This is a genomic window from Achromobacter sp. JUb104 (assembly GCF_024806975.1).
In the GTDB taxonomy this organism is placed as follows: Bacteria; Pseudomonadota; Gammaproteobacteria; order Burkholderiales; family Burkholderiaceae_B; genus Achromobacter; species Achromobacter spanius.
The window spans coordinates 227,138-282,911 of the sequence record NZ_JANUEY010000003.1 but is presented as its reverse complement, the minus strand read 5'-3'; the positions used below and the strand labels follow the sequence as shown (position 1 = coordinate 282,911).

Below are 55,774 nucleotides of genomic sequence, written 5' to 3'. Positions count from 1 at the left end.
ATGCTGAACTGCAGCCGCTGGCCGTGGCCAAGCTGTTGAAGGCCTTGGTCGACAAAGAGCAGCCGCAACTGGTGATCTTGGGCAAGCAAGCCATCGACGACGACGCCAATCAAACCGGCCAGATGCTGGCCGCGCTGCTGGACTGGCCCCAAGCCACGTTCGCCAGCAAGGTTGAACTGGCCGACGGCAAAGTCACGGTCACTCGCGAAGTGGACGGCGGCCTGGAAACGTTGACGCTGACGTTGCCGGCTATCGTCACCACCGACTTGCGCCTGAACGAGCCGCGCTACGTCACGCTGCCGAACATCATGAAGGCCAAGAAAAAGCAGTTGGACACCGTCACGCCTGAAGAACTGGGTGTTGATGCCGCGCCGCGCCTGAAGACGCTGAAGGTCAGCGAGCCGCCCGCCCGCAAGGCCGGCATCAAGGTGGCCGACGTTGCGGCCCTGGTGGACAAACTCAAGAACGAAGCGAAGGTGGTCTGATGACGACGCTGGTTATTGCCGAACACGATAACGCCCAGTTGAAGGGCGCAACCCTGAACGCCGTCGCCGCCGCCGCCAAGATCGGAGGCGACGTGCATGTGCTGGTCGCCGGCGCCAACGCGCGCGCCGTGGCTGACCAAGCCGCTGCCGCTGCCGGTGTCGCCAAGGTCCTCTTGGCCGACGCGCCGCAACTGGCCGACGGCCTGGCTGAAAACGTTGCTGCCCAGGTGCTGGCCGTGGCGTCGAACTACAGCCACATCCTGTTCCCGGCCACCGCGTCGGGCAAGAACGTGGCGCCGCGTGTGGCGGCCAAGCTCGACGTGGCGCAGATTTCGGACATCATCGGCGTGGAATCCGCCGACACGTTCCAGCGCCCCATCTACGCGGGCAACGCCATTGCCACCGTGCAATCGGCCGACGCCGTCAAGGTCATCACCGTGCGTACGACGGGCTTTGACGCCGTTGCCGCGCAAGGTGGCTCGGCCGCCGTGGAAGAGATCGCCGCTGTTGCCGATTCGGGCAAGTCCACGTTCGTGGGCCGCGAAGTGGCCAAGAGCGACCGCCCCGAACTGGCCGGCGCTCGCGTCGTGGTCTCGGGTGGCCGTGGCTTGGGCAGCGCTGAAAACTTCAAGATCCTGGACCCGCTGGCCGACAAGCTGGGCGCCGCATTGGGCGCTTCGCGCGCCGCGGTCGACGCCGGCTATGCCCCGAACGACTGGCAGGTTGGCCAGACCGGCAAGATCGTTGCGCCGCAGTTGTACGTGGCCGTCGGTATCTCGGGCGCTATCCAGCATCTGGCCGGCATGAAGGACTCGAAGGTCATCGTGGCCATCAACAAAGACCCCGAAGCGCCGATTTTTGGCGTGGCGGATTATGGCTTGGTGGGCGACCTGTTCCAGGTCGTGCCGGAACTGACCGGCGCGCTGTAACGCACAGCAGCTCCACTGGTATGAAAGCCCCGCGGACGCAGGTTCGCGGGGTTTTTTTTGGTCTGCAATCTTCTTCGACTATTTGATATGCCTGTAGTATTTCTTTTGATTTTCTGAAAGATTCTGATAATGTGCTTCGCGCGCAGCAGGATTTTTCGCGCACGTGCTCGGCCTGTACAGAACGAAGGAGATTCGGGATGGAATGGTTTTTTGAGACATTGCGGAAGTATCCAGAATTGGCGGTTTTCCTTACCCTGGGCTTGGGGTACTGGATTGGAGCCAAGAAAATCTTCGGGTTTAATCTGGGCGCGGTAACGGGGACTTTGCTGGTAGGCGTGCTGGTCGGCCAACTGGATATCACGATCGCCCCGATTCTCAAGCAGGTGTTCTTCCTGCTTTTCCTCTTCGGTCTAGGCTACGGCGTCGGCCCTCAATTTTTCCGCGGCATGAAAAGCGATGGCCTTCCCCAGGTCATTTTCGCGGTCATCATTTGCGTCATCTGCTTGCTGGTCACCTGGGCCACGGCGGTGGGTTTCGGCTTTGACGCCGGTACCGGCGCCGGGCTGCTGGCTGGTGCGCAAACCATTTCCGCCGTGATGGGCGTGGCAACGGACACGATCAACGGGCTGGGCGTGGACGCGGCGACCAAGAAGCAGTGGATCGACAGCATTCCCGTGGCCTACGCCGTTTGCTACATCTTCGGCACCGTCGGCAGCGCGTGGTTGCTGGCCTCGCTGGGCCCGAAGCTGATGCGCGTGGACATCGTCAAAGAGTGCAAGGAATACGAAGCCCAGATGTCTGGTGGCGGCGATTCCATGGAACTGTCGGGCTATCGCAAATTCACGGCGCGCGCCTACAAGCTGGACCACACCGAACTGGTGGGCAAGACGGTCGCCGACCTGGAGGCGCGCTTTGTCGATGCGCGCGTCTTTGTCGAACGCATCCGTCGCGGCGATCAAATCATCGACAACGATTCAAGCACCGTGCTGCAGGCGGGTGATGTGCTGGGCGTGACGGGCCGCCATGACGCGCTGGTTTTGCAGGCCGGCGCCATCATCGGCAACGAAGTCGAAGACCGGGACGTGATCAACCTGCCTGCCGAAATCGTCGAGGTGGTGCTGACCAACAAGAACGTGGCCGGCAAGACCCTCAAGGAACTGGCGGAAAACGAGACCGTGCGTCAGCTTGGCCGTGGCGTGTTCCTGCGCAAGGTTGTGCGTGGCGGCCACGAAATGCCGGTCAATTGGGGCCTGAAGCTGGACCGGGGCGATCGTCTCTTCGTCTTGGGTGCGAAACGTGACGTTGAGCGGGTCGTGGGCAAGCTGGGGTATGTGGACCGGGCAACCGAGCAGACCGACATGGTCTTCGTGGGCTTCGGCATTTTGCTGGGCGGGCTTTTTGGTTCGCTGGTGCTGACGGTCAGCGGTATTCCCATCACCTTGTCGACTTCTGGCGGGGCGCTGATTTCGGGCTTGATCTTCGGCTACCTGCGGTCGGTGCATCCAACTTTTGGCCGGGTGCCGGAACCTGTGCATTGGTTCCTGACATCAGTCGGGCTGACGGCGTTCGTGGCCGTGGTCGGCATTACATCGGGGCCAGGCTTCGTGCAGGGCTTCCAGCAATTGGGCGCCAAGCTTTTTGTGGCCGGCATTATCGCCACCAGTGTGCCGATGATTTTGGGCGTGTTCATCGCCCGCTATGTCTTCAAATTCCATCCCGCCATTGTGCTGGGCGTATGCGCCGGCGCCCGCACTACGACGGCGGCAATCGGACAAATCACGGAAACGGCGAAGAGCCAGGTGCCCGCCCTGGGCTACACGGTTCCTTATGCGATCGGCAATACCCTGCTCATTATCTGGGGCATTGTCATTGTCATGCTCATGACCTAGCGTTCCAAACCAGGAGTACTGAATAATGGCTACCACCTCGCCTCTTACCGTCAGTTTGGCCTCGGCTTTGAAAACGACCCGTTCGCGCCAGCGCGACCTGGAACAGTTGTCTCCGTTTGAATTGAAGGATTATCTGATTACGCTGGCCAAGGAAAACCAGCACACGGCTGCCTTGACCATGTTGAACGCCGGACGTGGCAATCCGAATTGGATCGCGACCGAACCGCGTGACGCGTTTTTCCTGATGGGCCAATTCGCCATGAAGGAAGCGCGCCGCGTGCGCGATGACGCCATCTTGGCGGGCATGCCGGCCAAGAAGGGCTGCGCCGACCGGTTGCGTAAATTCCTGTCCAAGCACAAGGGCGAGGACGGCTACGACTTCCTGATGGGCGTGCTTGAGTACGGCGTGAAGATCAAGAGCTTTGACCCCGACGAGTGGATCCACGAGCTTACCGACAGCATCATCGGCGACAACTATCCCGTGCCGCCGCGCGCGCTGGTGCACATTGAACAGATCGTGCATGACTACCTGATCAAGGAAATGTGCGACGGTCGCCCCCCGAAGGGCAAGTTCGACCTGTTCCCGGTCGAAGGCGGCACCGCCGCCATGTGCTACATCTTTGACTCGCTGATGCAGAACGGCTTGTTGAAGCAGGGCGACACCATCGCGCTGTTCCTGCCGACGTTCACGCCCTATATCGAGATTGCGCACCTTGAGCGCTTCCAGTTCAAGATTGTCGCCATCAACGCCAGCAGCGTGCGCGCCGACGGCACGCATGACTGGCACTACCCGGCCTCTGAAATCGCCAAGCTGGAAAATCCGAAGATCAAGCTTGCCGTGACGGTGAACCCGAGCAACCCGCCATCGGTGGCGTTCAACGCGGTCGAGATGAAGCAGATCGTGCGCTTGATCCGCAAGAATCCGGACCTGGTGCTGGTGACCGACGACGTGTACGGCACCTTTGTGCCGAACTTCCGCTCGCTGATGGCAGAGGTGCCGCACAACACCATCTGCGTGTATTCCTTCTCGAAGAACTTCGGCTGCACGGGTTGGCGTCTGGGCGTGATCGCCACGCACGAGAAGAACACCATGGACCGGCGTATTGCCGAGCTGCCCGCGGCCTGGAAGCAGCGGCTGAACAAGCGCTACGGCGCCATGACGATGGAGCCCGAAAAACTGAAGTTCATTGACCGCATGGTGGCCGACAGCCGCAACGTGGCGCTGAACCACACGGCCGGCCTGTCGCTGCCGCAACAAGTGCAAATGGGGTTCTTCGCGCTGTCGCACCTGCTGGATCTGAAGGACTCCTACAAGCATCTGACCATGGAAATCGTGCGGGCCCGCCGCGACGCGCTGTGGAGTGGGCTGGGCATACCGCTGCCGCCGGAAGACCCCGCGCGCGCCTGGTATTACGTGGAACTGGACTTCATGGTGTGGGCCAAGGTCATGTATGGCGACGCCTTCTGCAAGTACATGACCTCGAACTACGAGCCGGTGGACTTCCTGTTCCGCTTGGCTGAAAAAACCGGCGTGGTGCTGATGGACGGTGGTGGGTTCGGTGGGCCGCCGTGGTCGATCCGTATCTCGCTGGCCAATCTGGACGACGCGGATTACGCCAAGATCGGCAAGTACATGGTCGAGTCCGCGACTGAGTACGTCGAGGCATGGAAGGCATCCGAGCTGGTGCGTTCGGGTCCGACCGCCGGCAAGGGCCAGACGTTGAAGGCCGGCGCCGCCAAGCGCGTGGCCAAGAAGGCCGCGAAGAAGGTGGCCAAGACGGCGGTGAAGAAAGCGGTGAAGCAGGCGGACACGGCCGCCAAATCCGCCAAGAAGGCCACAACCCGCAAGTAGGCAACCACCACAGGCGACATGATCTTATGACATGCTCAGTCGGGTTTTTCAACAGCGTTCCCATCGCGGTGTTGTTTGTGACGGTGGGCTTGGGATACCTGATCGGCAAGTTGAAGGTCGGGCCGATTCAGTTGGGCGGCGTGTGCGGCACGCTCATCGTCGCCCTGCTGATCGGCCAGACGGGTTGCCAGATGCGCGGCGACCTGAAAGAGGTTGCTTTCGCGCTGTTCATTTTTGCCATGGGCTACTCAGGCGGCCCGCAGTTCTTCGCCAACCTGAACCGCTCCAGCCTGCGCTACATCGCCTTGCCGATCATCGAGGCGCTGCTGGTGCTGAGCATCGTGCTGGCGGCGGTGCCGCTGTTTGGCCTGGACGCCGGCACGGCGGCGGGCCTGGCGGCGGGGGCGGCGACTGAATCGGCGGTAGTGGGTACGGCTGCCGAGGCGCTCAAGCACCTGGGCCTGCCCGACGCCGAAGTACAGCGCATGGAGGCCAACATCGCCACGGCCTACACGCTGACCTATCTGGTGGGCCTGATCAGCATCGTGTTCTTCACCAGCCAGGTGGCGCCCGCGCTGCTGCGCATCAACTTGCGCGAGGCGTCCAAAGCCTTGGAAGCCAAGCTGGGCGTGGCCTCGGGCGATGACGAGGACGTGAACCTGCCTACCTTGCCGCGCCTGGTGGGGCGCGCGCATGTCGTCAAGGATGCGGACGGCATGAAGGTGGGCGATGTCGAGGCGCAGTTGGGCGGGCGCACGGTGATCAGCCGCATCTTGCGCAACGGCGAGGCCGTAAACGCCACGCCCGAAGATACCTTGGTCACCGGTGACGTAGTGGTGGTGCTGGGCTTGCGACGCTTCGCGCTGCGCGCGGGCACGGTCGTCGGGCCTGAAATCCTGCTGCCCGAGGCGCATGCGGAAGACCTTCAAATGAGCGAGCTGGCCGTTATCGTCAATAAAAAGGCGATCAACGGCACCACGATGGGTGAACTGGCCAAACGGCCGGGAGCCCGGCGCGCGCGGGGCGTCTTCGTGCAATCAATCATGCGGTCGGGCCATATGTTGCCGCTGACGCCGGCCACCGTTGTGCAGTATGGCGACCTGGTGACGCTGGTGGGCACCGAACCCGAACTGTCGGAAGCCGGCGCCGCGCTGGGCAATGAACTGCGCCGCAGCGGCATTACCGACCTGGTGTTCCTGGCCTTTGGCATTCTTGCCGGCCTGATGATCGGCAGCCTGAGCGCGCGCATGTGGGGCATTCCGGTGTCGCTGGGTAGCGGTGGCGGGGCGCTGGTCAGCGGGCTGGTCTGCGGATGGATCAACGCCAAGCGCCCGTCTATTGGCCATATGCCGGATCATGCCGTGCAACTGCTGAAAGACCTTGGGCTGGCGGTTTTTGTGGCGTGCGTAGGCTTGTCGGCGGGGCCCGAGGCGGTATCGCTCATTCGTGAGCATGGCGCCGTGCTGCCTGTGATCGGCTTGCTGGTGTCGCTGGGCCCCGCCTGCCTGTCGCTGTGGGTGGGCCACAAGATACTGAAGATCGAAGGCCCCTTGCTGGTGGGGGCCATCGCCGGCCAGCACGTCAGTACGCCCGCCATCAGCGCCATCCTGAATGCCAGCGGCAGCTCCGTGCCGCTCTTGGGCTACACGGTGACCTACGCCATCGCCAACGTGCTGTTGCCCGTGCTGGGACCGATCATTGTGTCCTTGGCGTACCATCTGAGTTAAGACGCGAATTCAAAAAACGCAGTAGACGCGAGGCGCCCGGCGCCTCGCTGTCGTTTTGCACCCGGAGACACCATGCCCTATGTAACCCCGCTACAGGATTTCCGCTTCACGCTGAAAGAACTGGCCGGCCTGGACGACATCCTTAAATTACCCGGCTTTGACGACGTGACGCCGGACCTCGTCGACGCCATCCTGGAAGAAAACGGCCGCTTTGTTGAGCAGGCGGTGGCGCCGTTGAACGTGCCCGGCGACACGCATCCGCCCGTCTGGAACGATGGGCAGGTCACCACCACACCTGGCTATGCCCAAGGCTTCAAGGACTACGCCGCGGGCGGCTGGCAGGGCTTGCAGCACCCGCAGGCCTGGGGCGGGCAGGGCTTGCCCAAGCTGGTTGCGGCCGCGCCGGCCGAGAACATCCAGGCCGCCAGCCTGGCGTTTTCCTTGTGCCCGATGCTGACCGATGGGGTCATCGAAGCGGTGTTGACCGTGGGCTCTGACGCGCAGCGCAAGGAATACGTGCCCAACCTGATCGCGGGCAAGTGGACTGGCACCATGAACCTGACCGAGCCGCAGGCGGGCTCCGATCTGGCCCAGGTCGCCACGCGCGCGGTGCGTCAGGATGACGGCAGCTTCCGCCTGTTCGGGCAAAAGATCTTCATCACCTTCGGTGAGCACGACCTGGCGGAAAACATCATCCATTTGGTGCTGGCCCGCACGCCGGACGCGCCGGCGGGTGTGAAGGGTATTTCGCTGTTCATCGTGCCCAAGTTCCTGGTCGAAGCGGACGGCAGCCTGGGCAAGCGCAACGACGTCTGGTGCGCGTCGTTGGAACACAAGCTGGGCATCCATGGCAGCCCGACGGCGGTGTTGCTGTACGGCTCGGGCAAGGGTGACGTCGGCGAGGGCGCGGTGGGCTATCAGGTCGGCGAACTGAACCGTGGCCTTGAGTACATGTTCATCATGATGAATGCCGCGCGTTTTTCGGTGGGCCAGCAGGGCATTGGCGTGTCTGAACGTGCGTACCAGCATGCGCTGGCGTACGCGCGCGAGCGTGTGCAGGGGCGTGCGGTGGAAGGGTCCGCCGCGCCGGTTGCCATCGTGCGCCATCCCGATGTGCAACGCATGCTGCTGACCATGAAGGCCTTGACGGAAGCGGCCCGCGCCGTGTCGTACGTGACGGCCGCGGCGCACGACAAGGGTACGCATCACCCCGACCCTGAACAGCGCTCGCGCAACCGCGCGTTCTACGAGTACATGGTGCCCATCGTGAAGGGCTACTCGACCGAGACCGCGGTAGAGGTTGCGTCGCTGGGTATCCAGGTGCATGGCGGCATGGGCTTTATCGAGGAAACCGGTGCGGCGCAGTTTTACCGGGATGCGCGCATCCTGCCCATTTACGAGGGCACCACCGCCATCCAGGCCAACGACCTGGTCGGCCGCAAGACGCAACGCGACGGCGGCGCTACTGCCTACGCGGCCATTGCCGCCATGCGCGAGACGCTGCGCGCGGTCGAGGCCGAGTCGGGACGCGCCGCCGCGCCCGAGCGCGACGCGCTGCGCCTGTTGCGCGACAACCTGGATGGCGCCATCCAGGCCTACGAGGCGGGCGTGGGCTTCATTCTTGAGCAGTCGGCCGCGAACGTCCGCGCGGTGTTTTCCAGCAGCGTGCCGTACCTGATGCTGGCCGGCGTGGTGCACGGTGGATGGCAGATGGCGCGCGCCGTGCTGGCGTGCCGTCGGCATCTTGCGGCGGGGTCGTCGGACCCGTTCCATAAGTCGAAGATCGCGACAGGATTGTTCTACGCCGCGCACATCCTGCCGCGCGCGCTGGCCTTGTCCGCCGCGGTGCGCGCCGGGGTGGTGGCGGACGCCTGCGGGGCGGACGCGAATATTGCATAAGGTTATATGGCTTGCGTATTTCGTCGGTCAAAGGTTTGATGGAAGAATCGTTTCTGACGCGCTAAGCTGAACATTCAAGCACCATTCTGAGCGGCCCTTCGAAGCCGGGCGGCCAGATCCCTCCCCACTCAATCCGCATACAGGAGACACCATGAGTCATCTACGTCTGGGCGACACCGCCCCTGATTTTGAACAGGATTCCTCGGCCGGTCCCATCCGCTTTCACGAGTATCTGGGCAATAGCTGGGGGGTGCTCTTTTCGCATCCGGCCGACTTCACGCCGGTGTGCACCACGGAACTGGGCTATACGGCCAAGCTTGCCGATGAATTCGCCAAGCGCAACGTGAAGGTGCTGGCGCTGTCGGTTGACGGCACGGATTCCCATTCCAAGTGGATCGAAGACATCAACGACACGCAGTCCACCCAGGTCAACTTCCCCATCCTGGCCGACAAGGACCGTAAAGTCTCCGAGCTCTACGACATGATCCACCCGAACGCCAACGCCACCCTGACGGTGCGTTCCGTGTTCATCGTGGACCCGAACAAGAAGGTGCGCTTGATCATCACGTACCCGGCCAGCACGGGTCGCAACTTCAATGAGATCCTGCGCGTCATTGATTCGCTGCAACTGACCGACAGCCACAGCGTGGCCACGCCGGTCAACTGGGAAGATGGCGACGATGTGATCATCGTCCCGTCCCTGCAGGACGAAGCGGTCATCAAAGAGAAGTTCCCCAAAGGCTACAAGGCCGTGCGTCCGTACCTGCGCGTTACGCCGCAACCGAATAAGTAAATTCGAATTCCGGGGGGTAGCCCCCGCCCTCCGCTGGCGGTTTTCCGCCGCCCGAACCGCCGCCTTTCCCATAGGGAAACGCGGCGGTTTTTTCTGGGTTGGGACGGCGGTCCTATATGCCTGCGAGCGATGAGCAATCAAATAATGATTCGTTCCGTTCAGGATGCCCAACACGCACACTTGCTTCCATATTGCCAAACACAGGGAGCAGGACATATGGCGTTCGGGAAAGCGAATTGGTTGGCCGCGCTGGCGGTGGCGGCGGTTTCTCTGACGGCCATGGCACCGGCTCAGGCACAGCAAAAGCAAACGTTGTTGAACGTGTCTTACGACCCCACGCGCGAGCTCTATCGCGCCATCGATGACGCCTTCATCAAGCAGTACAAGGACAAGGCCAATGTGGACCTGACCATCCGCCAGTCGCACGGCGGTTCAGGCCGCCAGGCGCGCTCGGTCATCGACGGGCTGGAAGCCGATGTGGTGACGCTGGCGCTGGCTTATGACATTGACGCCATCGCCGACCGCGGCTTGCTTCCCGAGAACTGGCAGTCGCGCCTGCCGCAGAACAGCTCGCCCTATACCTCGACCATCGTTTTCCTGGTGCGCAAGGGCAACCCCAAAGGCATCAAGGACTGGGACGACCTGATCAAGGACGGTGTGCAGGTCATCACCCCCAACCCGAAGACCTCGGGCGGCGCGCGCTGGAACTACCTGGCCGCGTGGGCTTACGCGCTGGAAAAGAATGGCGGCAGCGAAGACAAGGCGCGTGCCTACGTTGGTGATCTGCTCAAGCACGTACCGGTGCTGGACACCGGCGCACGCGGCGCCACCACCACCTTCGTGGAACGCGGTGTGGGCGACGTGCTGCTGGCCTGGGAAAACGAAGCCTTCCTGGCGCTTGAAGAACTGGGTCCGGACAAGTTCGACATCGTGGTGCCGTCGCTGTCCATCCTGGCTGAACCACCGGTGGCCGTGGTCGACAAGATCGTGGACAAGAAGGGCACGCGGGCCGCTGCCCAGGCCTATCTGGAATTCCTGTACACCCCGGCCGCGCAAGAGATCATCGCCAAGAATTACTACCGGCCCATCGACAAGACGGTTGCCGCCAAGTACGAAAGCAAGTTTCCCAAGGTCAAGCTCGTCACCATCGACGACAAGATCTTCGGTGGCTGGCGCAAGGCGCAGAAGGACCATTTCAGCGATGGCGGCACCTTCGACCAGATCTATCTGCCGCAGAAGAAATAACGACAAGGTTCTGGAACGACGGTCATGACGACAGCCTCCAATCCGACGGCAAGCGGCGCGCAAGCGCTGTTTGCCGGACGGCGCAACAGCCCGGGCGTGCTGCCCGGATTCGGTATATCCATGGGGTACGCGGTGCTGTACCTGAGCGTGCTCGTGCTCATCCCCCTGGCCGCGCTGCCCATCAAAAGTGCCGAACTGGGATGGCAGGGCTTTTGGGATACCGTGACGGCGCCCCGGGTGATGGCCTCATATCAATTGACCTTTGGCGCGTCGTTGCTGGCGGCGCTGGTGAACCTGGTGTTCGGCTCGGTCGTGGCGTGGGTGCTGGTGCGCTACCGCTTTCCCGGCAAGAAGATTCTGGACGCGCTGGTGGATCTTCCCTTTGCGTTGCCGACGGCGGTGGCCGGCATCGCGCTGACCGCGCTGTATTCGCAAAAGGGTTGGCTGGGCGGGCCGCTGTCAGAGTGGTTTGGATGGAAGGTGGCGTTCACGCCGGTGGGCATCGTGATTGCGCTGATCTTCATCGGCGTGCCCTTCGTGGTGCGCACCGTGCAACCCGTGCTGGAAGACGTGGAGCGCGAGATCGAAGAGGCCGCCGCCAGCCTCGGCGCCAGCCGCTGGCAGACCATACGCCGCGTGCTGTTGCCGACCATCCTGCCGGCCTTGCTGACGGGCTTTGCGCTGGCGTTTGCGCGTGCGATCGGCGAGTACGGGTCGGTGGTGTTCATTGCCGGCAACATGCCCATGGTGTCCGAGATCACGCCGCTGTTGATCATTTCCAAGCTTGAGCAGTTCGACTACGCGGGTGCTGCCGCCATCGCCACCGTGATGCTGGCGCTGTCCTTTGTGATGCTGCTGGTCATCAACCTGCTGCAAGGCTGGCAAGCCCGCCGCAACCTCGGGAGGCTGGCATGAGCGCAGCGGATCGTCCTGCCCATTTGACCGAACCGCGCTGGGTGCGCGGCATCCTGTTGTTCGTTGCGCTGTCGTTCCTGACGCTGTTCCTGCTGGTGCCGCTGGCGGCGGTGTTTGCCGAGGCGTTCAAGAAGGGCTGGCAGCTTTACCTGGCCGCCATCGTCGAACCCGATGCGTTGTCTGCCATCCGGTTGACCTTGCTGGTGGCCGCGATTGCGCTGCCGGTGAACCTGGTGTTCGGCGTGGCGGCCGCGTGGGCCATCACCAAGTTTCAGTTTCGCGGCAAGCAGTTCCTGATCACGCTGATCGACCTGCCGTTTTCCGTATCACCCGTGGTGGCCGGGTTGGTCTTCATCCTGCTGTTCGGCACGCAAGGGTGGATGGGGGGCTGGTTGCAGGACCATGACTGGAAGATCGTCTATGCCGTGCCCGGCATCGTCCTGGCGACCTTGTTCGTGACCTTTCCCTTTGTTGCGCGCGAACTGATTCCGTTGATGCAGGCGCAAGGCAGCGAAGAAGAGCAGGCCGCGTTGACGCTGGGCGCCAGCGGCTGGCAGATCTTCTGGCGGGTGACGCTGCCCAACATCAAATGGGGGCTGCTGTACGGCGCCATCCTGTGCAATGCGCGCGCCATGGGCGAGTTCGGCGCGGTGTCGGTGGTGTCGGGGCAGATTCGTGGGCTGACCAACACCATGACCCTGCATGTCGAGATTCTCTACAACGAATACCAGTATTCCGCCGCGTTCGCCGTGGCGTCGTTGCTGGCCTTGCTGGCGCTGGTGACGCTGGTGGCGAAGAACGTGGTCGAGTGGCGCAACGCCCGGTTCCTGCGGGCCGCCGACCTGCCGGTCGAGTATCCCGGGCCGGCGACGGCAACCCTCAAGCCGGTCGCGGCGTAACGCGCGGCGGCTCAGACGGAGACAAGCATGAGTATCGAAGTTCGCAATTTATCCAAGCGGTTCGGGCAGTTCCGAGCGCTGAATGATGTGTCGCTGCATATTGAGACCGGCGAGCTGGTGGCGCTGCTGGGGCCCTCGGGCTGTGGCAAGACGACGCTGCTGCGCATCATCGCGGGCCTGGAAGCCCCCGATACCGGCAGCGTGCTGTTCGCGGGCGAAGACGCGACCGACGTTGACGTGCGTCGGCGTCAGGTGGGATTCGTGTTCCAGCACTACGCGCTGTTCAAGCATATGACGGTGTTCGAAAACGTGGCCTTTGGGCTGCGCGTGAAGCATCGGTCGCAGCGTCCTTCCGAAGACCAGATCCAGCGCAAGGTGCATGACCTGCTGACGCTGGTGCAACTGGACTGGCTGGCGGACCGCTATCCCGCACAGTTGTCGGGCGGGCAGCGCCAGCGCATCGCCCTGGCGCGCGCGCTGGCCGTGGAGCCGCGCGTGCTGCTGTTGGACGAGCCCTTCGGCGCCCTGGACGCCAAGGTGCGCAAGGAGCTGCGCCGCTGGCTGCGGCGCCTGCATGACGAACTGAACGTGGCCAGCGTGTTCGTGACGCATGACCAGGAAGAAGCGCTTGAAGTCGCCGACCGCGTGGTGCTGATGAACGCGGGCCGCATCGAGCAGGTAGGCACGCCGCGCGAGGTCTGGGAAGCACCGGCGACGCCGTTCGTGTACGGCTTCCTGGGCGACGTGAACCAACTGCAAGGCGTGGCCGCGCGCGGTATCTGGCAAGGGGCCGGGCTGTCGTTGCCCGCGCCCGACCTGGCCCAGGCCGAGGCGCGGCGCGCCACCGCGTACGTGCGTCCGCATGAGTTCGAGATCGAGCGCTATCGCGCGGGCGGCGAGGGCATTGCCGTGCGTCTGTCGCACGCCTATCTGGCAGGCCCCAGCGCCTATCTGGAACTGGCGCGCCAGGATTCCGACGCCATCATCGAAGCGGAAGTGCCCGAGCATCTGTACCGGCAGATGGATCTGCGCGATGGCGATACCTTGTTGGCGCGTCCCCGGCGCGCCCAGATTTTTGCGGTGCAAGCATGACGACTATTGCTGATCTTTCTTCCCACCTGGACGCGGCGCTGGCCGAACGCTGGAACACCTTGACCGACCGCTTGGCCGACGTCCAGCAGCGCTATCCCGACGCCGCGCTGGCCTCGTCGCTGGCGGCCGAAGACATGCTGCTGACGCACGCCATCTACGACTCGGGCCTGGACCTGGAAGTGTTCACGCTGGACACCGGCCGCCTTCACGCCGAAACGCTGGGCGTGCTGGACGCCGTGCGTGCGCGCTATGGGCGCGATGTCACGGTGTACCGGCCGGATGCGGCGGCGGTGGAGCAGCACGTTGCGGCGCATGGCGCGTATGCGTTCTATGAAAGCGTCGACCTACGCAAAGCCTGTTGCCAGATCCGCAAGGTCGAACCGCTCAAGCGCGCGCTGGCGGGGCGCGGCGCCTGGATTACCGGGCAGCGCCGCCAGCAATCCACCACCCGTGGCGAATTGCCACTGGAAGAACAGGACCCGGTGTTCGGCCTCTACAAGTTCAACCCGCTGGCCGAGTGGAGCGAGGACGAGGTCTGGGCCGTGATCCGCGCGCTGGGCGTGCCCTACAACCCCTTGCACGACCAGGGTTACCCGTCCATCGGGTGCGAGCCCTGTACGCGCGCCATCCGGCCGGGCGAGGACGTGCGCGCGGGGCGTTGGTGGTGGGAGTCGTCGGACTCCAAGGAATGCGGCCTGCATGCGGGTAACCGCGTCATCGACATCGTGGCGCGCGGCGAGTGACGCCATCCATGAATTCACAATCTGTTTTAGGGGAATAACCTATGTCCGCTGTGATCCAACGCAGCCACCTGGATTGGCTGGAATCCGAAGCCATTTTCATCATGCGCGAGGTGGCCGCCGAAAGCGAAAAGCCCGTGCTGCTGTTCTCGGGCGGCAAAGATTCGGTGGTGCTGCTGCGCCTGGCCGAAAAGGCCTTCCGCCCGGGGCGCTTCCCGTTCCCGCTCATGCACATCGATACCGGCCACAACTTCGATGAAGTCATCGCCTTTCGGGACCAGCGCGCGGCGGAACTGGGCGAGACCCTGATCGTGCGCAGCGTTGAAGATTCGATCAAGCGCGGCAGCGTGGTGTTGCGGCGCGAAACGGATTCCCGCAACGCGGCCCAGGCGGTGACGCTGCTGGAAGCGATCGAGGAATTCGGCTTTGACGCCTGCATCGGCGGCGCGAGGCGCGATGAAGAAAAGGCGCGTGCCAAGGAACGCATCTTTTCGTTCCGCGACGAATTCGGCCAATGGGATCCCAAGGCCCAGCGCCCCGAATTGTGGAACCTGTTCAACACCCGCGTGCATCGTGGCGAGAACATGCGCGTGTTCCCGATCTCGAACTGGACCGAGCTGGACGTCTGGCAATATATCCAGCGCGAGCAATTGGCGCTGCCGTCCATCTACTACAGCCACGAACGCGAGGTGGTGCGCAGAAAGGGCTTGCTGGTGCCCGTGACCCGTCTGACACCGCCGCAAGATGGCGAACAGGTCGAGCGCTTGCCGGTGCGCTTTCGCACGGTGGGCGATATCTCGTGCACCTGCCCGGTGGCCTCCGACGCCGCCGACACCTACGCCATCATCGCCGAGACGGCGGTGACCGACATCACCGAGCGCGGCGCCACGCGCATGGACGACCAGACTTCCGAGGCCTCGATGGAGCGCCGCAAGAAGGAAGGCTATTTCTGAATGCACAACGCCGGCTGCGGCCGGCGGCAGGGGACGCACATGAACGCACTGAACGATTCTTTTCTTTCCGGCGCCGGCACGGGCGTGCTGCGCTTGATCACGGCGGGCTCCGTCGATGACGGCAAGTCCACCTTGATCGGCCGTCTGCTTTACGACAGCAAAGGCGTGTTCGCCGACCAGTTGGATGCCATCTCGCGCGCCAAGCACAAGCGGGTGGCGGGCGACGGCATCGACTTTTCGCTGCTGACCGACGGCCTGGAAGCCGAGCGCGAGCAGGGCATCACCATCGACGTGGCCTACCGCTATTTCTCCACGCCCGCGCGCAAGTTCATCATCGCGGATGCGCCGGGCCACGAGCAGTACACCCGCAACATGGTGACGGGCGCATCGACGGCGGATGTGGCGGTGATACTCATCGACGCCACGCGCGCGGCCGACGGCAAGCTGCTGGCGCAGACCAAGCGGCACAGCACGATTGCGCGGCTGCTGGGCATCCGCCACATTGTGGTGGCGGTGAACAAGATGGACCTGGTGGATTGGGACCGCGCCGTGTTCGACCGCATCCGCGATGCGTATGCGGACCTGGCCACCAAACTGGGCATTGCGCATTTTGATGTGCTGCCGCTGTCGGCGCTCAATGGCGACAACGTGGTGACGCTGTCGCCCAAGACGCCTTGGTACGAAGGCCAGCCCTTGCTGGCGTTGCTGGAATCGTTGGATCTTGCCAGCGACGGGCGCGCGTTGCCGCTGCGCTTTCCGGTGCAATGGGTGGCGCGGCACGGTGGCGATCAGAAGGAAGACTTTCGCGGCTACGCGGGGCGCGTGGCCAGCGGCGTGCTGCGCGCGGGCGATGCGGTCACCGTGCAGCCGTCGGGTGTGACGGCGGTGGTTCGCGAGGTGCGCGTGTTTGACCGCGTGTTGGATGAGGCGGTGGCAGGCGATTCCGTCACGCTGGTGTTGGACCGTGATGTGGACGTGTCGCGCGGCGACGTGATCGTGCACACGGCCGCGCCCGCGCAAGTGACGCGCGAGTTCGAAGCCGAGCTCTGCTGGCTGGATGCGCAAGCCTTGAATCCGGCACGCAAGTATCTGTTGAAGTCGGGCACGCGACTGACGTCGGCGAAGATTCGCGCGGTGCTGTCGCATCGCGACATCCACGAATTGCAGGAAGTGGAGAACACCGAAGGCACCTTGCAGATGAACGACATTGGTCGCGTGACCTTCACCACGCGCGAGGCCTTGGCAGTGGATCGCTATGCCGATGTTCCGGCCACCGGCGCCTTTATTTTGATCGACGAAGCCACGCATCAGACCGCGGCGGCGGGCATGTTGCGTTAGGCCAGGATTGGGCTGGAAAACAACGAATTTTCAGCCCTTTTTTTGGTGTTGTATTTCTTCCAAACGTAATGCTGGTGCGGGTTTCCAGGCGATATCGCCTGGTGAAATCGATTTGTTCAGACGCGCTCCGCGTCTTGCGGTAAAGTGGGGCTGTCTTACGAAAAGGCTTTTGGTGCTTGTCAAAACCACTGTGTTTTTGTACAGTAGTTTTTATGGCACGCACCGATCATTCTTTTCCCGCCGGTTCTGGGTCCCCGGCTGCCGCCCCCGCCGCCTTGCGCGGTCGGGGTGCGGTTACTAATGTTCGGCATCGCTTTCAGCGCGATGGCCGTGTGCAGGTCGATGACGGCTGGTCCGGTTCCGGCCTGCCAGCGGATTTCGTCGAATCCGTCCCTGATAATTTCTCCGACGATTCTCCCAAAAGCGCGTCCGCCCATTCCTCCGCAGCCGGCTCTGGCTCCTTGCGCGGCACGACGGTCATTCCCATCCTGCCCGATACGCGCCTTGAGCCGCCCGCTCCCAAGACGACGGTAACCGCGGAAGAAGCCCGCAAGATGCTGTCGCGCAATGATTCCCCCGATATCCCCTTCGACGTTGCGGTCAACCCTTACCGGGGTTGCGAGCACGGTTGCGTGTATTGCTACGCGCGGCCCACGCATTCGTACCTGGGCATGTCGCCGGGGTTGGACTTTGAAACCCGCCTGGTAGCCAAGGCCAACGCCGTCGAGGCCTTGCGCGCCGAGCTCGCGCGCCCTGGCTATAAGCCGTCGCCCATCAATATCGGTTCTGCTACCGACGCCTACCAGCCCATCGAACGCGACTGGCGCCTGACGCGCGGCATGCTCGAACTGATGCTGGAAACCCGGCACCCGGTAACCATCGTGACGAAGAACGCGCTGGTGGCGCGTGACCTGGACCTGCTGGCGGCGCTGGCGGAACAGAATCTGGTGGTGGTCTACATCAGCATCACCACGCTGGACGCCGGCATGGCCCGCACGCTGGAACCGCGCGCCGCGGCGCCCTGGCGGCGGCTGGAAGCCGTGCGCAGCCTGACGGATGCCGGCGTGCCGGTGGGGGTGCTGGTGGCGCCGGTCATTCCGTTCATCAACGACGAATCCATGGAACACATCCTCCAGGAGTCCAAGGCGGCAGGTGCGCATTACGCCAGCTACACCGTCTTGCGCCTGCCCTGGGAGGTCAAGACCCTGTTCGAAGACTGGCTCAACGCCCATTACCCCGACCGCGCCCAGCGCGTGTTGCATCGCATAGAAGACCTGCGCAATGGCCGCCGCAATGACCCGAACTTCGGTTCGCGGATGCGCGGTACAGGCATCTGGGCAGACTTGCTGCGTCAGCGCTTTGCCGTTGCCACCCGCAAACTGGGGCTGAACCGCCACCGACTGGCGCTGGATTGCGATCGCTTCCAGCCCCCGTTGATGGCAGGCGGCACGCCATCGCTGTTCGCGGCGGGCCTTGCGGCCGGCTCGGGCGGGGCGTCTTCCGGGGCCACCTCTTTGGATGCCAGGTCTTCAGGCGCCACCTCTTCTTCCGATTTCCTATCCCCGGTTGGCGCGCAAGCGTCTTCAGGGGTCCCCCATTCTGGCGGTTTGCCTGCCGTCAGCGGCGCCTATGGGCGCGGCGAGCGCCAATTGCGCGCGTTGGCGGCTGGCCAGTTGTCGCTGTTCGATTGATCGCGGCTCGTCGCCGTGTCGGCCGCTGCGGCGGCGTGGAATCATTTCTTCAAGGAGTTCTTATGAACACCGCTGATTTTTCCGTTTTGTCCGACGAGCTTGTCGTCTCGCTGAACCCACTGCGCCGCGGGGCTCATCGCGCCCGTGCCGTTTGCGCCAAGCTGACGGGGCTTGCCATGCCGTGGACGACCGCATCGGCTGGGGGCGAACGACGCGACCGCAGTCGGTCGGGCACCGCGCCGGCACGCTGGCCGTTTCCGCCCGCGCCGGTTGAAGAGGGCTCGCTGGTGGGGCAGGCCGTGTCGGTTCCCATGTCGGTGCCCGTGGCCTCGCCCGCGGCAGTTTCGATGCCTGTCATTCGTCCCGTCGCTGCACCAGCAGCGGCTCCCACCGCTCCGGCCGCCGAGCGCGAGCGCAGCCTGGGCAACGCCACGGTAGAGCCGGTGACTTCCCAAGTGACCATGAAGGCGATGGTGTTGGACGTGGTGATGGTGCTGGCGTGGGGTGCAATCATCCCCGGCCTGATGTGGCTGGGGGCGGCCGCTGGCTTTTAAGCAGTCAGAGCCCGTCCCAGCCGCAACGCAATCAGCTGGAACCCAGCAGGACCACGCCCACCAGAATGGCAAGGCAGCCGGCCAAACGACCCGGGCCTACCTTTTCGCGCAGCAGGAACATGCCGGCCAGGGTGCCAAGCATCATCGACATTTCGCGGGCAGGCGCCACCAGGCTCAAGGGCGCGCCGTTGCGCAAGGCGTACAGCACCAGGATGTATCCCAGCGGAGACAGCAGGCCCACGGCCAAGGCCAGATGCCAGTGCCCGCGCATGGATTCCCAGGCTTGAGCGCGCCGGCTCAGCATGTGGGGCGTCATCATCGCGGTTCGGGTAACGCAGGTGAACCAATCGAACAGCACGGGGCTGATCAGCAGCACCTTGACGCCATAGGCATCCACCACGGTGTAGGCGGCAATGAACAGGCCGATCACCACGCCCCAGCGCACGCCAACCCAGGCTTGCGCCTGCTTGAAGATGGTCAGCCGGCCCTGGGTGGCGATCAGCAGCACTCCAATGACCACGCACAGCATGCCGATAATGCCGGTGCTGGTGGCCGGTTCGCCCAGCAGCAGGAAGGCCCCTGTCGTGGACAGTAGCGGGCCGGTGCCTCGCGCAATGGGGTACACCACGGACAAGTCAGCCACCTGATAGCCGCGTTGCAGGCACAGGCTGTAGCCCAGATGCAACAGGCTGGATGTCAGGATGGCGCCCACGACGGGCCAGGTCCAGCTCATGCCGTCGTGTATCAGCACCCAGATCACCCATGGGGCATAGAGCACCGATGCGCATAGCCCGTAGGCAAACACGAAAGGCGCGCCCACCATGGCCGCGCGCTTGGCAAGCAGGTTCCACGTAGCGTGGGCCATCGCCGCCAGGACGACCAATATCAGGGACGTATACGACATGAGGGAACAGCGTCAGATGACGTGTTTGTTACAGAAGTGGCAAGGGTACAGCAAGCCAGGGGAAGGGCGCCATTCTACTCGACGGCTGACAGAACTTTTGGTGTAGAATCATTGGTTTGCCAAATCTCATCCTCTGCTTGCGGCACGAGTAACAACATCGGTAAAAATCGCACGGCAAAAATTTTTAGCCCGCAAAGACATGATGATCTAGGAGTTCTCATGAACCTTATCGCTATCCTGGAACAGGAAGAAATTGCCCGTCTGACCGGCGGCCAAGCCAAGCCTGAATTTGCTCCTGGTGACACCGTCATCGTGAGCGTGAACGTCGTTGAAGGCACCCGCAAGCGCGTGCAGGCCTTCGAAGGCGTTGTTATCGCCAAGCGCAATCGCGGCCTGAACTCCGCGTTCACCGTGCGCAAGATTTCGTCGGGTGAAGCCGTGGAACGTACGTTCCAGCTGTACTCGCCGCAAATCGCCGGCATCGAAGTCAAGCGCCGCGGCGACGTGCGCCGCGCCAAGCTGTACTACCTGCGCAACCGCTCGGGCAAGTCGGCACGTATCAAGGAAAAGCTGGTCAGCAAGCAAGCCTCGGCGGCTTGATCGCTTATCGGCACACGGCCCTTCCAGTGTCGGACGTTCGCGCCATTCAGCGTTTCCGTCCGGCACAGGTTTCCGGGTTAAAAAGGCACCTGCGAGGGTGCCTTTTTCTTTTTGCAAAGCCGTATGTCTGATTCCTCGTATTCCGCGCGGCCCCGACGGCCGCTGGCGCGTCCCGGCTTCGATCCGGCGACGCAACCGTGGGTGGTGGCCAACGAGTCCTTGCCGGCCGTGCCCGCCAGCCTGCTGACCCCGCATCGCCTGCGGGGCACACTGACCCAGCCGTCCACCTGGACGCTGGAGCTTTCTCGCGACAACGACCTGCGCTATCCCGGGCGCGAAGGCACGCCAGTGCCTGCCGCCGTGCTGATCCCGTTGGTCACCCGTGACAACGGCGTGCACATCATGCTGACCCAGCGCGCGGCGCACCTGCATGACCATGCCGGGCAGATCAGCTTTCCGGGTGGCCGCATCGAGACCAGTGATTCGACGCCCGTTGCCGCCGCCTTGCGCGAAGCGCAAGAGGAAACGGGCTTGCCCGCCGACCATGTCGAAGTGTTGGGCAGCATGCCGCCTTACCTGACGGCAACCGGTTTTTCGATCATTCCGGTGGTGTCGCTGGTGCGTCCGGGCTTTGAGCTGGCGCCCGACGCTTTCGAGGTGGCCGAAGTGTTCGAAGTGCCGCTGTCCTTTCTGATGGATCCGGCCAACCATCGGCTGTATGAAGCCCGCCTTGATGACGGTCGCGTGCGCAATTATTACGGCATGCCGTACGGCAAGCACTTCATTTGGGGCGCCACGGCAGGCATGCTGCGCAATCTTTATCACCTGTTGCGCAATGGCTTGCAGCCTGGCTGAAAAACCTGGCTTGCAACCCCAAACCATGCAAAAAAAGACGGCCGTTTCGGGCCGTCTTTTGTTTGGAGATGGGGCGTATCAGTAGCGCTGCTGGCCTGCCAGATTCTCTTCCAGAATACGTTCGTACAACGCATAGCGCAGCGGGTTGATCTTGCCTGCCTGCAAAGCGGCAACCACGCCGCATCCGGGCTCACGCCGATGCGTGCAGTTGTAGAACCGGCATTCCTCGATGGGCTGCGTAAATTCCGGGAAGCCACGGATGATGTCGTCGCGCGTCAGGTGCTGCAAGCCAAATGCCTGGAACCCCGGCGAATCGATCAGATCGCCGCCCGGGTCGGGCAAATGGTAGAGCCGCGTGCTGGTCGTGGTGTGCTTGCCCATGTCCAGCGCGGTGGAGTGTTCGCGCGTGGCGGCGCGAGCGTCGGGTATCAGGGCATTGAGCAGGGTGGACTTGCCCATGCCGCTTTGGCCCAGCAGCAGGTTGGTGCGGCCGGCCAGGCGCGGGGCCAGCAAGGTATGCACCTTCTCTGGTTCCAGCGCGCTGAGTTCGACCACCGGCACGCCCAGCGCGGCGATCGGCGCCAGACGCGCGCGCGCGGCCGGCAGTTCTTCCGTCAGGTCGGTCTTGTTCAAGACGATCAGCGGCGAAATGCCGGCGCTCCAGGCGCCAGCCAGGGCGCGCCCGGTCAAGTCGTCCGAGAACGTCGGTTGCACCGCGATCACGATCAACAACTGGTCGACGTTCGAGGCGAACTGCTTGGAGCGCATTTCGTCTGACCGATACAGCAGGTTGCTGCGCGGCAGGATGGCGTCAATGGCGCCTTCATCCTTGCCTTGCGGGGCGATGCGCACGCGGTCGCCAACGGCAGCGCCGGCTTTCTTGCCGCGCGGAAAGCACTTGCGCAGGGAACCATCGGCAAGCTCCACCGTGTAGTGGCGCCCGTGCGCGGCGATGATGCGGCCGTCGATCTGGTCGCCTACGGCTTCGGATGGCGGGGCCGTGGCGCCGTTCCTGGAATTGCGGGTGTTGCTCATGCGGCAGTCGCCATCAGGTGGCGGATGCGCTCGGCGGCGGGGGGATGGCTGTCGTAGAAGGCGGAATGCACAGGGTCGGGAGTCAGCGTAGCAGCGTTGTCGTCATAGAGTTTGACCAGAGCGGACACCAAATGCGCCGGCGAACTCTGCTCGGCCGCATAGCGGTCCGCCTCGAATTCGTCGCGACGGGAGTACCAACTGGCCAACGGCGTGAACATGAAAGTAAAAACGGGAATGACCAGGAAGAACAGCAACAGCGCCATGGCGTCGTTGCGGCCGCCCAGTTGGGGCATCACGCCTAGGTCCACATAGAACCAGGGTTGCTGGGACACCCAGCCCAGGATGGCGAAGAAAGCCAGCGCGGCGCCGAAGCTGAAGAGCACGCGCTTGATGATGTGGCGCTTGGCGAAGTGGCCCAATTCGTGCGCCAGCACGGCTTCGATTTCATCGCCGTTCAGGCGGGCAAGCAGGGTGTCGAAGAACACAATGCGGCGCGAGCGCCCGAAGCCGGTGAAATAAGCATTGCCGTGCGCGGAGCGGCGCGAGCCGTCCATCACGAACAGGCCATTCAACGCAAAGCCGCAGCGCTGCGCCAGGCGTTGGATGCGGCCGGCCAGTTCCGGGTCGGACAGCGGCGTGAATTTATTGAAGAGCGGGGCGATGAACATCGGGTAGACGATCAGCAGCGCCAGGTTGAATACGGTCCACAGCGCCCAGGCCCACACCCACCAGTAGGCGCCCGCGCTGCCCATCAGCCACAGCACGGCGGCGGCCAGCGGCAGGCCCAGCACGGCCGCCACCAGCAAACCCTTGGCGGTGTCCGCGATGAACAGTTCTGGCGTCATGCGGTTGAAGCCGAAGCGCGCTTCCAGTTTGAACTGCCGCCATAGCGTGAACGGCAGGCCCAGCAGACCCAGCACCAGCGCCACCACCACCAGCAAAAGCATCTGGCGCAAAAAGTCATTGCTGGTAAGCTGGCCCACCATCAGGTCTATGAATTGCAAGCCGCCCATCAGCGTCAGGCACACCAGCAGAATCGCGTCGTAGGTGCGTTCCAGCATGCCCAGCTTGACGCGCGCAACGGTGTAGTCAGCGGCGCGCTGATGGCTGGTCAACCCGATGCGGGGCGAGAATTCGGCGGGCACCTGATCGCGGTTGCGCGCGACGTGGCGGATCTGGCGGCTGGCCAGCCACAGGCGCACCGCGATATCGGCAAGCAGGAAAGCAACGAACAGCAGTGTGAACATGGGCGAAGCGGATGGCTCAATAGGGATGTGCGAAAATCGCGTGTTTTATAGGCAAATTATATGGCTGTGAACGAAAATCGCCTGGTCTGGCTCGACATGGAAATGACCGGGCTGGATCCCGAGAAAGAACGCATCATCGAGGTTGCCGTCGTGGTCACCGAACCCGACCTGACGGTAGTGGCCGAAGGCCCGGTTCTGGTCGTCCACCAGCCCGACAGCCTGCTGGATGCCATGGATAACTGGAACAAATCCACCCACGGCAAGAGCGGCTTGATCGACAAGGTTCGCGCGTCGACTGTGTCCGAGGCGCAGGCAGAGGATACGCTGTTGGCGTTTTTGGCGCAGCATGTGCCGGCGGGAAAATCGCCGCTTTGCGGCAACACCATCAGCCAGGACCGACGCTTCATGTTTGCTTACATGCCGCGCCTGGAACAGTTCTTCCATTACCGCAATCTGGACGTCAGCACGCTGAAGGAACTGGCGCGCCGCTGGGCGCCGGCCGTGTACAAGGGCTTCGAGAAAAAGAGCCGCCACGAAGCGCTGGCCGACATCTACGAATCCATCGACGAACTCAAGTACTACCGCGAACACTTCCTGAAAGTGTAAGCAGGCGGCTAGTGCCGGGCTCGTCCGGCAATCAGCCCGCCGCGCGGTAGGACCTTACTCTTTTCGCGCCATGCCCAGTCATACCGTTGCTCAGATTCGCCGCGCCGAGCAGTTGGCGTTGGCAGAGGGCGCGTCACTCATGCCAAGGGCCGGCGCGGCGGCCGCGGCATTTGCCGCCGAACGGGTGGGGCCTGGCGGCTCCGTCCTGGCCGTGGCCGGTCCTGGCAATAACGGTGGGGATGCCCTGGAAGCCGCGACACGCCTGCTGGCGTTGGGCCTGCGCGTTCAGGTGGTGTTGCCGTCTGGCCCCGAAAAATTACCCGCCGATGCGGCGCGCGCCTGGGCGGGCTGGCTTGCCGTCGGCGGTCGCACGCTGGCGTCGCTTCCCACCACGCCTCCTGATCTGCTTATCGACGGCCTGTTCGGCATCGGGCTGAATCGTCCCTTGGATTCCTCGTGGCAGCAGTTGGTCGATACGATCAATGCGTGGCGGGTGCCCGTGTTGGCGCTGGATGTGCCCAGCGGCATCGACGCTGATACCGGCGCGGCGCTGGGCCGGCCTGTCCAGGCCACCTGGACGCTGTCTTTTATCGCTACCGCGCGGGGTTTGACTCGCCCCGGTGCCGGTCGCGACGCCGCGGGCGAATGCCATGTGGACACCCTGGGGGTGTCGATGCCGCCCGGTGACGCTGCCGGCTAGGCGGATTACCCCGACGTACCCTTGCCGAGGCCACGCGCCCTGAAGGCGCGCCGCCCCTCAGGCCGGCCGCCCTCCGAAGCGGGATTCAACCTCAGCCGTCAGCGGCGTGTAACGCTCGTTGTCTTGCCCGGCGCGCGCGTTCAGGTGCGTTTCCGACGCATCGAACACCTTCCAGTAGATGCGCCCGCATAGGGCGCGGGCGGCGTGGCCCGGCCAATTGGCCGGCAGCATCGGCCCAGGTAGTTGCGGGTCGTGCAGCACGATCCGGCGCCAGTGGTGCAGCAGCATGACCCGCACGACAAAGGCGTCGGCGGGCGGCGGCGTTTCTTCCAGCAGCTTTTCCAACGGGCCGAAATTACGCGAGAACTGGCGGTACTGCTCGGCCACGTCGTCCAGGTTCCAGCACTGCGAGGCCAGGCTGGCGATGGGCAAGCCGCCCGCGCCGGCCAGGTCACGGGCGGACAGCACCAACGCCCGGTCCGGAATGCCCAGTTTTTCCAGGATGTCGTGCGCGGCGCTCGCCTCGGTGTGCGGATGCGCGAACAAGCCCGGCGCGATCATGCCGAACCCTTCCCAGACCAGTTCCCGGCGCAGCTCGGCGCGTTCGGCCAGCCCGTTGCCGGTGCGCGGCAACGCCACCAGCGTCCATTCGCCGTTCCAGTCCTGCGTCGCGCCTTCGTAAATGCGCTGCGAGGCATGCGCGGTATGTCGCTGCCCCTGTTCTGAAATCAGGTACAGGCTGCGCCGGCCATGCCGTTCCGATTGCAGCCAATTCTGCGCCACCAGCCGGAAGACACTGGTGCGCAGGAGGCGTTCGTTGATGCCCAGCGGGGCCAGCAGTTCGATCAGGTCGCCAAGCCAGATGGCGCCGCCGTGAGGCGCGAGCGCGTCCCCCAGCAAGCTGACGCAGAGGGATTTGGCGCGAGGGGGGTCGCTTTTCAACAAGCGGGACAGGAAACGGTCCAAAGGCGACGTAGGGTTTGCCATAGGGTGGGCCAAATGCGGCCGATATCGGGATCCGCAATATGATACATAAATCCAATGTGATACAGCTTTGCGTTTGACAATGGTTTTTTTGTATTAAATAATCCGCCTATGACATGACGGCGCTGTGGAACGTTTGCCTTGCGTTTTCGCAAACCGTCTCAAGGAGACAAACATGTACGCTCAACTCGTCGAAACCGGCGTCAAGCAGGTCAAGACCGCGGACCAGCTTGAAGGCCCCGAACAGACGTTTCAGCGCCGCATAGACAATGGCGTGCGCATCGAGGCCAAGGACTGGATGCCCGATGCCTATCGCAAGACGCTGGTGCGCCAGATCTCGCAGCACGCGCATTCGGAAATTGTCGGCATGCTGCCGGAAGGCAACTGGATCACGCGCGCTCCGTCCCTCAAGCGCAAGGCGATCCTGCTGGCCAAGGTGCAGGACGAGGCCGGCCACGGGCTGTACCTGTACAGCGCCGCCGAGACGCTGGGCGTATCGCGCGATGAGCTGATCGACGACCTGCACGCAGGCCGCGCCAAGTACTCCAGCATCTTCAATTACCCCACCCTGAGCTGGGCCGATATCGGCATGATCGGCTGGCTGGTCGATGGCTCGGCCATCATCAACCAGATCCCGCTGTGCCGCTGCTCATACGGCCCCTACGCGCGCGCCATGGTGCGCGTCTGTAAGGAAGAATCCTTCCACCAGCGTCAGGGGTACGACCTGCTGATGCAGATGTGCCTGCACGGCACGCCCGAGCAAAAGGCGATGGTGCAAGATTCGCTGAACCGCTGGTGGTGGCCCGCCCTGATGATGTTCGGCCCGTCCGACGCCGATTCGCCCAACAGCGCGCAATCGATGGCCTGGAAGATCAAGCTCTTCTCCAACGACGAACTGCGCCAGAAGATGGTGGACCAGACCGTGCCGCAGGCCGAATACCTGGGCCTGACCGTGCCGGATCCCGACCTCAAGTGGAACGCCGAACGCGGCCATTATGACTTCGGCGAGATCGACTGGAGCGAGTTCTACGCCGTGCTCAAGGGCAATGGCCCGTGCAACCGCGAACGTCTGGCCGCCCGCGTCAAGGCGCACGAAGACGGCGCCTGGGTGCGCGATGCGCTGGTTGCCTACGCGGACAAGAAGGCGCAGCGCAAGGCCGCTTGAAGCGAAGCGCTTGAACTGCTTTAACCGGCCCAAGCGCGCCTGCGTTCCTCTATTCCACCCAACATCACCTCATCATTGCCGTCCGGAGCGCGCCGCGCGCGCCCGGCATTTCAAGGATATTCATCATGAGCAAAGACTGGCCTTTGTGGGAAGTGTTCATCCGCAGCCAGCACGGCCTGGCCCATAAGCACGTCGGCAGCCTGCACGCCTCGGACGCCGAAATGGCGATCAACCACGCTCGCGACGTCTACACGCGCCGCAACGAAGGCCTGAGCATCTGGGTCGTGCGCGCCTCGGATATCTCGGCCAGCAGCCCCGGCGACAAGGAACCCTTGTTTGAACCGGCCAACAGCAAGGTCTACCGGCATCCCACGTTTTTCCCGATGCCCGACGAAATCAAGCACATGTAAGGCGGCGGGCAGACATGGACAAGACTTTGTTTGAATACCTGCTGCGTCTGGGCGATTCGTCGCTCATCCTGTCGCAGCGCCTGGGCGCGTGGACCGGCCACGGCCCCATCCTGGAAGAAGACCTGGCGCTGACCAATACCGCGCTGGACCTGCTGGGCCAGGCCCGCATGTGGCTGACGCTGGCGGGTGAAGTCGAAGGCGCCGGTCGCGATGAAGACGCGCTGGCCTATCACCGCGACGCCCATCAATTCCACAACGTGCTGCTGGTTGAGCGCGCCAACGGCAACTACGCCGACACCATGGCGCGCCAGTTCCTGTTTGACGTGTGGCACTACTTCCTGTTGCAGCGCCTGGAACAGTCCAGCGACGAACGTGTCGCCGCCATCGCCGCCAAGTCCATCAAGGAAGTCACCTACCACGTGCGCCGCTCGTCGGACATGGTGGTGCGCCTGGGTGACGGCACCGACGAAAGTCACGCCAAGATGCAGGCCGCCATCGACGACGCCTGGCGCTTCACCGGCGAACTGTTCGCCGACGACGCCGTGGACCAGGACGTGGCCGCGCGCGGCATCGGCTGTGAGCTTTCCGCCTTGCGCGCACCGTGGCTGGCCCACGTGCGCGAAGTATTGGAAGAAGCCACGCTGACCGTGCCCGATGAAACCGCCGCCAACCATCTGGCCTATCGTGGCGGCCGCCAGGGCAGGCACACCGAAGAACTGGGCTACGTGCTGGCCGAAATGCAGTACCTGCCGCGCGCCTATCCGGGAGCCACGTGGTGAACGCGCTGGCGCCCATTTCCGCCGACCAGGTCTACGCCTGGCTGCAAGAGGTTCCCGATCCGGAGATCCCCGTGCTGTCCGTGGTGGACCTGGGCGTGGTGCGTGACGTGACCTGGGACGGCGACACCTGCGTCGTCGTCATCACGCCCACGTACTCCGGCTGCCCGGCCATGCGCGAGATCACGCAGGACATCCAGCAGACGCTGGCGCGCCACGGTATCGACGAGGTCCGTGTCGACACCCGCCTGGCACCCGCCTGGACAACCGACTGGATGAGCGAAAAGGGCCGCGAAGCCCTCAAGGGCTACGGCATCGCCGCGCCCGCCGAACGCGCCATCGACATCTCGGGCATCAGCCGCCGCGCCGCCGCGCCCGCCATCGCGTGCCCGCGCTGCGGCTCGCGCGACACGCGGATGGTCAGCAACTTCGGGTCCACGTCGTGCAAGGCGCTATATCGCTGCGTGTCTTGCCGCGAACCCTTCGATTATTTCAAGACTCACTGAGAGCGGTTTCAAGATGAGCACCCAATTTCATTCCTTGAAGGTGGCCTCGGTGGCGCGCAATACGCGCGATGCCGTGGTCGTCACCTTTGACCTGCCCGACACGCTGACCGACGAGTTCGCCTTCCTGCCGGGGCAGTACCTGACCCTGCGCACGCAACTGAATGGCGAAGAGCTGCGCCGCTCGTACTCGATCTGTTCCGCCCCGCACGACAAGCTGCTGCGCGTGGCTATCAAGAAGGTCGACGAAGGCGCGTTCTCCAGTTGGGCCAACCACGAACTGCAACCGGGCCAGACGCTGGAAGTGATGGCGCCTGCCGGCAACTTCACCGTGGATTTCTCGCCCGAGAATCAGCGCCATTACGTGGCCTTCGCGGTGGGCAGCGGCATCACGCCGGTGTTCTCGCTGGTGAAGACCGCGCTGTCGACCGAACCGCGCAGCAAGTTCACGCTGTTCTTTGGCAACCGCGCATCGTCGGCCGTGCTGTTCCGCGAAGAAATTGAAGACCTGAAGAACCTGTACATGGAGCGCTTCTCGCTGGTCTACGTCATGAGCCGCGAGACGCAAGACATCGAACTGTTCAACGGCCGCCTGGACGGCGACAAGGTCGACCAACTGATGTCGGCCTGGATGAGCCCCGAAGACATCGATTACGCTTTTGTCTGTGGTCCGCAGACCATGACCGAAAGCGTGGTCGAGCGGCTGCAAGCCCGTGGCATTCCGAAGGCGAACATCAAGTTCGAGCTCTTCGGCGCGCCCAAGGGGCCCCGCGCGCTGCGCACCGGCCACGACGCGCCGCAGGCGCCGGGCAAGGGCCAGTGCGAAGTGACCGTGGTGCAGGACGGCCACAGCCGCATGTTCGTGATTGATAAGAATAAAGACAGCGTGCTGGACTCGGCGCTGGCGCAGGGCATCGAGCTGCCGTACTCGTGCAAGGGTGGCGTGTGTTCCACCTGCCGTTGCAAGGTCATCGAAGGCGAGGTCGACATGGATGCCAACTTCGCCCTGGAAGACTACGAAGTGGCGCGCGGTTTTGTATTGAGTTGCCAGAGCTTTCCGGTCAGCGACCGCCTGGTTATCGACTTCGACCAGGAAACCTGACGCGGCCTGTGCCAGTCAGACACCCCTAATTCATTGGAGAGACAAGCGTGTCCCAAAAATTCTTCGAACGTCACCAGCCCGTGCTGGAACAATCCCTGGCGGCAGCCGCGTTGCGTGGCTACTGGAGCCCGTTTGCTGAATCGCCCAGCCCGCGCAACTATGGCGAAACGGCCAATGACGACGGCCGCGCCGCCTTCGAGGCCTTGAAGGGCAAGCCGTTTCCGTTGAACCTGCATGATGCCGACGGCACCGTGGGCGGCGAAAAATCGCCGTATGGCTTTGACCTGGGCATTACGTACCCGCACGTGCCGGTCGACAAGCTGATCAGCGCCTCCAAGCGCGCGCTGGAAGATTGGCGCCGCGCCGGCCCGCAAGCCTGGGTGGGCGTGTCGCTGGAAATCCTGGCGCGCCTGAACAAGCTCAGTTTTGAAATTGCCTACGCCGTGCAGCACACCACCGGCCAGGGTTTCATGATGGCCTTCCAGGCCGGTGGCCCGCACGCGCAAGACCGTGGCTTTGAGGCCGTGACCTACGCCTGGCAGGAAATGTCGCGCATTCCGGGCGTGGCGATCTGGGAAAAGCCGCAAGGCAAGAATGACCCGATCCGCATGGAAAAGCAGTTCACCGTGGTGCCGCGTGGCGTGGCGCTGGTGATCGGCTGCTCGACCTTCCCCACCTGGAACGGCTACCCCGGCATGTTCGCCAGCCTGGCCACCGGCAACACCGTCATCGTCAAGCCGCACCCGGGCGCGATCCTGCCGCTGGCCATCACCGTGAAGGTCGCGCGCGAAGTGCTGCAAGAAGCGGGCTTCGACCCTGATGTGGTCCTGCTGGCCGCGCACGAAGCGGGCGACGATACGGCGCAGAAGCTGGCGCTGGATCCGGCCGTCAAGATCGTGGACTTCACCGGCAGCACCGCCAACGGCGACTGGCTGGAAAACAATGCTCGCCAGGCACTGGTCTACACCGAGAAGGCCGGCGTCAACCAGGTCATCATCGATTCCACCGACGACTTGAAGGGCGTGGCGCGCAACCTGGCGTTTTCGCTGGCCTTGTACTCGGGCCAGATGTGCACGGCGCCGCAAAATATCTACGTGCCGCGCGACGGCATCAACACGCCGGAAGGCCGCGTCAGCTTTGATGACGTTGCCGCCGCCTTGGGCGTGGCGCTGGAGAAGCTGGGCGCGGACGCCGCCCGCGCAGTCGAACTGACCGGCGCCATCCAGAACGACGGCATCGTTGAACGCATCGAAAAGGCCCGCGCGTTGGGCCTGCCGGTAGTGGCCGACAGCAAGACGCTGACGCATCCGCAGTTTGAAAACGCGCGTGTGCGCACGCCGTTGCTGCTGCGCACGGAAGCGGGCAACGCGGCCATCAGCCAGGAATGGTTTGGCCCGATCGCCTTCGTGGTGGCCACGGATTCCACCGCGCACAGCGTCCAGTTGGCGCGCGACAGCGTCATCCAGCACGGCGCCTTGTCCTTGTCGGCCTACACGACCGACCCGCAAGTGGCTGACCAGGTGCAGGACGCGGCTGAAGTGTCCGGCGTGTCGCTGTCGTTGAACCTGACGGGCGCGGTGTTCGTCAACCAGACCGCGGCATTCAGCGACTTCCACGGCACCGGCGCCAACCCGGCCGCCAATGCTGCGCTGTCCGACACGGCCTTCGTGTCGAACCGCTTCCGCGTGGTGCAAACCCGCCGTCACGTCTAAGCAGGGCGACGCTTATGAGCTACCAGGATATTCAATTCGACCTGTCGGGCGGCATCGCCCGCCTGACGCTGAACCGCCCCGACAAGCTGAACAGCTTCACGGCCAACATGCACGCCGAAGTGGCCGACGCGCTGGCGCGCGTGGAAACCGAAGGCGCGCGCGTGCTGGTGCTGACCGGCGCGGGCCGTGGCTTTTGTGCGGGCCAGGACTTAAGCGAGCGCAAGCCCGCCGAAGACGGCACGCCGCCCGATCTGGGCGAAACCGTCGACAAGTTCTACGCGCCGTTGGTACGCCGCCTGAACGCCTTGCCCATGCCCGTTGTGGTGGGCGTGAACGGCGTGGCGGCCGGGGCGGGCGCCAACCTGGCGTTCGCGGGTGACATCGTCATTGCCAAGGCATCGGCCAATTTCATTCAGTCGTTCTGCCGCCTGGGCTTGATTCCCGACACGGGTGGTACGTTCGCGCTGCCGCGCCTGGTGGGCCGCGCGCGCGCCATGGGCCTGGCCATGCTGGGCGACAAGCTCAGCGCCAAGCAGGCCGAGGAATGGGGCCTGATCTGGCAATGCGTGGCGGATGAAGAGTTCGACGCAACACTGGAACGCCTGGCGCAGCACTTCTCCACGGCGCCCACCAAGGGCCTGGCGTTCACCAAGCAGGCCATGCAGGCCAGCCTGGGCAATGACCTGTCGACGCAATTGGATCTGGAACGCGACATGATGCGTGAGCTGGGTCGCAGCGCTGACTACGCGGAAGGCGTGGCCGCCTTCCTGGGCAAGCGCGAACCGCAATTCAAGGGGCAATGATGAGCGTACACGTTCCCCCCGTTGAAGCGCCGAGCGATCCGCAGGAACTCGCGCAGGCCGTTGGCACCGTGATGTACGCGGGTGATGCGGCCTCGCAAGGCTTGGACATGAAGGTCGAGGAAATGGCGCCGGGCTATGCGCGGCTGACGATGCGCGTGCGCGCCGACATGCTGAACGGTCACAAGACCTGCCACGGCGGCTTCATCTTCGCGCTGGCCGACAGCGCGTTCGCGTTCTCTTGCAATTCCCGCAATGTCAGCACCGTGGCTTCGGGCTGCACCATCGATTACCTGGCGCCGGGCTTCGAAGGCGACCTGTTGACCGCGGTGGCGCAAGAGCGCTCGCTGGCCGGCCGCACGGGCGTGTATGACGTCACCGTCACTAACCAGGACGGCCGCAACGTCGCCCTGTTCCGTGGGCGGTCCTATCGCATCAAGGGCCAGATCGTGGGGGTTCCCGCCGAAGGCTGAGGATGACACTCCAACGCCAATAGAAACGTCGTCATCCAACCAAAGCCAAGGCCAACGGCATGGCGGCAGCAGCGCGGACCGAGAACCCCGCGCGCCGTCCACACCGGTGTAGAAAGAATTTCAGGAGAGAGATAACCATGTCCAACACCATGAGCAAGCCGGGGCTGGACCCCATCGAGCATGCCAGCGAGGATGAACTGCGCGCGCTGCAGCTTGAGCGCCTGAAGTGGTCGCTCAAGCATGCGTACGACAACGTCCCGCACTACAAGAAAGCGTTCGACGAAGCGGGTGTGCACCCCGATGACCTGAAGCAGTTGTCCGATATTTCAAAGTTTCCTTTCACGACCAAGAAGGAACTGCGCGACAACTATCCGTTCGGCATGTTCGCGGTGCCGCGCGAGCGCATTTCGCGCATCCATGCGTCCAGCGGCACGACCGGCAAGCCGACGGTGGTGGGCTACACCAAGGGCGACCTGGACAACTGGGCCAACCTGGTGGCGCGCTCGATCCGCGCGGCCGGCGGCAAGCCCGGCGACACGGTACACATCGCCTACGGCTATGGCCTCTTCACGGGCGGCCTGGGTGCGCATTACGGCGCCGAGCGCCTGGGTTGCACGGTCATCCCGATGTCGGGCGGGCAAACTGAAAAGCAGGTGCAGCTGATCAATGATTTCCGTCCGGACATCATCATGGTCACGCCTTCCTATTTCTGCAATATTCTCGAAGAACAGCGTCGCCAAGGCATTGATCCGCGTCAAAGCTCGCTGCGTATCGGCATCTTTGGCGCCGAGCCGTGGACGGGGCAGATGCGTGCCGACATCGAGGCCGAGGCGGGCATCGATGCGGTCGACATCTATGGCTTGTCGGAAGTGATGGGGCCGGGCGTGGCCAGCGAATGCGTGGAAACGAAGGACGGCCCCGTCGTCTGGGAAGACCACTTCTACGCCGAGATCATCAACCCCGACACCGGCGAGCCCGTGGCCGACGGCGAGCCGGGCGAATTGGTGTTCACGTCGTTGACCAAGGAAGCGATGCCCATCATTCGCTACCGCACGCGCGACCTGACCCGCCTGTTGCCGGCTACCGCGCGCAGCATGCGCCGCATCGGCAAAATCACCGGCCGCAGCGACGACATGCTGATTGTGCGGGGCGTGAACATGTTCCCGACGCAAGTGGAAGAGCTGGTGCTGAAGATTGCGCAACTGGCGCCGCACTACCAGTTGGTGCTGTCGCGCACCGGCAATATGGACGAGCTTGAGATCCTGACGGAAGTGCGCGCGGAGTTCTCGGGTCTGTCCGATGCCGAGCGCAATAACCTGGGCAAGCAATTGCAGCATGCCGTGAAGACGCACATCGGCGTCAGCGCGCGCATCCAGGTGTCGGACGCGGGCCATGTTGAACGCACGCTGACGGGCAAGGCGCGTCGCGTGATCGACAAGCGTCCGAAGGTGGTCTGACGCCGTCGTGTCCGGTGCAATAAAAAAGCAGCCGCTTGGCTGCTTTTTTATCTTGCCAAGGTCCGCACGATGCGCCGGTACCAGATGTGCAGCAGGATGGCGGACAGCGCCAGGCCCACCATCGCCATCAGCCACATGCTGCCGGCGCCTTCGGGTGAGCCGGGCAAGAGCACGTTGCGGATACCGTCCAGGCCGCCACGGCCCGGGCCGAAACCGAACCACCAGCCGCCGACCAGACCCACGCCCGCCAGCGCCACCACCTGCAATAGCAGTGGAACCACGGCCACCTTGTACGCGCGCAGCAGGTAAGAGTTGATGCACTGCATGGAATCGAACAGGTGAAACAGCGGCAACACGGCTAGCAGCGTCGTCGCCACGGCGGCCACGCCGATGTCGTCCGTGTACGCGGCCAGGATCAGCGGGCGGCCCACCAGTAGTACGGCGGAGGTCAGCAGCGCGCCGATCAGGCCCAGCGCCAGCCCGGCCATGCCGGTGCGGTGCGCGTGCGCCAGATTGCCGGCGCCAATGGCCTGTGCGGTCAGCGCGGCGGTAGCCACGCCCAGCGCCATGGGCATCATGTAGCACAGGGCGGCCAGGTTCGACATGATCTGGTGCCCGCCGGTCACATACGTGCCTTCACGCGCCACCAGCAGGGCCATGAAGGTAAAGGCCGACACTTCCACCAGGTACGAACCGCCCATCGGTACGCCCAGGCGCAGCAACTCTTTCAGCGTCTTCCAATCGGGCTTGCCGATGCGCAGATTGAAGCGCCGGTAGAAGCGGTCATGCGTGATGACCCAGAGGCCCAGCCCCAGGCTCATCCACGAGACGATCGCGGTCGCCAGCCCTGCGCCGGTGGCGCCCATGGCGGGCAGGCCCAGGTTGCCGTAAATAAGCAGCCAGTTGAAGAATGCCTTGAAGGCGATGGCCGACAGGTTGATCGCCATGACGAGCTTTGGGCGCGATACCGAAGTGCCCAGCGCGTAGATGGTGCGAAAGACCAGTGCGGCCGGTAGCGCCAGCACCAGCGCCTGCAGATACGACCCGATCCGTTCGCGCACGCCAGGGGCCACATCGCCCGACATCGACAGCCACACGTCCGGAAACAGCATCAGCACCGCGCCCACCATGGACAGGCCCAGCGCCAGCCAGACGCCTTGGCCCCAACTGCGGCCGACTTCGTCGTTGTTGCCGGCGCCGTAATGCTGGGCCAGGATCGGGATCAGCGCGTGAACCACGCCCATCAGGCCCACGAAAACGGTGATGTAGATGGATGCGGACAGGGCCATCGCGGCTAGGTCGCTGGCGCTGGAGTGTCCCGTCATGGCGGTGTCCAGCACGCCGAACGAAATACCGGCCCACTGGCTGATCAGCACTGGCCAGGCCTGCTTGGCGATGCCGCGCAGGGTGGCGCCGAAAGATATCGGCGCCGCGTTTGCGGGGGTCATCGGTTGGGGCCGACTCGCAGTAGTCGGAACACTTCCTGGCGGTCGGCGCGACGGCCGCCTTGCCACAGCACGTCTGCGCCATCGCTATAGGCGGCGGTGTTGTCGCGCAGGCTCTGGTTGTTGGTCTGTTGAAGGATCAGCGTGCACTTCGCGTCGAACGTGAAGCTCAGGTTATTGAAGATCAGGAACGAGGCGCGTTGGCCGCTGCCCAGGCTCAAGCCGCGCACGCATTCGCCGGGCCGAGTGTGTTGCGCCAGCGCCTGGGCCAGTTGGCCCGACACGGTGCGATAGCTGCGCGCGTAGTCCACGGCGGGTTGCCACAGCAGCACCAGCAGGATCCACGTCACGGTCAATCCGCCGGCGGACAGCACGGTGCCGCGCCACAGGGCTTGCGGCCGCACGCGCAGGCGCCACACCACCAGTGCGATCCACGCCACGGTGAAGATCACCGCCAGGGTAAAGGCGCCCCACGAGATGACGGGCTCGTAGCCGGTCGTCTGGCGGGCGATGTTGCGGGAGATCTGAGCCGGCCAGTGGAAGTGCAGCGCCACCCAGCCCAGCCAGGCGGTCGCGGCCGTCAGCGAAAAGCACATGACGGCAAACCAATCCAGCGTGTTGACGACGCCACGGCGCAGGGTCGGCAACGAGAACGCGCCCAGCACCGCGCACGGCACCGCCAGCAACACATATTCGGAATCGGTGGCTTCTTCCAGGCCAAACAGCACCGCGGCCGCGCAAACCAGCAGCATCAGCGGCAGCCAGATGTGCGGCGCGTAGATCCAGTCGCGCCAACGCCACGCGGCCAGCAGGGCCAGCGGCCAGGTCGGCCACAGATACCAGGGAAGATCGCGCAGGGTACGGCCCACGTCGTGCCAGGATGGCACGGCGAAGGACGACAGGTTCCACGTCTTCCAGTTGCGGATCCAATACTGGCTGCTTTCGCTGGCCGGGATCCACCAGGCCAGGATCAGCGCGACAGTAACCAGCGCCGCCCACGGCAGCCAGCGTTTGCACTTCCACAATTGGCTGCGCGGGTAGAAGGCCAGCAGCGCGCCGATCATGATGGGCGTGGCGCCCACCCAGCCGCGCGTCAGGAAGCTGGCGGCCAGCGCGATACCCAGGGTGGTGGTGCCGGTGAAGGGCCGGTCGACACTGCGCGCCAACGAGTAGAAGGCCAGCGCCTGGCAGGCCATGATGGCGGGCACGACCGTGGTTTCATGGGTGCGTTGCAGGATGCCGACCGTGGCCAGCAACAGCAGCAGGGCGGCGTCGGCCAGCATGCGTCCGTAGTCACGCGGCTCGGGCTCGCCGCCGAAGGGCAGGGCCAATGGTTGCGCTTCGCTGCGGCGACCCAGCAGGTACGTGCCGTACCAGACGCTTGCGGCGGTAATGCCGAACCACAGCAGATTGGGCAGGCGGCCGGCGGTGATGTCGCCGATGAACGGGCCGAACAGCCAGATGCAGATGGCGCCCACCCAGGTGACCAGCGGGCCTTCCTCGGCGTGGGCCAGCAGGCCCACCTGAGGCAGCAACCAGGTTATGCCGCCTTCGCGGATCGCCGTGATCATCGTCGCTAGGCCAACCGCATCGTCTGTTTTCCACGGGTCGCGCATGAACAGGCCGGCCACGATATAGGCCAGGGCCAAGCCCAGCAGAATCAGTCTGGGGAGCTTTGCGGTCGCCACGGAAGTGAGCCGGGCGGGAGTGGAAAAAGAAAGTGGGGACACGGGCGTTAATGTAACCGAGTGATCTGGTTGCGCCAGCCCCCAACCGGTAAAAAGCCGGCTAGGGGGGAAAAAAAAGCAGCCCGAAGGCTGCCTTTTTGCTGTGACTCCCGCAGGAGCAACAGGATCAGGAAGCGGACTTGACGGTGCCGGCCGTACGGGCGAAGCGAGCGCGGAACTTTTCCACACGGCCGGTTTCGACGATACGCGTTTGGGCGCCCGTGTAGAACGGGTGCGATTCGGAGGTCACGTCGCACTTGAAGAGCGGGTACGTCTTGCCGTCGATTTCAACGGTTTCGCGCGTGTGCACGGTCGAACGAGTGATGAACTTGTTGCCCGTTTGCAGATCGGCGAAAACGACTTCGCGGTATTCGGGGTGAATGCCTTCTTTCATGGTGCTTATCCTAGGACTCGTCAAAGAGTCTTTTTCAAGTTGTAGGGTCGCCAGCCAGGACGCGCTATGCCGTTCAACGTTCAGTTATGTCACGCACTTATGCCATGCACAACAGAACGCCCACGCAAGGATTCCAGCCACGTATCCAAAAAGTAACCCCAAATTCTAGCACGGGTTTTTCCTGAGGCGCCAGCGTAAAACGGTCGAAACGCCAGCGCGCCGCCCGGCTGAAAATTGGGGGCAGACTCAAAGTTCTGTTCGCAGTTTCCAGATTTCCGGGAACAGCACCACATCAAGCATCCGACGCAGGTAGTCCACGCCAGACGTGCCGCCGGTGCCGCGCTTGAAGCCGATGACCCGTTCCACGGTCGTCACGTGGCGGAATCGCCACAAACGAAAGGCATCTTCCAGATCGGTCAGCTTTTCGCCCAGTTGATACAAGTCCCAGTAGCGGTCGGTGTCGCGGTAGACGGTCAGCCAGGCGGCTTCGACGCCTTCCGACGAAACATACGGCTGCGTCCAGTCGCGCTCAAGCCGGTCGGCGGGCACGTCCACGCCGTGCCGTGCCAGCAGCCGCAGCGATTCGTCGTACAGCGAGGGCGCGTCGTAGGCGCTGCGCACCTGGGCCAGCAGGTCTTCGCGATGCGCGTGCGGTTTCAGCATGGCCGCGTTCTTGTTGCCCAGCAGGAATTCGATCTGGCGGTACTGGTAGCTCTGGAACCCGCTGGAACGCGCCAGGTACGGGCGCAGCGCCGAATATTCGGGCGGCGTCATGGTGGCAAGCACATCCCAGGCGTGTACCAGTTGCTCCATGATCTTGCTGACGCGCGCCAGCATCTTGAAGGCGGGTTGCAGCCGGTCCGCCGCCACATTGGCGATGGCCGCGCGCAGTTCGTGCAGCATCAGCTTCATCCAGAGTTCGCTGGTCTGATGCTGGATGATGAAGAGCATCTCGTTGTGCTCGGGCGACAGCGGGTGCTGCGCGCCCAGTACTTCATCCAGATGCAGGTAATCGCCGTAGGTCATGTCGCGCGTGAAATCCAGTTGCGCTTTTTCCTGGTGGACGATGTCTTCGGGGCGGTGCGGGCAGCTCATGCTTGGCCTCCGTGGCAGGGGGGCGCGGCGCGGCGGGCCGAGGCGGGCAGCGCGCGCCATCCGGGCGAGCGTGTGCGGGCGCAGGCAAGCGCCACGGTGTGATCAAGGGTGATATTCATGATCGTGCGTCTTTCTAGGCGGGCGGGGCCGGTTGAAGGCGCCCGCCCGAGGGCCAGCGGACCAGCCTACAGTTCGCGCAAGACGGCGCGAACCGGGCTGGCATCGGCCTGGGCCAGCGCCAACGGCAGGGCGATCAATTCGTAATCGCCTTCGGGCACGTCATCAAGCACCAGATTTTCCAGTACCCGCATGTCGTGCCGCAAGATCGTGTGGTGGCTGTCCAGGGTCTTGCTGGACGCGGGATCGATGCTGGCGGTATCCAAGCCGATCAGCATGACGCCGCGTTCGGCCAGCCATTCGATCGTTTGGGGCGCGTAGGCCGAGAAATCGTCGGTCCACCAATCTTGCGCCGCATGCTTGGCGGTGCGCACGAGCACGCGCGGCGGCAGGTTCAGGGCCGCGTGGGCCAGGTGGTCCGTGGTGATGAGCGGGCCGCAATCAATCGCGTGGATGACGCGACAGGGGCCAAGAAAGGGTTCCAGCGACACCGCGCCGATGGCGGCCGCGCCGTTCTGGTAGTGCAACGGGGCATCCGCGTGCGCGCCGATATGCGGCGACAGCGTGATCTCACTGACATTGACCGGACAGCCGGGCGTAAGCGACCACTTCCATTGCTGGCGATACGGCGTGTCGCCGGGAAAAACGGGCGACGCCGTGGAGACGGGCGGGGAAATGTCCCACAAGCGTTTCATCAGAAGGCGTTTCGTGGCTGGCGGAAAGGGTCTGGCCGAAGGCGGGCTAGCGGCGCGGGCTGATCGGCCTTGGCCAAGCGGGGCTGGCCGCGTCGGAATAGGTTAAAGCCTAAAGCAATTTCGGGCGGTAGTCTAACGAATTCCGGCACCCCGCGCGGCGCGCAGCGGGATGGTTTGGGGCTAGACACCGCCCAGCTCGGCCATGGAGATGACGGACGCGCCCGCGACGATCAGGTGGTCCACCAGTTTTACGTCCACCAGCGCCAACGCCTGTTTCAATTGCTGCGTGAAGCCGCGGTCAGCCGCGCTGGGCTCGGCCAGGCCCGAAGGGTGGTTGTGCGCGACGATCAGCGCGGCGGCATGGTGGCGCAGCGCTTCGCGCACGACCTCGCGCGGGTAGACAGAAGCCTGCGACAGCGTGCCGCGCGCCAGTTCGCCGGTGGCGATCACCCGCAACTGGTTGTCCAGGTAGAGGGCTATGCAGTGCTCCACGTGCCGATGGCCCAGCGCGGTCATGCAATATTGTTTCACTTGGGCAGGGTGGCGCAGGGAATGGGGACGGGTCATGTCTTCTTCGATGGCCCGCCGGGCCAGTTCCAGCAAGGCGGCAAGCGTGCAGGCTTTAGCGGCGCCCAGCCCGGGGACGTTCATGAGCTCCTCGGGTGTGGCCCCCAGCAGGCCGCGCAGGCCGGAAAAGCGTTCAAGCAAGCGGTTGGACAAATCCACCACGTTAAGGCCGGGAATACCGGTGCGCAGGCCCAGCGCCAGCAGCTCCGCATCCTGGAGCGCCCCGGCGCCGTGGCGCAACAATCGTTCGCGGGGGCGCTCATGTTTTGCCAGCCGGACAGACAATTTCATAAGAGGCTCTAAAATCAGGGTTTATCCAATATCCATACGGTGGCAGATCTTGAGCATCGCCTCTAACGAAGTGAACGTTTTTGTCCGTCAGGATTCCTACCTGACGCTGCATTACCGAATCACGCTTGCATCCGGTCCTGGCAAGGATTCGGTGTTCACCAACACTTTCGACGGCCGTCCCGGCACGCTGCAAATGGGCAGCGGCCAGTGGGCGCCTGGGCTGGAAGCCGCGCTGATCGGTCACGCCGAAGGCGAAAAGTTCAGTGTCACCCTGGAGCCGGCGGACGCCTATGGCGACCGCAATCCTGAGCTGATCCAACGGGTCACGCGCGCGATGCTCGCCGAACACGCGGGCGCCGATGCGACGTTCGAACCGGGCGACCTGGTGGAATTCACCGCGCCCAACGGCGGGCGCTATTCGGGTGTGCTGAAAGAAATCAACGATGAGTCGGCGCTGTTCGACTTCAACCATCCGCTTGCGGGCGTCCGCTTGCAACTGGACGTGGCGCTGCTGGGAGTTCTCTGATGAGCAAGGCCGTTACCGCCTCCGACGCCGAAGTCGTGCTGGCCCAGCCGCGCGGCTTCTGTGCCGGCGTGGACCGCGCGATCGACATCGTCGAGCGCGCGATCGAACTGCATGGCGCCCCGATCTACGTGCGCCATGAGATCGTCCACAACCGCTATGTGGTGGAAGACTTGCGCGCCAAGGGCGCGATCTTCATCGATGAACTGGACGACGCGCCCGCGGGCGCCATCGTCGTGTTCTCGGCCCACGGCGTGTCCAAGGCGGTGCGGGCGGAAGCCGAGTCGCGCGGGCTGCAGGTGTTTGACGCCACCTGCCCGTTGGTGACCAAGGTTCATATTGAAGTGGCTCGCATGCGCGCCGCCGGCCGCGAGATCATCATGATCGGCCACAAGGGCCATCCCGAAGTCGAGGGCACACTGGGGCAGGCGCAAGGCGGCATGTACCTGGTTGAAACCGTGGACGACGTGGCGGGCCTGGAGGTAAACGACGCTGAAAACCTGGCCTACGTCACGCAGACGACCTTGTCCGTGGATGACGCGGCGGCGGTGTCGCAGGCACTGAAGGTGCGTTTTCCCAGCATTGTCGAACCCAAGAAAAGCGACATCTGCTACGCCACCCAGAACCGCCAGGACGCGGTCAAGGTGATGGCGCCCGAGTGCGACCTGGTGTTGGTCGTGGGCAGCCCGAACAGCTCGAACTCCAATCGCCTGCGCGAAGTGGCCGAGCGCAAGGGCGTGGCGTCCTACCTGATTGACGGCGCGCATTCCATCGACCCGGCCTGGCTGGTGGACCGCAAGCGCATCGGCGTGACGGCGGGCGCGTCCGCGCCAGAAATCCTGGTGCAGCAGGTCATCGACCGCGTCAAGGAATTGGGCGCGGTGTCGGTGCGCACCATGCCCGGCCTGGAAGAGAATGTGGCCTTTCCGTTGCCCAAGGGCTTGTCGCGCAAGGCCGCGCAGACGGAATCGCTGGAATAGGCAGGCGCCGCTTGTGCGCGGCGCCGGGAAAAACATCAAGGAGACTTCATGCAGTTGTACAGCTATTTCCGCAGCTCGGCTGCGTACCGCGTGCGCATTGCCCTGAACCTGAAAGGGCTGGCGTACGAATACCTGCCCGTGCATCTGCTGAAGGATGGCGGCCAACAGTTGTCGGACGGATACCGCAAGCTGAATCCGACGGCGCTGGTGCCGACCCTGATCGATGGCGAGGCCGTCATCGGCCAATCGCTTGCCATCATCGAATACCTGGAAGAAACGCATCCCCAGACGCCGCTGTTGCCGTCCGATGCGATTGGCCGCGCGCGGGTGCGCGACCTGGCGCTGGGCATTGCATGCGACACGCATCCCTTGAACAACCTGCGCGTGCTGAAGTATCTGAAGCACACGCTGGGCGTGGACGAAGCCGCGAAGACGGCTTGGTACAAGCACTGGGTGGAACAAGGCCTGGAAGCCCTGGAAGCGCAGTTGGCGCGTTCTAGTGCCACGGGCCGCTTTTGCCACGGCGACACGCCGACCATCGCCGACCTTTGCCTGGTGCCGCAGGTGGCCAATGCGCAGCGTTTCGACTGCGACCTGTCGGCCATGCCGAACGTGATGCGCATCGATGCCGCCTGCCGCGAATTGCCGGCCTTCGCAGACGCCGCGCCGGGCAAGCAGCCCGACGCGGAGTAAACCCGGGAAGCCGGCAGGAAGGCTTAGCCGATCTGCACCGGCACGAAGATCTTGTCTTCGCCGCGCTGTACCAGCAGGGCAACGGTCTTGCCTGCCTTGGACAGCGCTTCCTTCACTTGCCCGATGTTGTGCACCGGCACGCCATTGAGCGACAGCAGCACATCACCCGGTTCAATGCCCGCCTTGGCGGCCGGCCCGGCGGAGCGCTCGATCAGCAATCCTTCGGTGCCTGACGCCTGCTGTTCCTGCGGGCTCAGGGGGCGCAGCGCCAAGCCCAGTTGGCCGCGTTGCACTTCCTGATCGCCGGATGCCGTCTGCGTCTTGTCCTTGGGAATGCCGCCCAGCGTGGCGACGAGTTCCTTCGGGGCGCCGGCGCGCCAGATGTCCAGCTTGATCTTTTCGCCGGGCGACGCCAACGTGATCATCGATGCCAGGTCGCCAGAAGACACGATGGTCTTGCCGTTGATCTGCCTGACCACGTCGCCGGGCTGCAAGCCGGCCTTGGCGGCGGCGCTGCCTTTCTCCACGCTGGACACCAGCGCGCCGGACGGCGAATCCAGCTTGAACGAATTGGCCAGGTCCTGATTTACTTCCTGCACCGTCACGCCCAGGCGCGCATGCTGCACCTTGCCGTGCTCCAGGATCTGGTCCTTGATCTTGTAGGCCACGTCGATGGGAATCGAGAACGACAGGCCCTGGAAGCCGCCGGTGCGGCTGTAGATCTGCGAATTGATGCCCACGACTTCGCCGCGGTCGTTGAACAGCGGGCCACCCGAGTTGCCCGGGTTGACCGCCACGTCCGTCTGGATGAAGGGCACCGAGGTGTCGTCGGGCAGCGAACGGCCCTTGGCGCTGACGATGCCCGCGGTGGCGGTGTTCTCCAGGCCATAAGGCGAGCCGATGGCCAGCACCCATTCACCTACCTGCAATTGATTGACGTCGCCCACCTTGACCACCGGCAGGTTCTTGGCGTCGATCTTCAGCACGGCCACGTCGGTCTGGGGGTCGGCGCCCAGCACTTTCGCCTTGTATTCGCGGCGGTCGGTCAGCTTGACGGTGACTTCCTTGGCATCCTGCACGACGTGCGCGTTGGTCAGGATGATGCCGTCATTGCTGATGATGAAGCCCGAGCCTTCGCCGCGCATCGGCACTTCACGCGACGGCATGCCGCCGCGCGCGCCAGGAATCTGGCCGAAGAACTGGGCGAAGGGGTCATCATCATTGGCCGACACCTTGCGGGTGCCGCTGACGCTGATGTTGACGACGGCCGGTCCAAAGTCGCGGGTAATCTGCGCGAAGTTGGGCGGGCTGGAGGTATTGATGGATTGCGGGGCAGCGATCGCGGTCGGCGCGTTGGCCGCCATCGACACGCCGCCCATCACGGCGGTTGCGCCAGCGCCGCCAATGGCGCCAGCGGCCAGCAGCGCCAGCATCAGGCGCGAGGGTTTCAGTTGCGAGGTCTTCATGTCGGCTCCTGCGTTCATGTTTGAGGACATGGCGCTATCTTCGGGCCTGACACTTAGGGGAATCTTAAATCGCGTGGTCCCGTCGCTATTTCGTCGTTCTCAACGCGACAGCGGAAATTCCACGCGGGCGCGCAGCCCTTGGCCACCGGGCGCATCGTCAAGGAGAATCTCGGCGCCATGCTGGTCGGCAATGGCGCGTGCGATCGACAACCCCAGTCCGCTGCCGTGCTGCGTATTGCCCTCGGCACGATAGAAACGGTCAAACACGCGTTCGCGTTCGGCGGGCGGGATGCCGGGGCCTTCGTCATCAATGATGAACGCCGCTTTGTCCGGCGACGTTTCCAGGCGCAGCCGGATGCGTCCGCCGGTAGGTGAGTGCTTGATGGCGTTGTCCAACAGGTTGCGGGCCAACAAGACCAGCGCGTCGTGGTGGCCTTGTACGCGAGCGTCAAGCGCACCTTCCAGGTCGACGGCGAGGGACTTGGCATTGGCCTGCGCCAAGGTTTCGGACAGGGCTTGGCGCAGTACGTCGGCCAGGTCCACGGGGCCGGCCGGCGTCTGTTCGGTAGCGCTCTCGTGGCGGGCCATGGATAGCAATTGCTCGACCAGCCGGGTGGCGCGGTCGATGCCCGCTGCCAGTCGCTGTTCCGCCACTTGCCGAGTTTCCGGGTCACCCGCGCGTTGCAGTGCCTGCAACTGCAGCCGTAGCGCTGCCAGCGGCGAGCGCAGTTCGTGCGCCGCGTCACCCACAAACTGTTTCTGCTGCGCGAAGGCGCCGCGCATCCGCTCCAGCAGCAGGTTCAACTCCAGGATCAGGGGGCGGATCTCGTCGGGCAGCCCTTGTACATTGACGGGCGACAGGTCTTCGGGCTGGCGTGCCGCCACCTGCGCACGGGCACGCTTGACCGGCCGCAGGGACCAACTGACCACGCACCACACAATCAGCATCAGCAACGGCGCCGCCGCCGCGATGGGGGCGATGGTGCGCAGCGCGAGTTCACGTGCCATGTGCTTGCGCACGGCCATGTCTTGCGCCACCTGAATCACTTGGAAGGGGGTGGCCAGCGCGTACACGCGGTACGTGGTGCCTTCCATTCGCGCATCGGAAAAGCCCAGCACGATCTGGTCGGGCAGGGGGCGGCGGGAACGGGAATTGAAGACGCGCAGGCCGTCCGGCGTCCATATCTGGATGATCAGGTCATCGGCCATGGGGGTTGCGGCGCCCCGGCTCTGCGTGGGGCCAGTGCTGAGCAGGCCGTCGCCCGTGCCCAGCGACAGCGCGGTGTGTTGCAGCAGCGAATCGAAAATGTCATCGGCCTGGGCCAGCGTGCTGCGATAGGCGATCGCGCCCTGCGCCAGCGCGCCGACCATGATGGCGGCCAGTAGAAAGAAAAGCAGGCGGGCGCGTAGTGAACCGCTAAGCCTGATGCTCATGCTTTGGGAATGACATAGCCGACGCCTCTGACGTTCTGAATCAAGTCCGGACCGAGTTTTTTGCGTAGGCCATGAATATAAACCTCAACCGCGTTGCTGCTGACGCTGTCCTTCCAGCTGTAGAGTTTTTCTTCCAGTTGCGCGCGTGAAAAGATCATGCCGGGACGCGAGATCAGGGGTTCCAGCACGGCCCACTCGCGGGCCGTCAGCGCCACGGGCGTGCCATCCACCATCGCGGCGTGCGCCTGCGGGTCGATGGTGATGCCGTCATGTTCGAACACGGGCTCGGCGCGGCCGGCACTGCGGCGGATAAGGGCACGCATGCGCGCCAGCAACTCGTCCACATCGTAGGGTTTGACGATGTAGTCATCCGCGCCGGCATCCAGCCCTGCAATACGGTCGCTGACGGCATCACGGGCCGTGGCGATCAGCACCGGCGTGCGGTCCTTGCGAGTGCGCAGGTCGCGCAGCAAGGCCAGGCCGTCGCGCTTGGGCAGGCCCAGGTCCAGCAGGATGAGGTCATACGTATCGGTGCGCAGCGCCAGTTCGGCGGCGTTGCCGTCCCTGACCCAATCAACGGCATAGTGTTCCGCGCGCAGGCAATCCAGCACGCTTTCACCGATCATGAGGTCGTCTTCAACGAGGAGGATGCGCATGGTGGTCTTCGCTTGGCTGAATGAAATCCAGCAAGTTGGATGCGCGGTGGGTGGGTGGAGTTCCCAAGCTGGCCAGGGAGCACGAAATGTTCTGGCGCGGAAATGAAAAAAGCAGCCCGAGAGGGCTGCTTTTAGAATTTGGTGCCGGCAATAGGAGTCGAACCTACGACCTTCGCATTACGAATGCGCTGCTCTACCAACTGAGCTATGCCGGCAAGACCATTTGCTTCAATTTTTGCGTGCTGAAATCAGGATTTCACCGGCGCCAAAGGTTAAGCAAAACATCTTTGTGCTTCCCAGTTTTTCGCCCTGTTTATGGGGCCTGATCTGGAAAGACCGAAATCATATCAGAGTTTTTTGGCGATGGGAAACGATCGGCTTAAAAATCAGCAAAAAATTCGCAGTTTGCATGCGCTAAAAATTTAGGTCATAATTGCGTTCTTGGCAGATCCCCGATAGCTCAGTCGGTAGAGCGACGGACTGTTAATCCGCAGGTCGCTGGTTCGAGCCCAGCTCGGGGAGCCAAAAGAAATTCAAGGTCAGGAAGCTGCAGCCCATAGAAATGCCAAAGCTCACTGACCCAAGCCGAACAGAAGGGCCACTCGCGAAAGCGGGTGGCCCTTTTTGTTTTTCTCTTCTTTTTGGTTCTTTCGGGGCGAGTGATGGAAGACGATGGGCTGAAAGAGGGCGAGCAGAACGAGAGCGGACAGAAAGACGACAGGCGCATCGGCGTGACAGTGCTCTCCGGTTTTCTGGGTAGCGGCAAGACCTCGCTGCTTAACCGCTTGCTGCACGAGCCCGCCTATTCGGATGCCGTCGTTGTGGTCAACGAGTATGGCGACATTGGTGTGGACCATCATCTGGTCAGATTGGCGCCCGCCAATGTCGTGCTTATCGAAGGCGGCTGCCTGTGCTGCGTGGTCAGTGGCGCGGTGGTCGACACCCTGCGCGAGCTCTTCATGCTGGCGGTCAGCCGCCGGATCAAGCCGTTTCGCCACGTGATCATTGAAACCAGCGGGCTGGCGGATCCTGCGTCGACGCTCTTCATGCTCAAGCACGACCGGTTCCTCTCCGAGCGCTATGTGTATCGCGGCGCGATCGTGCTGGTGGATGTTCGCCACGGCGAAATGCAATTGGCGACCCAGCCCGAGGCCGCGCGGCAATTGGCCCTGGCCGATATTGTGGTGTTGAGCAAATCAGACTTGGCGGACGCCGCGCAATTGCGACGAGTCGAGCAGGCGGTCGTTGCGATCAATCCCGGTGCGCAGCGCTGCGTGCAGCGTCAGGACTCGCCCTTGGCCGGCGTCCTGCGCGAAGGACCGGACATGCGCATGCGGCGCGATGGTGTCGCGTTGTCGAACTGGCTACAAGCTTTTTCGGGGCCCGCGTCCGGTCGGCATGCGGATGTGGGTAGTTTTTCGGTGGTTCTGTCGTCCCCGGTGGGTCGGGCAGCATTCCTTGCAGGCGTTTCCCTGATACAGGAGCGCTTTGGCCAGGCCATTCTGCGAATGAAGGGCTTGGTCTGTTTCGAAGGCGAAACGCTGCCTTGTGAGGTGCACGGCGTGCATGGCGAGTTGTATCCCTTGCGGATGCTCGCGCAATGGCCAAGCGACGACCGAGCCTCGAGCCTGGTCTATATCGTGCGTGGTCTGGATATTTATTGATGAGGTTCGCAGGGCGGTGGGTGTCGCGCTGGGGCAGTTGCAGGGTTGAGCTTAGCCTGATCTGGTGACACGTCTCGGTGCTCAAAATGTCGCCATTTGGGCGCGGATGTTGCACGGAAATACGGTATAACCGGTACGGTCTGATGCAAGAACCGAGACAATCATGGATCGTTTGAAGGCGATGCAGGTGTTCGTGGAGGTTGCTGACCGGGGAAGCTTGTCGGCAGCGGCAATTCATTTGGATATGTCGCGCGCAATGGTGTCGCGCTATCTGGCGGAAATGGAGCAGTGGGTCGGGGTGCGCTTGCTGCATCGCACGACGCGCCGCTTGAGCCTTACGCCCGCGGGTGCGGAAACGTTGCCGCGCTGCCGGCAAATGCTGGATATGGTGGGTGATCTGCGCAGCGCGGTCTCCACCCCCGAAGACACCCCGCGCGGGCTGTTGCGGGTCACCACCAGCATGTCTTTTGGTTCGCGCCACCTTGCGAAGGTGGTGGCTGACTACGTCAAGCTGCACCCGGACACGTCGGTTGACCTGATGTTGGTCGAGCGAGCGGTCAACTTGGTCGAAGAGCGCGTGGATTTGGCGGTGCGCATCACGAACGACCTGGATCCCAATCTGATTGCCCGCAAGCTGGCGGTGTGCCGGTCGATGGTGTGCGCATCGCCCGAATATCTGTCTCGCGAAGGGCTGCCGGCGCGGATCGAAGACCTGTCTTTGCGAAACTGCCTGACCCACTCTTATTTTGGCAAAAGCCTGTGGCGTTTCGAGCGCGACGGCCAGCCCGTGGATGTGCCGGTGAGTGGCAATATCAGCGCCAATGAGGCGTCAGTGTTGTTAAGCGCCGCCTTGGAAGGGGCGGGTATTGCAATGCTGCCCACTTATTGCGCAACTGAATATATTGCAGCGGGTCGGTTAAAGGCGATTTTGCCGCAATGTAAACCGCAGGAACTCGGTATTTATGGCGTTTACGCATCCCGTCGGCAGATGCCGCTGATACTGCGTTCCATGCTGGACTTCCTGGTCGAGCGACTGGGTTCGGCACCTTGGGACCGGCCGGGTGCCTGAATGTAGTGCGCCGTTATGCGGGTTCCCGTTCTTGAGGGCTCGGGTTATGGCGGTATAATTTCCGAAATGTGTGGACGGTTTGGTTCAAGCCAATGTCCGCTAGCATGTAGTCTTCGAAAATATCCAAGAATCGTAAGTCTGGCCGAGATCTGGCCGCAGCGTGGCAAGGCGGGTCTTAGTGTGGGGGAAGGCGGGGCGGTTAGCCGCAATGTCCGGCCCCAAGCCTGATGATCCGGGTCCTTGATACTGATTGCCGCAGGACAATGGCGCCGGCTTCCGGCGGGTCCCGCAGGCTTGTTGGCCGTTGATGCCAGCTTTTCCAGAATTTGCTTAAGGCGTTTGCCGCAATACGAAGCGGCAGGCACATTGCCTATCTTGACCGACGCGCCTGCTTCGGTGCGTGCTTGTCACGCATGGCGATCAACCCAGGAACCTTGTGAACACTACGCTCATCAATGTCGTCTATCGTGGGTCCCCATACGTGGTGGTCCGGCAGGCCGGCGTTGATGTGGGTCTGATGGCGTCCGCTTTCGCCCGCGCAAAAATTGCAGCGCAAATGAATTGCAGCGCAAATGAAAAAGGCCCGGCGCATTCGCCAGGCCTTGATCAATTTGGTTGCGGGGGCAGGATTTGAACCTACGACCTTCGGGTTATGAGCCCGACGAGCTGCCAGACTGCTCCACCCCGCGTCTGAGAAAAGAATATTAACCTTATTTTCCACCTTGTGCAAGTTAGCCCTTTTGAATTTGAATGTCGATGAACGATAGCGAGGCAATACTCGTGCTGGAAACCGCGTTGTTATGCGCGGTGCAGCCGATGCAACTGTCCGATATGCGCAAGCTATTCGGGGACGATGAGCAGTTTGACAACAGCAAGCTACGCGGGTTGTTGGAGACGCTGCAAGCCAACTGGGCCGATGGCGGCCTGGAACTTGTGCAACTGGCGAGCGGGTGGCGCTTTCAAAGCCGGCCGCATATGCAGCGCTATCTTGAGCGGCTTAGTCCCGAAAAGCCGCCCAAGTATTCACGCGCCGTCATGGAGACGCTGGCCATTGTGGCTTGGCGTCAACCCGTAACCCGGGGCGATATTGAAGACATACGCGGCGTGACCGTGTCGTCGCAAATCGTGAAAGCTCTGGAAGATAGAGGGTGGATCGAGGTGATCGGGCACCGCGATGCGCCGGGCCGTCCGGCTCTGTTCGGGACCACGCGCCATTTCCTGGACGATCTCGGCCTGCGAGCGCTGGATGAGTTGCCGCCCCTGGAATCCGCCCATGCCGCCGCTGCGCTGGCGGGCTTGGATCTGGGTGAGGTGCAGCAATTGACGGGCGAGGGCGCCACGCCCGTGGATGCATCGGCGGGCGCGGAGGTTGTCTCCGAAGGGGTAAGCGATTCGGCTGAGCTCGGCGTCGATGGCGACGAGGGAGCTCAGGGCGAATTTGCCGTCGAAAATGCCGACCAAGTGCCGGAAAATGACGATATCCCAGTTGCGGAATTGTCAGTTTCGGCACAGGATGCACCCATAGACCCGGTCGATAGCGTAGAATCCGTCGTTTCGCGCACAGAAGAAGGCGCGAATCCCGACGACGAACCCACCGTCCGGGAGCAAGCCGAAGGCTTGTCCAATACGCCGAACCTGTCCGGTTTTCCCGACGACAGAGCCGGCAACGACATTTCCGATATAGCCGCCGACCCCACTGAGGCCGGTGCTGCAAAGGAAAGTGTCGAGAACGCAAAACACGCGGAACCGACCGACCCGATTGACGAGACCGATCACGCAGCGCCTGGCGCGGCTGGGCATGAGCCCGATTTCGGCCTTGATGATCCTGTTCGGCCCGAAACCGATGCCGCTTCCTCGGCCTCGGACGACGTGGATCCGGCGCAGCCTGGCGCTGGCCACGATTCGGCGTCCCCTGATGATGACGAGCCCGCCCCTGGCAGGCCTACCCAAGTTTGAAATTCGGAGCTGTCCCAGTGACAACGAATACAGCAATGCAGGACGACAATCCCCGTTCGGATGACACCGTTTCCAACGGTCAGCCGGATTCCTCCCCCGTGCGCGAATCGGCACCTGAAGGCGAGGCCGGCGCTCGTGGGCGTGGTCGCAAGCTCAGGACGCCTTTCCGCCGCCGTCGTGGCGATGCCGCGGCAGAGCAGGCCCCGGCGGCAGAGGGCCAACCGGCCGCCGCCGCATCGGTCGAGTCCGCTGACTCCCGTGGTGGCGAGCAAGAGGCGGAGCAGGCGCTGTCGTATCTTGACAACGCTGACCGCATGGAACAGCGCCTGGGCAAGTACCTGAATAGCGATTCGGTCATGCCCAAGCTGCACAAGGTACTGGCGGATGCGGGCATCGGTTCGCGCCGCGAGATGGAAGAGCTGATTGTGGCCGGCCGAGTGTCGGTCAACGGCGAGCCGGCTCATATTGGCCAGCGCGTTGCGCCGAATGATCAGGTTCGCGTGAATGGCAAGCCCATCATGCGGACCAATACCAAGAAGCCCCCGCGCGTGATCCTGTATCACAAGCCCGCAGGCGAAATCGTCAGCCACGACGATCCGGCTGGACGCGCCAGCGTGTTCGCCCGCTTGCCCAAGCTGCGCACGGGCAAGTGGTTGTCGGTGGGGCGCCTGGACTTGAATACTGAAGGTCTGCTGATCTTCACGACGTCGGGCGACATGGCCAACCGCATCATGCACCCCCGTTACGGCACCGAGCGAGAATACGCCGTCCGTGTGCTGGGCGAGATGGACGAGGCGCAACGCCAGTCGCTGGTTGATGGCATTGAGCTGGAAGATGGTGTGGCGGCTTTTGGCGCGCTGGATTATCTGGGTGGCGACGGCAGCAATCGCTGGTACCGCGTCACCTTGCAGGAAGGGCGCAATCGCGAAGTGCGCCGCATGTTCGAAGCGGTTGGCGTAACCGTCAGCCGACTCATCCGTACCCGCTTCGGCGATGTGGTGCTGCCCCGCAGCTTGCGTCGTGGTCGCTGGGAAGAGCTGGATGGCTCGTTGGTCACCGCATTGATGGTCCAGCTTGGGCTGTTGCGTGATGACGACGAATCGGGTGGCAACCGCCGCCGTTCGAAGCAGCCCCAATCCCATGACAGCGCGCTGCCCCCGGGCTTCGGCACCATGGATCGCAATGGCATGAATGGCGCCCGTATTGGCCGTCGAGGCAAGCTGCAAGGCGGCCGCTTGGGCAGCGCGGGGCAAGCGGCGGCGTGTCCGTCCGACCCCTTCGGTACCGGCCTGATGATTGCCGGCGGCTATGCCAATGGTCATCCGCTTGCCGCGGAAGGCCCTGGTGGCAATCGCAAGGGCGGCAAGCCCGGCGGTGGTCGCTCGGCATCGGCGGGCGGCGGGCGTCCCGATGGCAAGCCAGGCGGTAAGCCGGGCGCCAAGCCTGCTGGCAAGATGGGCGGCAAGCCGCGTGGGCCGCGCGGTCCGCGTGCGGCGGCAGCGGGTGGGCAGCCGGGCAACGTGGCGTCGGTAGATGCCGGCGTTGTCGGCAACGTGGCCGAAGGCCAGGTGGGCGGTGGCCGCAAGCCTTCCGGTGGCAAGCCGGGCGGCAAGCCGCAAGGCGCGCGCGGCGGCAACGGTGGTCGGAATGGCAAGCCCGCGGCTGCGGGTGGCCGTGGTGGAAACAAGTCTGAAGGGCCGCGCAGTGCGGGTGGTCCGGCGGCCAATAAGGGCCCGGGTGCGGGCGGCAAGCCGCGTGCACCGCGCGCTGCTTCGTCGGCGCCGCGTGGCGACGATTGGCAACCTCGCGGCGCGTCGGCGCATGAATCCCGCTTGGGCGTCATGGGCGGGCGTGGTCGTCAAGGCCGTTGATTTGCCTGCCAGTGGCGCGTTGATCGCGCCGCTGGCCGCGATATGTCCCGTATAAGCGTAAGCCCTAGATGAATCAGGCGTTTTTCCTGTTTATCTGGTAAAATCAATGGTTTTCATGGCTTCGCGTCATTGCTTTTTGCGTCCCGACTCTGGCTGATGGTTGGCAAGAGCGAGTGAAAACGCAGGGCTAAACCGCGAGGGCAGGGCTAAACCGCAGCGCAAAATCTCGGCTAAAGCAATGGGGCAGAAATGCAACGGGGCAGAAATGCCCGAGCTTGAGTTAGCTGGGCAGCCAATGATCAAGTTGGCGCGCAAGGCAAGGCAAGGCAAAGCAATGCAAGGCAAGACAATGCATAGCGCAGTTCAATAGCAGTTGGCATCGGATATGCGCCAAGTGTCGCCAGACCTGAAGGCTTGGGTTTGGGCTGGCAGGGATGGGACAACCCATGGTGCATCAAATTAGGTCGCAATATAGGGCGCTGCCCAGCATTGCTCCTTACGTGTAGTAGGGAAGCGGCTGGGCTCTGCGCAATATCGGTGGGCTGGGCGTGCAGCCCATTTTTTTTGAGTATATGGCTGATTTATTCGCATTGACCGAAGAGGCTCTGGCCGGCATGGACGTCGAACTCGTGGACGTCGAGCGTGCCGCCCTGGGCCTTTTACGCGTAACGATCGATCGGGTCGGCGGTGTGCGCATCGAAGACTGTGAACAGGTTTCCCGCCAATTGTCGCGGGTGTTTGAGGTCGAGAACGTTGACTACAAACGGCTGGAAGTCGGTTCGCCGGGCATTGATCGCCCGTTGCGCAACGAGGCTGAATTCCGCCGTTTTGCAGGTGAGCGCATCGAGATCAAGCTACGTGAGGCATTAGACGGACGTAAGGTTTTCTCCGGCACATTAACCGTGCCCGAAGACGACGCCGCTGCCTCGGACGCCGATGCTGGCATGCACAAGACCGTGTTCGGTCTCGAATTTGAGGCAAAAAAGAACGAAGTCCAGGTGTTGAATTTCACGGTCGAAGATATCGAACGTGCAAAACTGGATCCCGTTCTGGATTTCAAGGGCAAAAAGCGATGAGTCGCGAAATTCTTCTGTTGGTCGATGCCTTGGCGCGTGAAAAGAACGTCACGCGTGACGTCGTGTTCGGTGCGCTGGAAAGCGCGCTGGCCTCGGCCATGAAAAAGCGCTTCAAGGATGATGCGGACATTCGTGTCGCCATCGATAGGGAAACCGGCGATCACGAGGGCTTCCGCCGCTGGCTGGTAGTGCCCGACGAAGCGGGCCTGCAAGAGCCCGACAAGCAGGAAATGCTGTCGGATGCGCAAGAAATCGTTCCTGATATCCAGGAAGGCGAATACATCGAAGAGCCGCTTGAGCCCATCGAATTCGGCCGTATCGGCGCGCAGGCGGCCAAGCAGGCCATCCTGCAAAAAATCCGTGACGCCGAACGCGAACAGGTGCTGAACGACTTCCTGGACCGTGGCGAAACCATTGTGTCCGGCACGATCAAGCGCATGGACAAGGGCGATGCCATCGTGGAAACGGGCAAGATCGAAGCGCGCCTGCCGCGTTCCGAAATGATCCCGAAGGAAAACCTCCGGGTTGCCGACCGCGTCCGCGCCTTCGTGTTGCGTGTTGACCACGCCGCGCGTGGCCAGCAAGTGATTCTGTCGCGCACCTCGCCCGAGTTCATTCGCCAGTTGTTCGAGAACGAAGTCCCGGAAATCGAGCAGGGCCTGTTGGAAATCAAGGCCGCCGCTCGCGATGCGGGTGTGCGTGCGAAGATCGCCGTCGTGGCATACGATAAGCGTATCGATCCGATCGGCACGTGTGTGGGCATGCGTGGTTCGCGTGTCACCGCGGTGCGCAACGAGCTGGGCGGCGAACAGGTCGACATCGTCTTGTGGTCGGAAGACCCCGCGCAGTTTGTCATTGGCGCCTTGGCGCCGGCCAACGTCGAATCGATCGTCGTTGACGAAGACAAGCATGCGATGGACGTCGTCGTCGACGAGGAAAACCTGCCCAAGGCCATTGGCGCCAAGGGTCAGAACGTGCGCCTGGCGTCCGAGCTGACTGGCTGGCAGATCAACATCATGACGCCGGAAGAAAGCCTGAACCGCCAGGAAGTCGAGCGCTCGGGTCTGCGCACCACGTTCATGAGCAAGTTGGACGTTGATGAGGAAGTCGCTGACATCCTGATCGACGAAGGTTTCACCGGTATCGAGGAAATCGCTTACGTACCCATGCAGGAACTGCTGGAAATCGAAGCGTTTGACGAAGACACCATCAATGAATTGCGTGCCCGTGCCCGCAATGCGCTGCTGACTGAAGCAATTGCCCAGGAAGAGCGCCTTGAGACCGCACAGGATTTGCTTGAACTCGAAGGCATGACGCAAGAGCTGGCTGCCAAGCTGGCCGAGCGCCAAGTGCATACGCGAGATGATCTGGCCGAATTGGCAACGGACGAACTGGCAGAAATCGCCGGCTTGACCGAGCAGGAAGCCAGCGACCTCATCATGCGTGCCCGTGCCCATTGGTTCGACGAAGAATAACCATAAGGACACGGGTCTGCGGTGGGTAGTGCTGGATTCATCCACCGCAAGTTCACGTTGTTTGTAATTGCTGCATATAGGGAAGAGAGAGCCTAATGTCGAGTAACACCGTCGCCCAGTTCGCTACCGAGCTGAAAATGCCTGCCAATGTGCTGCTGGATCAGCTGCGCTCGGCTGGTGTTGACCTCAAATCGGTTGACGATTCCGTCACCGACAGCGACAAGGCGAAATTGCTCGAATCGCTGCGCCG

52 protein-coding genes and 3 tRNA genes (2 of these 55 cut by a window edge) are annotated in these 55,774 nt (G+C 63.3%); 40 read left to right on the top strand and 15 right to left on the bottom strand.

Annotated features, from left to right (window positions below; genetic code table 11):
• The 16 genes from M2361_RS21825 to M2361_RS21750 form a co-directional block, all read left to right on the top strand.
• Positions 1-485, top strand: the 3' portion of a protein-coding gene (locus tag M2361_RS21825; protein ID WP_054423710.1) for an electron transfer flavoprotein subunit beta/FixA family protein. The gene continues 265 nt to the left of window position 1, outside the view; the window shows 485 of its 750 coding nt (coding positions 266-750); the start codon falls outside the window, past its left edge; the stop codon is at positions 483-485.
• Positions 485-1,414, top strand: coding sequence for an electron transfer flavoprotein subunit alpha/FixB family protein (locus tag M2361_RS21820; RefSeq protein ID WP_054423708.1), 930 nt, complete (start codon positions 485-487; stop codon positions 1,412-1,414). Before M2361_RS21825 ends, M2361_RS21820 begins: the two co-directional genes overlap by 1 nt.
• A 197-nt stretch (positions 1,415-1,611) precedes the next feature.
• Entirely contained in the window at positions 1,612-3,303 is a 1,692-nt protein-coding gene (gene aspT / locus M2361_RS21815; protein ID WP_259251754.1) for an aspartate-alanine antiporter, read from the top strand.
• Positions 3,304-3,328: 25 nt separating this feature from the next.
• Positions 3,329-5,155, top strand: a complete 1,827-nt coding sequence (locus M2361_RS21810; protein ID WP_100857183.1) for a bifunctional aspartate transaminase/aspartate 4-decarboxylase — start codon at positions 3,329-3,331, stop codon at positions 5,153-5,155.
• A 26-nt stretch (positions 5,156-5,181) separates the two neighbouring features.
• The gene (gene aspT, locus M2361_RS21805) at positions 5,182-6,882 is read left to right on the top strand and encodes an aspartate-alanine antiporter (RefSeq protein ID WP_259251753.1); all 1,701 of its coding nucleotides are present in this window, start codon (positions 5,182-5,184) and stop codon (positions 6,880-6,882) included.
• Between the two features lie 72 nt (positions 6,883-6,954).
• Complete coding sequence (locus M2361_RS21800) at positions 6,955-8,781, top strand: acyl-CoA dehydrogenase (RefSeq protein ID WP_259251752.1); 1,827 nt, start codon at positions 6,955-6,957, stop codon at positions 8,779-8,781.
• A gap of 151 nt (positions 8,782-8,932) precedes the next feature.
• Positions 8,933-9,574: a peroxiredoxin gene (locus tag M2361_RS21795; protein WP_100857180.1), complete on the top strand. Its 642-nt coding sequence runs from the start codon at positions 8,933-8,935 to the stop codon at positions 9,572-9,574.
• Between the two features lie 216 nt (positions 9,575-9,790).
• A complete protein-coding gene (locus M2361_RS21790) occupies positions 9,791-10,819 on the top strand; it encodes a sulfate ABC transporter substrate-binding protein (protein ID WP_404976435.1) in 1,029 nt (342 codons plus the stop codon).
• Between the two features lie 24 nt (positions 10,820-10,843).
• On the top strand, positions 10,844-11,734 hold the full coding sequence (gene cysT / locus M2361_RS21785) for a sulfate ABC transporter permease subunit CysT (protein ID WP_259251750.1): 891 nt from the start codon (positions 10,844-10,846) through the stop codon (positions 11,732-11,734).
• Positions 11,731-12,633 (top strand): sulfate ABC transporter permease subunit CysW, encoded by a 903-nt coding sequence (cysW, locus tag M2361_RS21780; RefSeq protein ID WP_259251749.1) that lies wholly within the window; start codon positions 11,731-11,733, stop codon positions 12,631-12,633. Before cysT ends, cysW begins: the two co-directional genes overlap by 4 nt.
• A 27-nt stretch (positions 12,634-12,660) precedes the next feature.
• Positions 12,661-13,725, top strand: coding sequence for a sulfate/molybdate ABC transporter ATP-binding protein (locus tag M2361_RS21775; RefSeq protein WP_259251748.1), 1,065 nt, complete (start codon positions 12,661-12,663; stop codon positions 13,723-13,725).
• On the top strand, positions 13,722-14,468 hold the full coding sequence (locus M2361_RS21770) for a phosphoadenylyl-sulfate reductase (protein WP_259251747.1): 747 nt from the start codon (positions 13,722-13,724) through the stop codon (positions 14,466-14,468). The genes M2361_RS21775 and M2361_RS21770 overlap by 4 nt, the downstream gene beginning before the upstream one ends.
• 41 nt (positions 14,469-14,509) lie before the next feature.
• Positions 14,510-15,418 carry a sulfate adenylyltransferase subunit CysD gene (gene cysD, locus M2361_RS21765; RefSeq protein ID WP_259251746.1) on the top strand — a complete coding sequence of 303 codons (909 nt, stop codon included), beginning with the start codon at positions 14,510-14,512 and terminating at the stop codon, positions 15,416-15,418.
• 39 nt (positions 15,419-15,457) lie between these two features.
• Positions 15,458-16,756: a sulfate adenylyltransferase subunit 1 gene (locus M2361_RS21760; RefSeq protein ID WP_259251745.1), complete on the top strand. Its 1,299-nt coding sequence runs from the start codon at positions 15,458-15,460 to the stop codon at positions 16,754-16,756.
• Between the two features lie 212 nt (positions 16,757-16,968).
• A complete protein-coding gene (locus M2361_RS21755) occupies positions 16,969-18,447 on the top strand; it encodes a PA0069 family radical SAM protein (protein ID WP_259251744.1) in 1,479 nt (492 codons plus the stop codon).
• Positions 18,448-18,509: 62 nt separating this feature from the next.
• Positions 18,510-19,001 (top strand): hypothetical protein, encoded by a 492-nt coding sequence (locus M2361_RS21750; protein WP_259251743.1) that lies wholly within the window; start codon positions 18,510-18,512, stop codon positions 18,999-19,001.
• 31 nt (positions 19,002-19,032) lie between these two features.
• Here the strand turns inward: M2361_RS21750 and M2361_RS21745 are convergent, their stop codons facing one another.
• The gene (locus M2361_RS21745) at positions 19,033-19,905 is read right to left on the bottom strand and encodes a DMT family transporter (RefSeq protein ID WP_259251742.1); all 873 of its coding nucleotides are present in this window, start codon (positions 19,903-19,905) and stop codon (positions 19,033-19,035) included.
• 219 nt (positions 19,906-20,124) lie between these two features.
• Between M2361_RS21745 and rplS the strand changes: the two genes are divergently transcribed.
• Positions 20,125-20,505, top strand: a complete 381-nt coding sequence (gene rplS, locus M2361_RS21740) for a 50S ribosomal protein L19 (protein WP_006218237.1) — start codon at positions 20,125-20,127, stop codon at positions 20,503-20,505.
• A 123-nt stretch (positions 20,506-20,628) separates the two neighbouring features.
• A complete protein-coding gene (locus tag M2361_RS21735; protein WP_259251741.1) occupies positions 20,629-21,360 on the top strand; it encodes a CoA pyrophosphatase in 732 nt (243 codons plus the stop codon).
• A 78-nt stretch (positions 21,361-21,438) separates the two neighbouring features.
• Here the strand turns inward: M2361_RS21735 and rsgA are convergent, their stop codons facing one another.
• Together rsgA and M2361_RS21725 are read right to left on the bottom strand one after the other, a co-directional pair.
• Positions 21,439-22,395, bottom strand: a complete 957-nt coding sequence (gene rsgA / locus M2361_RS21730) for a ribosome small subunit-dependent GTPase A (protein WP_259251740.1) — start codon at positions 22,393-22,395, stop codon at positions 21,439-21,441.
• Positions 22,392-23,642, bottom strand: coding sequence for a M48 family metallopeptidase (locus M2361_RS21725; RefSeq protein WP_100857169.1), 1,251 nt, complete (start codon positions 23,640-23,642; stop codon positions 22,392-22,394). Before M2361_RS21725 ends, rsgA begins: the two co-directional genes overlap by 4 nt.
• 60 nt (positions 23,643-23,702) lie before the next feature.
• On the opposite strand from M2361_RS21725, the gene orn reads away from it, so the two are divergent.
• Positions 23,703-24,248 (top strand): oligoribonuclease, encoded by a 546-nt coding sequence (orn, locus tag M2361_RS21720; RefSeq protein WP_050447887.1) that lies wholly within the window; start codon positions 23,703-23,705, stop codon positions 24,246-24,248.
• Positions 24,249-24,318: 70 nt separating this feature from the next.
• Entirely contained in the window at positions 24,319-24,948 is a 630-nt protein-coding gene (locus M2361_RS21715; RefSeq protein WP_259251738.1) for an NAD(P)H-hydrate epimerase, read from the top strand.
• A gap of 57 nt (positions 24,949-25,005) precedes the next feature.
• Here M2361_RS21715 and paaX read toward each other — a convergent pair whose 3' ends face one another.
• Entirely contained in the window at positions 25,006-25,935 is a 930-nt protein-coding gene (gene paaX, locus M2361_RS21710) for a phenylacetic acid degradation operon negative regulatory protein PaaX (protein WP_259251736.1), read from the bottom strand.
• Between the two features lie 172 nt (positions 25,936-26,107).
• Between paaX and paaA the strand changes: the two genes are divergently transcribed.
• From paaA to paaK, 9 genes are all read left to right on the top strand, one after another.
• Positions 26,108-27,097: a 1,2-phenylacetyl-CoA epoxidase subunit PaaA gene (gene paaA, locus M2361_RS21705; RefSeq protein WP_259251735.1), complete on the top strand. Its 990-nt coding sequence runs from the start codon at positions 26,108-26,110 to the stop codon at positions 27,095-27,097.
• A 125-nt stretch (positions 27,098-27,222) separates the two neighbouring features.
• The gene (paaB, locus tag M2361_RS21700) at positions 27,223-27,507 is read left to right on the top strand and encodes a 1,2-phenylacetyl-CoA epoxidase subunit PaaB (RefSeq protein ID WP_050447891.1); all 285 of its coding nucleotides are present in this window, start codon (positions 27,223-27,225) and stop codon (positions 27,505-27,507) included.
• Positions 27,508-27,521: 14 nt separating this feature from the next.
• Complete coding sequence (gene paaC, locus M2361_RS21695; RefSeq protein WP_259251733.1) at positions 27,522-28,286, top strand: 1,2-phenylacetyl-CoA epoxidase subunit PaaC; 765 nt, start codon at positions 27,522-27,524, stop codon at positions 28,284-28,286.
• The gene (paaD, locus tag M2361_RS21690; protein WP_100857884.1) at positions 28,283-28,789 is read left to right on the top strand and encodes a 1,2-phenylacetyl-CoA epoxidase subunit PaaD; all 507 of its coding nucleotides are present in this window, start codon (positions 28,283-28,285) and stop codon (positions 28,787-28,789) included. Before paaC ends, paaD begins: the two co-directional genes overlap by 4 nt.
• 13 nt (positions 28,790-28,802) lie before the next feature.
• Positions 28,803-29,888: a 1,2-phenylacetyl-CoA epoxidase subunit PaaE gene (paaE, locus tag M2361_RS21685; protein ID WP_259251732.1), complete on the top strand. Its 1,086-nt coding sequence runs from the start codon at positions 28,803-28,805 to the stop codon at positions 29,886-29,888.
• A 47-nt stretch (positions 29,889-29,935) separates the two neighbouring features.
• The gene (gene paaN / locus M2361_RS21680; RefSeq protein WP_100857163.1) at positions 29,936-31,600 is read left to right on the top strand and encodes a phenylacetic acid degradation protein PaaN; all 1,665 of its coding nucleotides are present in this window, start codon (positions 29,936-29,938) and stop codon (positions 31,598-31,600) included.
• A gap of 14 nt (positions 31,601-31,614) precedes the next feature.
• Positions 31,615-32,403 carry a 2-(1,2-epoxy-1,2-dihydrophenyl)acetyl-CoA isomerase PaaG gene (gene paaG, locus M2361_RS21675; protein WP_259251731.1) on the top strand — a complete coding sequence of 263 codons (789 nt, stop codon included), beginning with the start codon at positions 31,615-31,617 and terminating at the stop codon, positions 32,401-32,403.
• On the top strand, positions 32,403-32,873 hold the full coding sequence (gene paaI / locus M2361_RS21670; RefSeq protein ID WP_050447926.1) for a hydroxyphenylacetyl-CoA thioesterase PaaI: 471 nt from the start codon (positions 32,403-32,405) through the stop codon (positions 32,871-32,873). Before paaG ends, paaI begins: the two co-directional genes overlap by 1 nt.
• 137 nt (positions 32,874-33,010) lie before the next feature.
• Positions 33,011-34,330, top strand: coding sequence for a phenylacetate--CoA ligase PaaK (gene paaK, locus M2361_RS21665; RefSeq protein WP_100857161.1), 1,320 nt, complete (start codon positions 33,011-33,013; stop codon positions 34,328-34,330).
• A 47-nt stretch (positions 34,331-34,377) separates the two neighbouring features.
• Here paaK and M2361_RS21660 read toward each other — a convergent pair whose 3' ends face one another.
• From M2361_RS21660 to radC, 6 genes are all read right to left on the bottom strand, one after another.
• Positions 34,378-35,778: an MATE family efflux transporter gene (locus M2361_RS21660; protein ID WP_259251730.1), complete on the bottom strand. Its 1,401-nt coding sequence runs from the start codon at positions 35,776-35,778 to the stop codon at positions 34,378-34,380.
• On the bottom strand, positions 35,775-37,505 hold the full coding sequence (locus M2361_RS21655; RefSeq protein ID WP_259251728.1) for a glycosyltransferase family 39 protein: 1,731 nt from the start codon (positions 37,503-37,505) through the stop codon (positions 35,775-35,777). Before M2361_RS21655 ends, M2361_RS21660 begins: the two co-directional genes overlap by 4 nt.
• Positions 37,506-37,629: 124 nt before the next feature.
• Entirely contained in the window at positions 37,630-37,896 is a 267-nt protein-coding gene (locus tag M2361_RS21650) for a type B 50S ribosomal protein L31 (protein WP_006218255.1), read from the bottom strand.
• A 246-nt stretch (positions 37,897-38,142) separates the two neighbouring features.
• The gene (kynA, locus tag M2361_RS21645; RefSeq protein WP_259251726.1) at positions 38,143-38,991 is read right to left on the bottom strand and encodes a tryptophan 2,3-dioxygenase; all 849 of its coding nucleotides are present in this window, start codon (positions 38,989-38,991) and stop codon (positions 38,143-38,145) included.
• Positions 38,992-39,176: 185 nt separating this feature from the next.
• The gene (kynB, locus tag M2361_RS21640) at positions 39,177-39,803 is read right to left on the bottom strand and encodes an arylformamidase (protein WP_259251725.1); all 627 of its coding nucleotides are present in this window, start codon (positions 39,801-39,803) and stop codon (positions 39,177-39,179) included.
• Positions 39,804-39,983: 180 nt separating this feature from the next.
• Complete coding sequence (gene radC / locus M2361_RS21635; RefSeq protein ID WP_259251724.1) at positions 39,984-40,661, bottom strand: DNA repair protein RadC; 678 nt, start codon at positions 40,659-40,661, stop codon at positions 39,984-39,986.
• A gap of 49 nt (positions 40,662-40,710) precedes the next feature.
• Between radC and M2361_RS21630 the strand changes: the two genes are divergently transcribed.
• Genes M2361_RS21630 through maiA form a run of 3 tightly spaced genes read left to right on the top strand, consistent with a single transcriptional unit; the run spans position 40,711 to position 42,857 of the window.
• Entirely contained in the window at positions 40,711-41,187 is a 477-nt protein-coding gene (locus M2361_RS21630; protein WP_083447433.1) for a peptidylprolyl isomerase, read from the top strand.
• Positions 41,187-42,164, top strand: coding sequence for a 4-hydroxy-3-methylbut-2-enyl diphosphate reductase (ispH, locus tag M2361_RS21625; protein WP_259251723.1), 978 nt, complete (start codon positions 41,187-41,189; stop codon positions 42,162-42,164). Before M2361_RS21630 ends, ispH begins: the two co-directional genes overlap by 1 nt.
• Before the next feature lie 48 nt (positions 42,165-42,212).
• Positions 42,213-42,857 carry a maleylacetoacetate isomerase gene (gene maiA / locus M2361_RS21620; protein ID WP_259251722.1) on the top strand — a complete coding sequence of 215 codons (645 nt, stop codon included), beginning with the start codon at positions 42,213-42,215 and terminating at the stop codon, positions 42,855-42,857.
• 23 nt (positions 42,858-42,880) lie between these two features.
• On the opposite strand, the gene M2361_RS21615 is transcribed toward maiA, so the two are convergent.
• The 4 genes from M2361_RS21615 to M2361_RS21600 all read right to left on the bottom strand — a co-directional run bounded on the left by M2361_RS21615 (position 42,881) and on the right by M2361_RS21600 (position 46,628).
• Positions 42,881-44,323, bottom strand: a complete 1,443-nt coding sequence (locus M2361_RS21615) for a DegQ family serine endoprotease (protein WP_100857155.1) — start codon at positions 44,321-44,323, stop codon at positions 42,881-42,883.
• 99 nt (positions 44,324-44,422) lie between these two features.
• Positions 44,423-45,757 carry an ATP-binding protein gene (locus M2361_RS21610; RefSeq protein ID WP_259251720.1) on the bottom strand — a complete coding sequence of 445 codons (1,335 nt, stop codon included), beginning with the start codon at positions 45,755-45,757 and terminating at the stop codon, positions 44,423-44,425.
• Positions 45,754-46,413 (bottom strand): response regulator, encoded by a 660-nt coding sequence (locus M2361_RS21605; RefSeq protein WP_259251719.1) that lies wholly within the window; start codon positions 46,411-46,413, stop codon positions 45,754-45,756. Before M2361_RS21605 ends, M2361_RS21610 begins: the two co-directional genes overlap by 4 nt.
• 139 nt (positions 46,414-46,552) lie before the next feature.
• A tRNA-Thr gene (locus tag M2361_RS21600) sits at positions 46,553-46,628 on the bottom strand.
• A gap of 234 nt (positions 46,629-46,862) precedes the next feature.
• Here M2361_RS21600 and M2361_RS21595 point away from each other — a divergent pair.
• The 3 genes from M2361_RS21595 to M2361_RS21585 all read left to right on the top strand — a co-directional run bounded on the left by M2361_RS21595 (position 46,863) and on the right by M2361_RS21585 (position 49,146).
• Positions 46,863-46,938 (top strand) — tRNA-Asn (locus tag M2361_RS21595).
• A gap of 137 nt (positions 46,939-47,075) precedes the next feature.
• Positions 47,076-48,077 carry a GTP-binding protein gene (locus M2361_RS21590; RefSeq protein ID WP_310508932.1) on the top strand — a complete coding sequence of 334 codons (1,002 nt, stop codon included), beginning with the start codon at positions 47,076-47,078 and terminating at the stop codon, positions 48,075-48,077.
• Positions 48,078-48,240: 163 nt separating this feature from the next.
• Positions 48,241-49,146 carry a LysR family transcriptional regulator gene (locus M2361_RS21585; RefSeq protein ID WP_259251718.1) on the top strand — a complete coding sequence of 302 codons (906 nt, stop codon included), beginning with the start codon at positions 48,241-48,243 and terminating at the stop codon, positions 49,144-49,146.
• 612 nt (positions 49,147-49,758) lie between these two features.
• Here M2361_RS21585 and M2361_RS21580 read toward each other — a convergent pair.
• A tRNA-Met gene (locus M2361_RS21580) sits at positions 49,759-49,835 on the bottom strand.
• A gap of 61 nt (positions 49,836-49,896) precedes the next feature.
• Between M2361_RS21580 and scpB the strand changes: the two genes are divergently transcribed.
• The 5 genes from scpB to infB all read left to right on the top strand — a co-directional run.
• On the top strand, positions 49,897-51,102 hold the full coding sequence (gene scpB, locus M2361_RS21575; protein ID WP_259251717.1) for an SMC-Scp complex subunit ScpB: 1,206 nt from the start codon (positions 49,897-49,899) through the stop codon (positions 51,100-51,102).
• Between the two features lie 35 nt (positions 51,103-51,137).
• Complete coding sequence (rluB, locus tag M2361_RS21570; RefSeq protein WP_259251716.1) at positions 51,138-52,973, top strand: 23S rRNA pseudouridine(2605) synthase RluB; 1,836 nt, start codon at positions 51,138-51,140, stop codon at positions 52,971-52,973.
• A gap of 572 nt (positions 52,974-53,545) precedes the next feature.
• A complete protein-coding gene (gene rimP / locus M2361_RS21565; RefSeq protein ID WP_259252639.1) occupies positions 53,546-54,049 on the top strand; it encodes a ribosome maturation factor RimP in 504 nt (167 codons plus the stop codon).
• Positions 54,046-55,524, top strand: coding sequence for a transcription termination factor NusA (gene nusA / locus M2361_RS21560; protein WP_050447915.1), 1,479 nt, complete (start codon positions 54,046-54,048; stop codon positions 55,522-55,524). The genes rimP and nusA overlap by 4 nt, the downstream gene beginning before the upstream one ends.
• Positions 55,525-55,619: 95 nt before the next feature.
• On the top strand, positions 55,620-55,774 hold the beginning of the coding sequence (gene infB / locus M2361_RS21555) for a translation initiation factor IF-2 (RefSeq protein ID WP_259251714.1). Its footprint extends 2,896 nt past the window's final position; only the first 155 of its 3,051 coding nucleotides appear in the window; it begins with the start codon at positions 55,620-55,622; its stop codon lies beyond the right edge, outside the window.

What these genes read in the sequence shown, in the direction of transcription:
- paaC (WP_259251733.1), top strand. Translation starts at nt 27,522, where the DNA reads ATGGACAAGACTTTGTTTGAATACCTGCTGCGTCTGGGCGATTCGTCG.
- M2361_RS21650 (WP_006218255.1), bottom strand. Translation starts at nt 37,896, where the DNA reads ATGAAAGAAGGCATTCACCCCGAATACCGCGAAGTCGTTTTCGCCGAT.
- M2361_RS21615 (WP_100857155.1), bottom strand. Translation starts at nt 44,323, where the DNA reads ATGAAGACCTCGCAACTGAAACCCTCGCGCCTGATGCTGGCGCTGCTG.
- M2361_RS21590 (WP_310508932.1), top strand. Translation starts at nt 47,076, where the DNA reads ATGGAAGACGATGGGCTGAAAGAGGGCGAGCAGAACGAGAGCGGACAG.
- M2361_RS21715 (WP_259251738.1), top strand. Translation starts at nt 24,319, where the DNA reads ATGCCCAGTCATACCGTTGCTCAGATTCGCCGCGCCGAGCAGTTGGCG.
- M2361_RS21800 (WP_259251752.1), top strand. Translation starts at nt 6,955, where the DNA reads ATGCCCTATGTAACCCCGCTACAGGATTTCCGCTTCACGCTGAAAGAA.
- scpB (WP_259251717.1), top strand. Translation starts at nt 49,897, where the DNA reads ATGTCGATGAACGATAGCGAGGCAATACTCGTGCTGGAAACCGCGTTG.
- M2361_RS21790 (WP_404976435.1), top strand. Translation starts at nt 9,791, where the DNA reads ATGGCGTTCGGGAAAGCGAATTGGTTGGCCGCGCTGGCGGTGGCGGCG.
- M2361_RS21605 (WP_259251719.1), bottom strand. Translation starts at nt 46,413, where the DNA reads ATGCGCATCCTCCTCGTTGAAGACGACCTCATGATCGGTGAAAGCGTG.
- M2361_RS21750 (WP_259251743.1), top strand. Translation starts at nt 18,510, where the DNA reads ATGAACACCGCTGATTTTTCCGTTTTGTCCGACGAGCTTGTCGTCTCG.
- aspT (WP_259251753.1), top strand. Translation starts at nt 5,182, where the DNA reads ATGACATGCTCAGTCGGGTTTTTCAACAGCGTTCCCATCGCGGTGTTG.
- M2361_RS21820 (WP_054423708.1), top strand. Translation starts at nt 485, where the DNA reads ATGACGACGCTGGTTATTGCCGAACACGATAACGCCCAGTTGAAGGGC.
- M2361_RS21660 (WP_259251730.1), bottom strand. Translation starts at nt 35,778, where the DNA reads ATGACCCCCGCAAACGCGGCGCCGATATCTTTCGGCGCCACCCTGCGC.
- M2361_RS21610 (WP_259251720.1), bottom strand. Translation starts at nt 45,757, where the DNA reads ATGAGCATCAGGCTTAGCGGTTCACTACGCGCCCGCCTGCTTTTCTTT.
- kynB (WP_259251725.1), bottom strand. Translation starts at nt 39,803, where the DNA reads ATGAAACGCTTGTGGGACATTTCCCCGCCCGTCTCCACGGCGTCGCCC.
- rsgA (WP_259251740.1), bottom strand. Translation starts at nt 22,395, where the DNA reads ATGAGCAACACCCGCAATTCCAGGAACGGCGCCACGGCCCCGCCATCC.
- kynA (WP_259251726.1), bottom strand. Translation starts at nt 38,991, where the DNA reads ATGAGCTGCCCGCACCGCCCCGAAGACATCGTCCACCAGGAAAAAGCG.
- M2361_RS21810 (WP_100857183.1), top strand. Translation starts at nt 3,329, where the DNA reads ATGGCTACCACCTCGCCTCTTACCGTCAGTTTGGCCTCGGCTTTGAAA.
- paaK (WP_100857161.1), top strand. Translation starts at nt 33,011, where the DNA reads ATGTCCAACACCATGAGCAAGCCGGGGCTGGACCCCATCGAGCATGCC.
- M2361_RS21760 (WP_259251745.1), top strand. Translation starts at nt 15,458, where the DNA reads ATGAACGCACTGAACGATTCTTTTCTTTCCGGCGCCGGCACGGGCGTG.
- M2361_RS21755 (WP_259251744.1), top strand. Translation starts at nt 16,969, where the DNA reads ATGGCACGCACCGATCATTCTTTTCCCGCCGGTTCTGGGTCCCCGGCT.
- paaX (WP_259251736.1), bottom strand. Translation starts at nt 25,935, where the DNA reads ATGGCAAACCCTACGTCGCCTTTGGACCGTTTCCTGTCCCGCTTGTTG.
- cysT (WP_259251750.1), top strand. Translation starts at nt 10,844, where the DNA reads ATGACGACAGCCTCCAATCCGACGGCAAGCGGCGCGCAAGCGCTGTTT.
- M2361_RS21770 (WP_259251747.1), top strand. Translation starts at nt 13,722, where the DNA reads ATGACGACTATTGCTGATCTTTCTTCCCACCTGGACGCGGCGCTGGCC.
- cysD (WP_259251746.1), top strand. Translation starts at nt 14,510, where the DNA reads ATGTCCGCTGTGATCCAACGCAGCCACCTGGATTGGCTGGAATCCGAA.
- maiA (WP_259251722.1), top strand. Translation starts at nt 42,213, where the DNA reads ATGCAGTTGTACAGCTATTTCCGCAGCTCGGCTGCGTACCGCGTGCGC.
- M2361_RS21585 (WP_259251718.1), top strand. Translation starts at nt 48,241, where the DNA reads ATGGATCGTTTGAAGGCGATGCAGGTGTTCGTGGAGGTTGCTGACCGG.
- M2361_RS21725 (WP_100857169.1), bottom strand. Translation starts at nt 23,642, where the DNA reads ATGTTCACACTGCTGTTCGTTGCTTTCCTGCTTGCCGATATCGCGGTG.
- cysW (WP_259251749.1), top strand. Translation starts at nt 11,731, where the DNA reads ATGAGCGCAGCGGATCGTCCTGCCCATTTGACCGAACCGCGCTGGGTG.
- M2361_RS21775 (WP_259251748.1), top strand. Translation starts at nt 12,661, where the DNA reads ATGAGTATCGAAGTTCGCAATTTATCCAAGCGGTTCGGGCAGTTCCGA.
- paaA (WP_259251735.1), top strand. Translation starts at nt 26,108, where the DNA reads ATGTACGCTCAACTCGTCGAAACCGGCGTCAAGCAGGTCAAGACCGCG.
- nusA (WP_050447915.1), top strand. Translation starts at nt 54,046, where the DNA reads ATGAGTCGCGAAATTCTTCTGTTGGTCGATGCCTTGGCGCGTGAAAAG.
- radC (WP_259251724.1), bottom strand. Translation starts at nt 40,661, where the DNA reads ATGAAATTGTCTGTCCGGCTGGCAAAACATGAGCGCCCCCGCGAACGA.
- rimP (WP_259252639.1), top strand. Translation starts at nt 53,546, where the DNA reads ATGGCTGATTTATTCGCATTGACCGAAGAGGCTCTGGCCGGCATGGAC.
- M2361_RS21795 (WP_100857180.1), top strand. Translation starts at nt 8,933, where the DNA reads ATGAGTCATCTACGTCTGGGCGACACCGCCCCTGATTTTGAACAGGAT.
- aspT (WP_259251754.1), top strand. Translation starts at nt 1,612, where the DNA reads ATGGAATGGTTTTTTGAGACATTGCGGAAGTATCCAGAATTGGCGGTT.
- paaI (WP_050447926.1), top strand. Translation starts at nt 32,403, where the DNA reads ATGAGCGTACACGTTCCCCCCGTTGAAGCGCCGAGCGATCCGCAGGAA.
- M2361_RS21735 (WP_259251741.1), top strand. Translation starts at nt 20,629, where the DNA reads ATGTCTGATTCCTCGTATTCCGCGCGGCCCCGACGGCCGCTGGCGCGT.
- orn (WP_050447887.1), top strand. Translation starts at nt 23,703, where the DNA reads ATGGCTGTGAACGAAAATCGCCTGGTCTGGCTCGACATGGAAATGACC.
- M2361_RS21745 (WP_259251742.1), bottom strand. Translation starts at nt 19,905, where the DNA reads ATGTCGTATACGTCCCTGATATTGGTCGTCCTGGCGGCGATGGCCCAC.
- paaG (WP_259251731.1), top strand. Translation starts at nt 31,615, where the DNA reads ATGAGCTACCAGGATATTCAATTCGACCTGTCGGGCGGCATCGCCCGC.
- ispH (WP_259251723.1), top strand. Translation starts at nt 41,187, where the DNA reads ATGAGCAAGGCCGTTACCGCCTCCGACGCCGAAGTCGTGCTGGCCCAG.
- rluB (WP_259251716.1), top strand. Translation starts at nt 51,138, where the DNA reads ATGCAGGACGACAATCCCCGTTCGGATGACACCGTTTCCAACGGTCAG.
- paaE (WP_259251732.1), top strand. Translation starts at nt 28,803, where the DNA reads ATGAGCACCCAATTTCATTCCTTGAAGGTGGCCTCGGTGGCGCGCAAT.
- paaB (WP_050447891.1), top strand. Translation starts at nt 27,223, where the DNA reads ATGAGCAAAGACTGGCCTTTGTGGGAAGTGTTCATCCGCAGCCAGCAC.
- rplS (WP_006218237.1), top strand. Translation starts at nt 20,125, where the DNA reads ATGAACCTTATCGCTATCCTGGAACAGGAAGAAATTGCCCGTCTGACC.